Source organism: Actimicrobium sp. GrIS 1.19 (assembly GCF_035984655.1).
In the GTDB taxonomy this organism is placed as follows: domain Bacteria; phylum Pseudomonadota; class Gammaproteobacteria; order Burkholderiales; family Burkholderiaceae_D; genus Actimicrobium.
In genome coordinates this window covers 282,837-340,507 of sequence record NZ_JAXCHT010000001.1, presented here as the reverse complement: position 1 = coordinate 340,507, position 57,671 = coordinate 282,837, and the positions used below count along the sequence as shown (strand labels likewise).

The following is a 57,671-nucleotide window of genomic DNA, read 5'->3' as shown; positions in this document are numbered from 1 at the left end:
CAGCGCTTCAAGACCGCGGCCGAGGCCGCCTTTATGTTTTTTCGTGACCATGGCTTCTTTACATTGTTTTGATACGTTCGACCATTTCGACGCCAAACGCGATATACGCTTGCGCACCTTTGGAGGTCGGATCGAAGTTGACACCCGGCATGCCATACGACGGCGCTTCGGCCAGCCGAATGTTGCGCGGGATCAGGGTTTTGAATACCTTGTCGCCGAAATGCTGCTCAAGCTGCGCCGATACCTGCTGTGACAGGGTCATGCGTGGATCAAACATCACCCTTAACAGGCCGATGATTTTCAGGTCCGTATTCAGCTTGGCGTGCACTTTCTTGATCGTGTTGACCAAATCAGACAAGCCCTCGAGCGCGTAATACTCGCACTGCATCGGAATGATTACGCCGTGCGCAGAGCACAATCCGTTCAGGGTCAGCATCGACAATGCCGGCGGGCAGTCGATCAGGATGAAATCATATTCCTGGGCAACCAGAGCCAACGCATCCTTGAGGCGCTTTTCGCGATTGTCGAGCTGCACCATTTCGACTTCTGCGCCAGCCAGCTCGCGATTCGCCGGCAACACGTCGAAACCGCCTGTCTCGGACTTCAGGCGGGCGCTGGCGACGTCTGAAATCCCCAGCAGCACCTCGTACGTCGAGGCCTTCAACGTAGCCTTGTTGATACCCGCGCCCATCGTTGCATTGCCTTGCGGATCGAGATCGACCAACAGCACGCGCTGGCGAACCTGGGCCAGACCGGCAGCGAGGTTAACTGCGGTGGTGGTCTTGCCTACGCCGCCCTTCTGGTTTGCAATGCAGAATATTTTGGCCATTGGTTTTTCGTTGATCGTGAATCGGATGCCCGGATCGTCCTGTCAGGCACTTTCTCTTTGAATAAAAACCAAATGGCGTTCAGCCTGCAATCCAGGAACCGCCAATGGACGCACTTCGGTAACGATCCACCCAGCCGGCAGGCGCGAGATCTCCTCGTCCGGCCTGACGCCTTTCATTGCAATGAACTGGCCGCCTGCGGCCAGCAGGTGCGCCGACCAGTTCACAAAATCGGACAGGTCTGCAAAGGCACGCGAGGTGATGACATCGAAGGGCTGGCTAACGATCAATTGCTCCACCCGCGCGGTGTGCACAGTGACGTTGCTCAGGCCCAGTTCAACCTTGGCCTGGGTCAAAAATGCGGTCTTCTTGTGGACCGTGTCGATCATGGAGATGCGCATCCCGGGGGCCGCTTGCAGCGCCCAAATCGCCAACACCATGCCAGGCAGCCCGCCGCCCGCGCCGACATCCAGTACATGTTTCACGTGGAAAAACGCGGGGAGTATCGCCAGCGAGTCGAGCAGGTGCTGGACGACCATTTGCTTCGGATCGCGCACGGCCGTCAGGTTATAGACGGCATTCCACTTGCTGAGCAGCGCGAGATAGTCAATCAGGCGCCCAATGGTGTCCGGGTTGAGTGCAAGGCCGAGTTCGTCACTCCCTTCCTGTAGCGTTTTTGTCAGGGCACCCCGGTCAAATTGCGTCATTGTCGGGCCGCCTTATGCTGCAACATCGGTCACCACCGGGACAGAAGCAAACTCCTTGAAGCCGCCTTTCTTCAAGTGCACCAACAACAACGAAATCGCGGCCGGCGTCACACCGGAAATGCGCGATGCCTGGCCAAGCGTTTCGGGCCGCTGTTGATGCAATTTCTGGCGAACTTCCGTCGACAGAGCAGGAACGCCGAGATAATCGAATCCGCTCGGCAGCTTGAGGTGTTCGTAGTACTCGTGGCGCTCGATTTCCTTGGCTTGTCGATCGATATACCCGGCGTACTTCAACTGGATCTCGATCTGCTCTCGCACCACGGGATCATCCACGCCGACACCGGCCAACGGCTGCCCGTCGGTTCCGGTCAGACTGAGCACGGCGGCATAACTGATGTTCGGACGCCGCAGCAGGTCGGCAAGCGCATACTCGCGCTCAATCGGCTTCCCCAGAACGCGCTCGGCTTCAGCGTCGGATAACACTTTCGGACTAACCCAGGTGGAACGCAGTCGCTCAAGCTCCCTCGCCACCGCTTCGCGCTTGCGCTCGAAGGCGGCCCATTGCACGTCGCCGACGCAACCAAGTTCCCGACCAATCTCGGTCAAGCGCATGTCGGCGTTATCTTCGCGCAGACTCAGGCGATATTCGGCGCGGCTCGTGAACATCCGGTAAGGCTCCTGCACACCCTGTGTGATCAGATCATCGACCAACACGCCGAGGTAGGCCTGGTCCCGGCCCGGTGTCCAGGCGGCCCTCCCCTGCGTCTGCAGGGCTGCATTCAAGCCAGCCAGCATGCCCTGTGCTGCCGCCTCTTCGTAGCCGGTTGTGCCGTTAATTTGTCCTGCAAAGAACAACCCCTGGATGGCCTTGGTTTCGAGCGAGGCCTTCAGACCACGCGGATCGAAATAATCGTATTCGATCGCATAGCCGGGACGCAGGATGTGCGCACGCTCGAGGCCGACCATCGATTGCACCAGTGCCAGCTGCACATCAAAGGGCAGACTGGTCGAGATCCCGTTCGGGTAGAACTCGTGCGTGGTCAGGCCCTCTGGCTCAAGAAATATCTGATGCGAAGCCTTGCCAGCGAAACGATGAATCTTGTCTTCGATGGATGGACAATAGCGCGGGCCGACACCTTCGATCACTCCGGTGTACATGGGGCTGCGATCGAGCCCCGCGCGAATGATGTCGTGGGTGCGCTCATTGGTGTGGGTAATCCAGCACGGCAATTGACGCGGGTGCATCGCGGCGGTGCCCATCACGGAAAACACCGGCACCGGATCGAGGTCGCCAGGCTGCTCCTGCATGACTGAAAAATCAATGGTGCGTCCATCCAGACGTGGCGGCGTGCCGGTTTTCAGGCGCCCCTGCGGCAGGCGCAACTCCTTGAGGCGCGCCGACAATGAAACGGCAGGTGGGTCACCAGCCCTCCCGGCGGCGTAATTATTCAGTCCAACGTGGATTTTCCCATCGAGAAAAGTGCCGGCCGTCAGCACGACTGAACGACTGCGGAAACGAATGCCAATCTGTGTGTCGGCACCGACAACACGCTCGCCTTCCACGATCAGGTCATCGACCGCTTGCTGGAACAACCACAAATTTGGCTGATTTTCCAACCGGGAGCGGATCGCCTGCTTGTACATGATGCGGTCGGCTTGGGCGCGGGTGGCCCGCACGGCCGGACCTTTTGATGAGTTCAATATGCGAAATTGAATACCCGCTTCGTCAGTGGCGATTGCCATCGCACCACCCATTGCGTCAACTTCTCGAACCAAGTGCCCTTTGCCAATCCCGCCGATGGAAGGATTGCAGGACATCTGCCCAAGCGTTTCAATGTTGTGCGTCAGGAGCAATGTAGTTTGCCCCATACGGGCCGAGGCCAATGCAGCCTCGGTACCCGCGTGACCGCCGCCTACCACGATGACGTCAAATTCTGATGGATATTGCATATTTCGCCCGATGGACGGTGAACAGAGGCGAGATTATAAAGTCTTTTCGACCCTGCAAGCCGATCCAATGTTGGAACCGCGCGACGCATGTTTCACGTGAAACCTTCAGCGCATCCAGCGTAGCAGGACCGAGCCCACGATCAGGATCACCCCCGCAGCGACGAACACCTGCCCCCATTGCAGACGGCTCGATGAAAGGACCGGCGCCGCCCCACGCGCGCGAACCACCGGAGATGCATTCGGCGCCCTCGTGCCAGCGATTTCCGGACGGCCCTTCTCCAATGGCACGTAAAAATCGACACTGGTGATTTTGGGGGCCTGAGAAACGTGAACATCTTTCTCGAGTGGCAACAAATCATCATCGACCCCGAGAGCGGCATCCTGCACTAACGGCGCATGCGATGGCGTGGGCGGGATCGGCAGCGCAATTTCAGCCGGCATATCGAGATCAAAGTCACCTTCGGCGTCAAAGGAAATGATCGTGACCGGATCCATCGGATCCTGCTGCAGAAAGCGATCAATCACCTCCGGCTCGAAATGATCTGGCACGACGTTGTCTTCTTTAAGCAGTACTTCAAAGATCAGGTGCTTTTTGGCCAGACTGGCAAGCGCCCTCTCGAAGCGCTCGTCAGCAAGACCCTTCAGTTTTTCGCGTAGCGCGATATATGGTGTGATGCCATCAATGACAATCAGCGCGAGACGCTCGCTTTGCGTCAAGCCATGCATTTTTGTTTGGATTTCAGCGCGCCCGGCTTCGGTACGCTGAAAAATTGCTGAGTCGTGCACCGTAGTCCTCACTCTTATTTTGCGTGTTTCACGTGAAACAATCCGACCCGATTGGATAACTTCCCGAATCACCGCCGTAACATGCGACCGCTTCCAGGCGTTCTCGACGACAAGCCCTGAAGCTGGGGCAAAACCGGGATGATTCGATCGACAACATTCTACCGCGGCGAGCTACTGCACAGTAAAATTGCACCAAGATGACCGTTACAGGAAGCATAAATGAACACCAACCTAGCCACGAAGCCTTTTTCGTTCGACACCGTTCCCAGCATTCTTTGTCAACAAGGCGCGGCGGGCGAGCTCGGCGCTATTCTTTCTGAAAAATTTCCCGGGGTCCGTCGCGTTCTGATTGTCACCGATCCAGGCTTTCTGGCCACCGGCTTGGTAGATTCCCCCGTTGCGTCCCTGACGAGCGCCAAATTCGAGGTCACTGTATTCGCCGAAGTTGTCGCCGACCCGCCCGAAGCCGTGGTCCTGCGTGCAGCCGCTGCGGCGCGAGAACAGCAAGTCGAACTCGTCATCGGGCTCGGCGGAGGTAGCTCTATGGACGTCGCAAAGCTGATCGCAATCCTCGTTGCCAGCGACCAGCCGCTCCAGAAAATGTACGGCATAGGCAACGTCACAGGCAAGCGTCTGCCACTGGTTCAAATTCCGACCACCGCAGGAACAGGCTCCGAGGTAACACCGATTTCCATCGTTACCACCGGAGCAACGACCAAGATGGGCGTTGTCTCGCCGCGCTTATACGCTGACCTGGCGATCCTTGACGCCACACTGACCACAGGCTTACCGCCGCACGTCACTGCAGCCACTGGCATCGATGCAATGGTCCATGCGATTGAAGCCTATACCACCAGGCACAAGAAAAACCCCCTGTCGGACGCCCTCGCCCGCCAGGCATTGGGACTGATAGCAACCAACCTGCGGGTGGCCTGCACGGATGGAACGAATCTTGCGGCGCGTGAAGCGATGCTGCTTGGTGCGATGCTCGCGGGGCAGGCATTTGCCAATGCGCCCTGTGCCGCAGTGCACGCACTGGCCTACCCGATCGGGGGAATTTTCCACGTGCCGCACGGGCTGTCCAATTCACTGGTGCTACCACATGTACTCCGATTCAACGCCCCGGACGCATGCGGGCTGTATGCAGAGCTGGCCGACTTGATTGTGCCGGGTGTGAATGGATCACCGGAATCCCGTTGCAACGCCTTGATCGCGTCGATGGAACAATTGGCTATCGAGGTGGGAATCGCAACGCGACTGCGAGACGTCGGCATCGGCGAATCGGATCTTGATCGACTCGCTGACGATGCCATGCTACAAACGCGGCTGCTTGGAAACAACCCGCGCGCGGTCAGCCGTGATGATGCGCGACGTATCTACGCCGCTGCAATGTGATCAGCTGCGTTTGAAACGTGCTGCCAGTTCGCCGACAATCCCGCGACGGAACACCAGCACGCAGATAATGAAGATGAGGCCAATGACAATCGTCACCGATTCACCGATGGAGCGAAACCACTCGATCTGGGTGACGGTTGCCAACCAGTCACCGGCGTCACCCAGTTTGTTCTCCAGCGCGATGATGATTACCGCGCCGACGATCGGGCCGACCAACGTTCCAAGGCCGCCCACCAGAGTCATCAACACCACCAGTCCGGACATTGACCAATGCACGTCCGTCAGTGTCTCGAAACCCAGCACCAGCGTCTTGGTCGCGCCGGCAAGCCCAGACAAGCCGGCCGACAGGACGAATGCCAATAACTTGTACTTGTTCACGTCGTAGCCGAGGGAAATGGCGCGCGGTTCGTTCTCCTTGATGGCCTTGAGTACCTGACCAAAGTGCGAATGGACGATACGCATGATGAGGGCGTAGCCGCCCACCGCGATCGCCAACACCAGGAAATACAGCGTGGTGTCGTTGGACAAATCGATCAAGCCAAGTAATTTGCCGCGAGGCACGCCCTGCAAGCCATCTTCACCGCCGGTGAACTTCGCCTGTAAAAACACGAAGTACAACATCTGGGCCAGCGCCAGCGTAATCATGGTGAAATAAATCCCCTGCCGACGAATCGCCAGGCTGCCAACCATCAAACCAATCAGCGCGCCTGCCAGCGACCCGGCCAGGATACCGAGCTCGGGAGACAACCCCATTTTGGTCATCGCATAACCCGCGACGTACCCGGCGCCGCCAAAGAAGATTGCGTGTCCGAACGACAACAACCCGGTAAATCCGATCAACAGGTTAAATGCACAAGCAAACAGTGCAAAGCACAACACCTTCATCAGAAACACCGGGTACACCAAATAGGGCGCGCACAGCAATGCGACCAGGACGATTCCGTAACCGATTATCTTGTTCATACTTTCAAGCTCCATTGCGGCAGCGGAGTCACCCTGCCCTGATCAATCCGTTGTGGTTACGCAAGCCAGTCTTGTTGCTGGCCGACAGCAACTGCTCACTATTTTTCTTTGCCAAACAGCCCGGCAGGACGAATCATCAGCACGATTGCCATGACGATGAACACCACCGTCGCCGACAGCTCAGGATAAAAGACGCGGGTGAGACCTTCGATGATTCCCAGTCCGAGTCCGGTTAGAATGGACCCCAGAATCGACCCCATGCCGCCAATCACGACCACCGCGAACACGACGATAATCAGGTTCGAGCCCATCAGCGGCGAGACCTGGATCACCGGCGCCGCCAGTACACCGGCAAATGCAGCCAGGGCAACACCGAAGCCGTAGGTCAGCGTGACCATCAACGGCACATTGATCCCGAATGCCTCAACCAGTTTCGGGTTTTCGGTGCCCGCACGCAGATAGGCGCCCAGGCGGGTCTTCTCGATAACAAACCAGGTCGCGAAACAGACTGTCAGCGACGCCAGAACGACCCAGGCTCGATAATTCGGCAAAACCATGAAGCCAAGGTCGGTTGCGCCTGCCAATGCGTCCGGCACCGAATACGGCTGCCCGGACACACCATAAATTGAACGGAAAATGCCTTCCAACATCAACGTGATGCCGAATGTCAGCAACAGGCCGTAGAGATGGTCCAGCTTGTACAGCCAGCGCAGCATGGTTTTTTCCACGATGATGCCGAACACACCGACCACCAGCGGGCCGACCACAAGCATCACCCAGTAGCTCAACCCGAAATAGGTCAAGCCAATCCAGGCGGCGAAGGCACCCAGCATGTACAGGGCGCCGTGAGCGAAGTTAATTACGTTAAGCAGGCCAAAGATAACCGCCAGGCCCAACGACAACATTGCATAAAACGAGCCATTGACCAGCCCCAGCAACAGCTGGCTCATCATTGCCTGAAGGGGAACGCCGAAAATTTCCATGGCAAATTCAAAGAAAAGAACACCCGGGAAGGCCCGGGTGAGAATGCAAAAAATTGGCGCGCTGGGAAACCGGAGCGGTCGACCGCGACCGCACTGACAGCATCAACGCGCCGGCGTTGCCCGACTTATTTCCAGCTCGCGCACTTGCTTTCGGCTTTCGTGGTGAACGCTTCGTCACCAGGAATCTTCTGGATGACTTTGTAGTAATCCCATGGATATTTCGATTCCGCCGGCGTCTTCACCTGCATCAGATACATTTCATGAATCATGCTGCCGTCGCCGCGGATGTAGCCACCCTTTGCGTACATGTCGTTGACCTTGGCCTTGCGCATTTCGGCCAACACCTTCTCGCTGTCATCCGAACCGGCAGCCTTGACGGCGTTGAGATACGTCAGCGTTGCCGAGTAATCCGCAGCCTGCAAACTCGACGGCATCTTTTTCATTTTTTCGAAATAGCGGCGCGACCATTTGCGCGACTCATCGCTTTGATCCCAGTACCAGCTGTCGGTCAGGTACATGCCCTGGGTCAGCTTCGGCGTCAGGGAATGCACGTCGTTGATAAACATCAGCAAACCGGCCAACTTCATGGTCTTGGTCACGCCGAATTCATTGGCTGCCTTGATCGCGTTGATGGTGTCGCCGCCCGCGTTGGCGAGACCGAGGATCTGCGCTTTCGAAGCTTGTGCCTGCAACAGGAACGATGAGAAGTCGGACGCTGACAGTGGATGCTTGACGGAGCCGGCAACCGTACCGCCGTTCGCCTTGACCACCGTTGTCGTGTCATTCTCCAGCGATGCGCCAAACGCGTAATCCGCCGTCAAAAAGAACCAGCTCTTGCCACCTTGTTTGACCACTGCTGCGCCGGTACCCTTGGCCAGCGCCACGGTGTCATAGGCGTAGTGAATCGTGTAGGGTGTGCATTCCTCGTTGGTCAGGCGGGCGCTGCCGGCGCCGATCGAGATGAATGGCTTTTTCTTTTCGAGAGCAACCTTTGACATGGCCAGGTTGGTACCCGAATTGGTGCCGCCGATCAGCACGTCGACACCCTGTTGGTCAAACCATTCGCGCGCCTTGCTGGCGGCGATGTCGGCCTTGTTCTGGTGGTCAGCCGATACCACTTCGATTTTCTTGCCGTTGACGGTGCCACCGAAATCCGCGATCGCCATCTTGATGGCTGCGGCGCCACCCTGGCCGTCGATGTCCGAATACAGGCCGGAGATATCGGTAATGAACCCGATCTTCACGACATCGCCGGAGATTTGCGCACCCGCGCTACCGGCGACTGCCATTGCAACCGAACCAGCGACTGCCAGTGCCATGGTCTTGCGTTTGATTGTTTTTGCTTTGGTCAACATTGTCTCTTCTCCTAGGATATGAACAGCTTGCAGAACATTGTCGCAGTCAGACGCCCAACAACTCATTGAGCACGGGCATTTTGGCTTCCAGCTCGGCGGAAGCAAAAGTCTCGACAATCTGACCATGCTCAACCACATAAAACCGGCCCGCCAGCGGTGCCGCGAAACGGAAATTCTGTTCGACCATCACGATGGTGTAACCCTTGGCCTTGAGCATCGTGATCATCCGCCCGAGCGCCTGCACGATGACCGGCGCCAGGCCCTCCGAAATCTCATCCAGCAGCAACAACCGGGCGCCGGTACGCAGAATGCGCGCCACTGCCAGCATCTGCTGCTCACCACCCGACAAACGGGTTCCCTGGATGAACCGGCGTTCCTTCAGATTTGGAAACATGGCGTAGATCTCGTCAACCGACATGCCTTTGTCAGTCTTCGATACCGGTGGCGGCAACATCAGGTTTTCTTCGGCTGACAAGGAGGAAAAAATGCCGCGCTCCTCCGGGCAATATCCGACACCCAGATGCGCAACCTTGTGCGTGGGCATGCCGACCGCCTCCACGCCGCCGATTTTGATCGAGCCCTTGCGCGTTCCTGTCAGGCCCATGATCGCGCGCAGGATGGTGCTGCGGCCAGCGCCATTACGGCCCAGCAAGGTAACTACTTCACCTTGATCGACCGACAGATTCACGTCATGCAAAATGTGTGATTCGCCGTACCACGCGTGCAGGTTGGAAATCTCCAGTGCTTTCACCGCCATCAATGGGCTCCTTCGAGTGCGCCGGTGCTTGTACCCATATAGGCTTCCATCACTTGCGGATTACTTGAGACTTCCTCGTAGCGGCCTTCGGCCAGCATTGCTCCGCGTTGCAGAACGGAGATGCGATCACAGATGCCGGCGACGACTTTCATGTTGTGCTCGACCATCAGAATGGTGCGACCAGCAGATACCTTCTTGATCAAGGCCGTCACGCGGTCGACGTCTTCGTGGCCCATGCCCTGGGTTGGCTCATCGAGCAGCATCAGCTCGGGATCCATTGCCAGCGTCGTGGCAATTTCCAGCGCGCGTTTGCGGCCGTAGGGTAAATCGACGGTGATGGTATCGGCAAATTCGGACAAATCGACTTCAGCCAGGAGCGCCATCGCCCGATCATTGAGGCTGGCCAGACTGCGTTCGCTTTTCCAGAAATGGAAGGAGGTGCCGAGCGATCTTTGCAAGCCGATGCGAACATTCTCCATCACGGAAAGGTGCGGAAACACAGCTGAAATCTGGAACGATCGAATCACACCCTGACGCGCAATTTGCGCCGGCTGAGCCGAAGTAATATCTTTTCCATTGAACAAAATCTGGCCCGAAGTCGGGACCAGAAACTTTGTCAGTAAATTGAAGCAGGTGGTCTTGCCAGCACCATTGGGCCCGATCAATGCGTGAATATGCCCACGCTGGACGCGCAGATTCACGGCATTGACTGCGGTGAAACCCTTGAACTCTTTGGTCAGGCTTTTTGTTTCGAGGATGACGTCGGTCATCGTGTCTCCTGTTGCTTATTTTTTGTGCAGCGGGATTTTTTTATAGATAGTACAAGTGACAATACCATCAAACAATACCGTATAACTACGACAGCAGATTGATTTGGCGCGGCTCTTGAGCGAGATACGTGTTATCCCTCATGCCGCGCTACGTGCGGCGATGATCAGTTGCGCAGCGCGCTCGGCGATCATGACAGTTGGCGAGTTTGTGTTGCCAGAAGTGATGGTGGGCATGATCGATGCGTCAACCACCCGCAGCCCCGTCACACCATGTACCCGCAGATGGCTGTCGACGACGGCGCCGGCATCATCGGCCCGACCCATCTTGCAGGTGCCGACCGGATGAAAGATGGTCGTACCAAGATCGCCGGCCGCGCGGGCCAGGTCTTCCTCGGATTCGCATGACGCGCCAGGCTTGAGCTCTTCGACTGCATAACCTTGCAGCGCAGATGCTGCGGCGATGCGCCGGGTCAGGCGCAACGATTGCACCGCGACATGCCGATCTTCCGCTGTGGACAGATAGTTCGGCGAGATTGCCGGTGCCACGTCAGGATCGGCAGAACTCAACCGCACCGTGCCGCGCGATGTCGGCCGCAGGTTGCATACGCTGGCGGTGAACGCCGGAAACGGATGCAGCGGATCGCCAAATTTCTCCAGTGACAGCGGTTGGACATGATATTGAAGGTTGGCGCGCTCCTGCGTCGCATCCGACTTGGCAAACGCCCCCAGCTGTGACGGTGCCATCGACATTGGCCCGCTACGAAACAGCGCGTACTCCAGCCCGATTTTGGCCTTGCCTAGCCACGAGTTGGCCATGGTGTTGAGGGTGCGTGTATTGCGCACCTTGAACACCATGCGGATCTGCAGATGATCCTGCAGGTTTTCGCCCACGCCTGGCAGCGCAACGACCGGTGCAACACCATGCTGCTGCAGCAGTTTTGCAGAACCGATTCCGGACAGCTGCAGGATCTGCGGTGAACCAATGGCGCCGGCTGCAAGCAAGGTTTCGTGTTGCGCCTCGGCAAACCATTGGCGGCCACCGCCAGTGAATTCAACGCCGGTACAACGTACCCCTGCCGACGTGGTCTCGAGTCTAAGACGTTGCACCTGACAACCCGTCATGATTTCAAGATTACCCTTGCTGCCAGCGGTTTTCAAAAAGGCCTTGGCCGTGCTGACGCGCACACCGTGGCGCTGATTCACCTCGAAATAGGCACTTCCAATATTGTCGCCACGATTGAAATCGTCGATCTTCGGGATGCCGGTCTCGGCAGCCGCATTACGAAATGCATCGAGAATGTCCCACGACAGGCGCTGTTTCTCTACCCGCCATTCACCGCCGGCGCCATGAAACGGGCTGGCTCCCAAATAGTGATCTTCGCTCTTCTTAAACAGCGGCAAGACCTTGTCCCAAGCCCAGCCCGGGTCGCCGCTGGATGCAGCCCAGCCGTCGTAATCCTGGGCCTGGCCGCGCATGTAAATCATCCCATTGATCGATGACGAGCCACCCAGCACCTTGCCACGGGGGTAGCCAAGGCTGCGGCCGTTCAGACCGGCTTCGGGCTGGGTGCGATACAACCAATCGGTGCGCGGATTGTTGATGCAATACAGATACCCGACAGGGATGTGAATCCAGTGATAGTCGTCCTTGCCGCCGGCTTCCAGCAATAGCACCTTGATATTGGGATCATCCGCCAACCGCTTGGCCAGCACGCAACCGGCTGTACCGGCCCCAATGATGATGTAGTCGTATTTTCCAGCCGATTGGATCATGCCGTGCCTACTTCGCAACAGGCATGGTGAATTCGGCGCCCTTGTCTATCGTCTCTGGCCAGCGTTGCATGATCGACTTGTAGCGCGTGTAAAACCGCACACCTTCCTCGCCATAGGCATGCGTGTCGCCAAACAGCGAACGCTTCCATCCGCCAAACGAATGCCACGCCATCGGCACAGGAATTGGCACATTGATGCCCACCATGCCAACCTCTACCCGACGTGAGAATTCCCGCGCCGTGTTGCCGTCGGACGTGAACAGGGCAACACCGTTACCGAACTCATGCGCATTGATCAATTCGAGCGCAGCAGCAAAATCCGGCACCCGCACGATGCATAGAACCGGGCCAAAGATCTCTTCCTGATGGATTTTCATGCCCGGTTTGACATGATCAAACAAGGTCCCGCCAAGAAAGAAGCCATTCTCATGGCCGGCCACCTGCACACCGCGTCCATCCACCAGCAACTGAGCGCCCTCTTCAATGCCGTCGCGAATATAACCTTCGATTTTCGCCTTATGCGCTGCGCTGACGACGGGTCCCATCTCTGCTGCGGATTCCATTCCGTTCATGATCTTCAGTGCCTTGACGCGTGGGATCAGCGCCTCGACCAGCTTTTCAGCCACTGATCCCACCGCCACGGCGACGGAAATCGCCATGCAGCGTTCGCCGGCCGACCCATAAGCCGCTCCTATCAAGGCATCGACGGCAAGGTCAAGGTTCGCATCGGGCATCACGACCAAATGATTTTTCGCGCCCCCCAGTGCCTGCACACGCAATGGATACGGGCCCTTGCGCTTGGCTCCCTCCGTGTAGATGTACTCGGCGATCGGCGTCGAGCCGACGAACGAGACCGCCTTCACCTCAGGATGCTGCAGCAAGGCATCGACTGCCACCTTGTCACCTTGCACCACGTTGAAAACCCCATCCGGCAATCCAGCCTGACGGAACAGGTCCGCCAACAACAACGAGGCCGACGGATCGCGTTCCGACGGCTTGAGAATGAAGGTGTTGCCCATCGCAATCGCCATCGGCGCCATCCACAATGGCACCATCACCGGAAAGTTAAATGGGGTAATCCCCACCGTCACACCGAGCGGCTGCCGCATCTGCCAGTTGTCGATGCCACCGCCGATATTGTCGGAGAACTGGGTTTTCAATAATTGCGGCGCACCACACGCAAACTCGACAATCTCCAGGCCGCGCGTGACCTCGCCTTTGGCATCTGAAAATACCTTGCCATGTTCACGGGTTATTGCCGCTGCCAGTGCATCGTGATTCTGCTCCATCAATTCCTTGAAGCGCGACATGATGCGCGCCCGCTTCAATGGCGCGGTCGCAGCCCAGGCCGGTGCCGCTGCGCTGGCCACGGCAACGGCCTGATGCACTTCCTCGACACTGGCCAGGGCCACCTGCGCGACAACTGCACCGGTGGCTGGATTAAATACATCCTGCAGGCGCGAACCGCTCGACGCTGTCAGGCGCCCGTTGATGAAATGCGAGATGACGGGTACTGACTGGTTCATAACAAATCCTCAGGGCAGATTGAATTAACCCTCAGAGTATCCGCAGTGGTGCAGACAATCCAATGAGTTATCATCGATTCATCATAAGACTCCCTTATGGAGAATCCGTGGACTTCACACAGCTACGTGCATTTGTCACCATTGCCAGCGAGGGCAATCTGACCCGTGCCGCCCAGAGGCTGCACCTGAGCCAGCCTGCCGTCAGCCTGCAACTCAAGGCACTGCAAAAGAAGCTGGAAGTGCAATTGTTCCAGCGTACCCCGGGCGGCATGCAGCTGACCGAGGATGGCCGCAAATTGCTGGTGTTTGCCGAACGCATTCTGACCAGCGTCAGCGAGTTCGAACACGGTTTGCGGGCATTGCAATCAACCATTTCCGGTCCGCTCGCAATTGGCACCATCCTCGACCCCGAATTCACCCGGCTGGGCGCATTCCTCAAGCGATTGGTCGAAAGCTACCCGCAACTATCGACCCGGCTGCGCCACGGCATGTCCGGCGACGTACTGGAGCAGGTCCGACACGGCGCGCTGGATGCCGGCTACTACCTGGGTATTCCCGGCAGAGAGTTTCATGCCACCGCACTCACGACATTCACCTATAACGTGGTCGCACCACAGGGCTGGAAGGCCCGCGTCACCGGCAAGGACTGGCTGGCGCTGGCGGATCTGCCGTGGATCTGGGCACCGCCGGAATCGGCGCACCATCGCTTGCTCAGCAAAAAATTTGCAGAGTACAACGTCATGCCAAGGAAAGTCGCCCTGGTGGATCAGGAGTCATCAATGCTCGATCTGGTGAAATCCGGGGTTGGTCTTTCGCTGGCGCGTGAATCAATTGCCTTGCACGAATCGCACGTACACGGTGTCGTGATCGCCGATTCGGTCAGTCTGTCCACCCAGCTAACTTTTATTTCTTTGCAGCATCGAAAAAACGAACCCGCGATCCACGCGGCCTTCGAATTGTTAAGCGCTTTATGGCGTGATTGAACTCAATATCCGGGTCTTGTGGACGTCCTGTGAACAAGCCTCTGCATAAGCTGTGGATGAACTGTGGACAACCATCGACATTGGGTTCGACGAAAAAGTTATCCAGAACTTGTCCTGCCTGGTTCCCACGCTTATGCATACGGTTATCCCGTCTACAACTCCCTGTTTACAATAAGGAAAAATGGCTTATCCACAGAAAAGCACCTGCGTTAACAATTACTACTAAACAGATATATAAACCTTTAAACAAAACCATAAAAACCAGAACCCCGAAAAATGTCAGCCTGCACCTAAAAATAAACACCCCAGTTCATGCAAAGAGTCAGTGCAAAAGGTGTCGGTATACGACCAAGGTGGATTAACCGCCACCAGAGGCTCAGGAAGGGCTTGTCGGGATCGGGCGAACCCTCCGGGTGCAGCAGATTGCAAGGAAGACCTCTGGGAGGCTGTGATGGCCCCGTCAAACCGGCGTCAGCTGGAATCCGTAAAGACGTCGACATGTGCCGGTGAATGCGTTTCCCCGCACTGCAAAAGAGCAAAAAACGTGACCGCACAAATGAAAAACGACCGGGCAAGTGGCCGGTCGTTTTCAACAACGGTTTCGATACCGAAGCGGTCAATCAGGTTTCAAGCGTCATCAAGCTGGCATTTCCGCCAGCCGCTGTCGTGTTAACGCACAAGGCACGCTCGGCAACAAGTCGCCAGAGCGGAATCGCAGCACTGGTGCTGGTTTCTATCAATGGGACGATAGCACCGTCACGTGCTGCGAGTTGCGCCCTAATTTCTGCGCTCAGCGGTGCATCGACCAGGGCGATCTGAATGGCAACGTTGTGATCACCGATTTCTTCCAGATGATGCATCGTGTTGCGGATAATTTCCGGCAAACCCGCCGGGATCAGCGCCAGTGTTGCAGGCATCAGAAGCGGATTGTTGCCTGTAGCAAGCACTGCCGTCAGTTGGTTGAGCAGCGCGCCGACGCTGGAGGCAGCGCATAGTATGTTTCCGCGCGAATGAAATGACAGCGTGTTGTGCTCGCCGGTCGGTCCCGGCAAGATCAGGGTGCAGCCTAGTGCGCTGTCGAGTGCGTAATGCTCACCCAGGGCAGAGACCATCTCATGGCCATGTGTCTTGGCCCAAAGCAGCAATGCACTGAGCGCGGGTGCATTAACCGCATCGCGTCGCTCATGAATCGTATGCGCGCCCAGGCGGGCCGATGGATTGCGAACGAGCCGCTTCAAATAGAATGGCCCGCCAGCTTTTGGCCCTGTGCCGGACTTGCCTTCTCCACCAAACGGCTGCACACCCACAACGGCGCCGACGATATTCCGATTGACGTAAATATTGCCTGCATGAATGCGGTTTTTCACCATGTCGATGGTTTCATCAATACGCGAATGGATGCCAAACGTCAGCCCATACCCGGTCGCATTGATTGCGTCGATCAGTGCCGGCAGGGCATCGCGTTGATAACGAAGCACGTGCAAAACCGGGCCAAAGACTTCACCGGTCAGCTCAGTGAGCGAGGAAATTTCAATCAGCGTTGGCGCAACAAATGTTCCGTTGGCAGTTTCCTCAGAAAGCGGCAACTGAAAAAATGACTCCGCCTTATCCTTCAGTCGTGCAATGTGGGTCAGCAACCCCTTTTGCGCAGCCTTGTCGATGACGGGACCGATGTCAATTGCGAGCCTGTCGGGATTACCGATCCGTAGCTCCCGCATCGCGCCCGTCAGCATCGCAATGGTCTTGTCAGCAATTTCACTCTGCAGGCACAGCACACGCAATGCGGAGCACCGTTGTCCTGCACTATCGAAGGCCGAACTGATCGCATCCTGCACGACCTGTTCGGTCAGTGCGCTGGAGTCGACGATCATGGCATTCTGGCCGCCGGTTTCCGCAATCAGGACAATGTCCCGCGACTGCTGCACTGCGCGCGACGCCAGCGTGCGATTGATCAAACAGGCGACATCCGTAGAGCCCGTGAAGATAACCCCATGCACACGTCCATCTGCCACAAGACGGGCGCCGATTGTCTCTCCTGCGCCGGGCAGGAACTGCAATGCGCTGCCTGGTACACCGGCCTGGTGCAACAATTGCACGGCACGCCATGCAATCAACGGCGTTTGTTCGGCAGGTTTCGCCAACACCACGTTGCCTGCCGCCAGAGCCGCACTCACCTGGCCAGTAAAGATCGCCAGCGGAAAATTCCACGGGCTGATGCAAACCACGATTCCGAGTGCAAGCGCGTTCGGCGTTCCGTCAACCTGTGCGGCGTAGTAGCGCAAAAAATCAACCGCTTCGCGCACTTCCGCAAGCGCATTCGGGAACGACTTCCCGGCTTCTCGAATGGCGATGGCGATCAGTTCGAGCCGGTTTTTCTCAAACAGGTCAGCAGCACGCATCAATATCGCGGCGCGGTCCGATTGTCGCAGTACTTGCCAGTCGGTGGCGTACTGCTCTGCCGCAGCCAATGCCGCCTCAACGTCCTCCAGCGTGGACTCAATGACATGGCCGACCTGGTCCCGGTGATCTGCGGGGTTAATGATGCTCAGCACAGCGCCATTGCTGGCTGACTCATGAATCAGCGGTGCCGCGTTCCAGCACATTTGGCCAAACTGGCTGCATGCGTGGGCCAGCTCGTGGAGTGTTGTTTCGTTACTGAAATCCAGTCCGCTAGAGTTTTCACGTTCCTTACCGAATATCTGGTGCGGCATGGCAATGTTCGGATGCGGCGCGCCGCCCAAGTGCAGCGCCATGACAAAGGGGTCAGCGATCAGCGAATCGATCGAAACATTGGTATCCACGATCTGATTGACGAAGGAAGAGTTCGCACCGTTTTCCAGTAAGCGTCGTACCAGATAGGCCAGCAGGGTCTGATGCGATCCAACCGGCGCATACACCCGGCAAGGCTTGTCGAGCTGGTTGGCGCCGACGACCTGGTCATACAAGGTTTCGCCCATCCCATGCAGGCACTGGAACTCGTAGTCGGAAATCCCTTGGTGTTGCGCCGAAGCGTAAATCGCGGCCAGCGTTTGTGCGTTGTGGGTGGCAAATTGCGGATACAAGACATCGGTCGCCGAAAGTAATTTTTCTGCGCACACCAGGTAGGAAACATCGGTGTAAATTTTGCGCGTATAGACTGGATAGCCGGGCAGACCCTCAACCTGGGCGCGTTTGATTTCGGAATCCCAATATGCACCCTTGACCAGCCGTACCATGAACTTCATGCCAGTGCGACGTGCCAGGTCGACCAGAAAATCAATGACAAATGGACATCGTTTTTGATAAGCCTGAACAACGATGCCAATGCCGTCAAATCCCGCCAGGTCGGGATCGTGGGCCAGGGCTTCGATCAGATCCAGCGACAACTCAAGTCGATCCGCTTCCTCGGCATCGATATTCAAGCCGATGTCCCATTTCTTTGCTTGCATCAGAAGCTGCTTTAAACGCGGCAACAACTCGCTGATGACACGACCACGTTGTGCACGGCTATAACGCGGGTGCAACGCCGACAATTTGACCGAGATTCCCGGGCCCTGACGAATGCCTCGGCCGGCGGAGGCGCGCCCAATCGCATCAATTGCACCGATGTACGATGCCAGATAGTGCTCTGCATCTTCTGCGGTAAGCGCGGCTTCTCCGAGCATGTCGTAGGAATAGCGATAGCCCCGCGCTTCATTCGCGGCACTGTTGGCGATTGCCTCCTCAATGGTTTGGCCCGTCACAAATTGATTTCCGAGCATGCGCATGGCCAGGTCAACGCCTTTGCGTATGAGTGGTTCGCCGCCTTTGGCAATTAGCCGGGTCAGTGCCGAACCCAAAGTACGCTCGCTGTTGGCGCCCACCAGCTTTCCTGTCACCAGCAGGCCCCAGGTCGCTGCATTGACAAACAATGAAGGCGATTCGCCCAGGTGCTTGCGCCAGTTGCCACGACTGATTTTGTCGGCGATCAGCCGGTCAGCCGTTTGGTAGTCGGGAATGCGCAGCAGCGCCTCGGCCAGACACATCAATGCGACGCCCTCCTCCGACGACAGCGAAAACTCATGCATCAGTGCGTCCACGCCAGACGAACGCGTGCGTTTTTCGCGCACGGCCACGACCAGCCCTTCAGCTAATTCTCTGGCCTGGTGCGCAACAGCCTTGTTGTGGGTTGTTTGGCTGAGTAACCACAGCAACGCCTCTGCCTCATCGCGCCGATAGGCTGCGGTAATTGCTTGGCGAAGTGAAGACGGTGCAGGGAGGATCTCGGCATGCAGCGCCGCGAATGGCAGCAGAGACGGGGACTGAATAACAACAGCAAGTGACATGGTGTTCTCAAAATCAATTAATCTTGCGTCAGATTGACCAGCGGAACGTTGAGCAAATACGCTGGCAGGAAAAGCAAAGATTTGATTGTATGTGGGAATGTCGAGGATTAATTCCGGTAATCACTGCCCCTATCAAAATTTTGTATTTAGTGAGAAAATTTAACCGAACAAAATTCTTACTTGAGATTTTCAATGCTAGACAAAATCAGCAAAAAAATATTGAGCGAGCTGCAAAACGACGGTCGAATCAGCAACGTTGAATTGTCGGCGCGCGTCAACCTGTCGCCAGCAGCGTGTCTTGAGCGGGTCCGCAAGTTACAGGAAGGCGGCTACATCCTCGGCTACACGGCGCAACTCAACCCCCAGTTGCTCGACGTATCGTTGCTGGTGTTTATTGAAGTCGTACTCGACCGGACGACGCCAGAGGTATTTGAAGCGTTCAAGCGCAGCGTTCAGATCATCCCCGAAGTGCTGGAATGCCATATGGTCGCTGGCGGCTTCGATTATCTGGTCAAGGCGCGGGTACGTGACATGAACGCCTATCGCGAATTCCTGGGCAAGTCACTGTTGCAACTGAAGGGCGTGCGCGAGACACATACGTACGCAGTGATGGAAGAAGTAAAAAACACAACCAAGCTGCCTATTCGCTAGGCGTGTTGGTTGGTTATCGGCGTACCGAGCTGCGCACGAATGCTTCATCCGTGGTGGTGGTCAGATGTTCGCGCAGCCATTTATGTGCCGGACTGCGCGCATCCCGCTCGTGCCACAACATGTCGACTTGCACGCGCGGCAGCGCGAATGGCAAATCTTTCGCAATCAATTCCCCCGTCATCCCGGTCGATGCAATCAAATGTCTCGGCAGGACCGTGATCAGATCCGAGCTGGCAACCACCCGCCCGGCAGTGAAGAATTGATTAACAGTAAGCAAGATACGGCGCTCACGTCCGAGTTGAGTCAGGGCATCACTGACCAGACCATGTGCCCGGCCGGAAAAGCTGACCAGTAAATGGTTTGCGGCACAGTAGGCATCCAGGGTCAGTTCGACGCGCGCAAGTGGATGATGCTTTCGCATCACACAAACATATTGGCCGGAATACAGCAACTCGTGACGGATCGGTGTATCCGGTTCCCCTGCCAGTTGCGCAACCACGCCGGGAAAAAACCCGATCGCCAGATCGATATCGCCACGCAATAGCATGGGTCGCGGCTCGCGTGTCGTCAATGGGACCATGCGCACGTTCACTCCCGGCGCATCACGCTCGATCGAACGGACCAGCGATGGTAACCACAGCGCCGCCGTGGCGTCTGCCATGGCCATGCGGAATGTTGCTTGGGTGGTCGAGACATCGAAGCTCTGCGGCGTCATCGCCGCCTCAAGGTCCGACAGCGCGCGCCGCACTGATGGCCAGAGCTCATCGGCATGCGGGGTGGGTTTTACGCCGTGCGCCGTGCGCACCAGAAGTTCATCGCCGACCGAATCACGTAACCGTTTAAGCGCATTGGATACAGCCGGTTGCGTCATCGCCAGTCGATTGGCGGCACGCGTGAGGTTACGTTCGCTCATCACGGCATCGAATACGCGCAGCAAATTCAGGTCCAGCGTAAGAAAGCTCATGGGGTTAACACCTTGACACCGCGTGCATTTCGGATTGTTGCCAAATCGATTTCATTCACAAAAAGTATAACTGATATGCGAAATCAGAATTGGGAAGATAACAGACAGCAACCTATACTGCACTGCAACAAAGAAGATAAATTATTTTAAAGGTCCATCATGTCCATATTCGCCATCACCCCGCTGGAAGCAGCCATCCCCGCAGCGCAAGTATTCGGCCGGTACGCCGCCACCGCTGCGCGCCCATTGTTTGGTATCGGCATCGCCGTCGGGTTCCTGATGGTGTTCAAGCCAATGCTCACAGGCCTTCTTCGCGCTGGCGTAGTGTTGCTCAAGCCTCGGCCAACTTTTGCGCAACGCTCGCAACGCAGTCATCTGCGCGGCATGCTCATGCTCAACAGAATGGCCAACGATCTTGAGTCCTCGCAGCCGAATGTTGCGTCGGAACTGCGTGCATTCGCATCACGTGACTGAGTCCTGATTTCTTACGACTAGGATCGAACCCTCATGAAATCCATGCTGTTTGCCCCATCAATCGATCATTTTTCGATTCCGTCGCTGGCCCGTCTGGGCAAGAGTTTTTCTGCGTCGGCGCGGCTTGATGCCCCCGAGCAGGGTCCGTCGATTGGGCTGGCGGTGGCAGACATCGCGGACGTCTCGCGGCGGGTGACAAAAAATCACGGCTTGAAGGTCAAGCGTCGCGTACTGCCTCAGCCAGCCTGAGACGCGCTCACGCCAATTACATCGCGCTCCGCCGGCACACGCCCCGCGGAGTTTTTTTTGCGAAAAAAATGCGCGATCGGGTTGCCCCGTCGCGCAATTCTGGCCAGTCACTACGTTACGAACTCGCCAGCCAAGCCGTCAGACGGAAAGCTGGGCTTCCAGACGTGCCTTGACGTCAGTCAGTTCCTTCGGCAAGTGAAAATGCAGTTTGTCGAATAGCTCGGTATGCAATTTCATCTCGGCCTCCCACGCTGCGGCATCAATCGACGTAATTCGCTCGAATTGTGCAGGTGTGAAATCCATGCCGTCCCAAGTCAGATCGGCGAAACGTGGCGTCGTGCCAAAGAAGTGTTCAACGCCATCTGCCTTGTTGTCGATGCGATCCAGCATCCATTTCAGTACCCGCATGTTGTCGCCAAAGCCAGGCCAGACAAATTTTCCATTCTCGTCAGTACGGAACCAGTTCACGCAAAAAATCTTTGGCACGGTAGCGCCGCTGGCGGTGATCTGTTCGCCCATCTGCAGCCAGTGCTGGAAATAGTCACTCATGTTGTAGCCAACGAAAGGCAGCATGGCAAACGGATCACGTCGCACCACGCCCATTTGTCCAGCTGCCGCTGCTGTCGTTTCCGATCCCATCGTTGCGGCCATGTACACGCCGTCGACCCAGTTGCGGGCTTCGGTGACCAACGGGACAGTGGTCGAGCGGCGACCACCAAAGATAAATGCGGAAATCGGCACGCCGGCAGGATCATCCCAGGCCGGGTCGAGTACCGGATTTTGCGTCGCTGCGACCGTGAAGCGCGCATTCGGGTGCGCGGCCTTGCGGCCGGTTTCCTTTGCGATTTCCGGCGTCCAATCCTTGCCTTGCCAGTCGATCAGATGCGCCGGGGCTTCTTTGGACAATCCTTCCCACCAGACATCGCCATCGTCGGTCAACGCGACGTTGGTAAAAATCGTGTCGCTGGCCAACGACGCCATGCAGTTGAAATTGGTCTTTTGGTTCGTGCCAGGCGCCACCCCGAAATAACCGGCTTCCGGATTGATGGCGTACAGCCTGCCGTCCGCGCCTGGTTTGATCCATGCGATGTCATCGCCGATGGTCGTGACTTTCCAGCCTTCGAAGCCGGCCGGCGGAATCAGCATGGCGAAATTGGTTTTTCCGCATGCAGATGGAAATGCCGCGGCAACATAGTGCTTCTTGCCTGCAGGGGATTCAACTCCCAGGATCAGCATGTGTTCCGCGAGCCATCCTTGCTTGCGTCCCATGCTGGAAGCGATGCGCAGGGCAAAGCATTTTTTCCCGAGCAATGCGTTGCCGCCGTAACCTGAACCATAGGACCAGATTTCACGGGTCTCAGGAAAGTGAACGATGTATTTCGTGGCATTGCATGGCCATGCCACATCAGCAGCGCCGGGCTTTAACGGGGCGCCGACGCTGTGTACGCAGGGAACGAATTCACCTTCGGTTCCAAGCACGTCGTAGACCGCTTTCCCCATCCGGGTCATCACGCGCATGTTCACCGCAACATAGGCGGAATCGGACAATTCGACGCCGATGTGGGCAATTGGCGAACCGAGCGGACCCATCGAGAAGGGAACGACGTACATCGTCCGTCCCTGCATGCAGCCGTCGAACAGGCCGTTGAGGGTCGTGCGCATTTGCGCTGGCTCGGTCCAGTTGTTGGTTGGGCCGGCATCCTTCTCGTCGTTCGAGCAAATGAAGGTGCGGTCTTCGACGCGCGCAACATCGGTTGGATCGGAGCAGGCCAGGAAACTGTTCGGGCGTTTGGCGGAATTCAGTTTCTTCATCGTGCCGCGCGCGACCATCTCGGCGCACAGATGGTCATATTCTTCCTGCGAGCCGTCACACCAGTAGATACGCGCCGGCTTGGTCAATGATGCAATTTCAGCGACCCAATTAATCAGCTTTTGCTGCTGGACATACGAGGGGGCATTAACGTTGGCAACGCCGCCCATGACAGGTTGATTCATGAAAAACTACCTCCAATGGCAATAATGAAATCTTGACTCGCTTTTTGTAGCAAACGCAGACGCGGTTTGCCGCACGCCTGCGCGATGACGGAATGCCTGGTTGCTGAAATCGATGCATCGCTGATTGGCAAGGACGACGCACCGTGGCTAAAAACCGCTGCGATCATAAAAAAAGGATGGACGATTGTACACCTGAGGGTAGGGCCTCCCCAACGATTTACAACAAAGTTGTAGGAAGAGTGCTTGAGTTTTGTAGTAGGCAGTCTGGCTGTCTTTTGACAGCCGTTATTCTGTTACGGCGATTTGATGGGCCGTGCCGCCCAGCTGTTGGTGAAACACCGCACTGCGACGGATGCACGCAAATGGGTCTGGTGGCCGAATGCGGAACGGATCACCGCAATGGCGTCGGATAGGTGGCAACGCTGACATTGCCATCCGTGTCGACGGCCTGGACGCCAAAGAAGTAGTTGTCCTTCGATAAGCCGCGTGCGACGAATTGGGTGGACTTGCCGGCATCGGCCGCACCTTGCCAGGAAGCACTGCCCGTTTCGCGCCAGACCACGCGATAACCTGCCAGATCGGGCTCGGTGTTGGCTTCCCAGACCAGTTCGGTATCGTTCTCGAGCTTGCTGGTCTTGATTTTTACATTGACTGGAGCCGCTGGCGCCAGTGCCAGCGATGCCAGCGCCGCGGCATTGACGCGCGCCACCTTGGTGACATATGCGATGTCGACGAATTCGGCCAGGTCACCATATTTCACGTCGTTTTCAGTGCGGATATCTTGATGCTGATGGCGAAAATCTTCATGTGGCTCGGTAAATCGCAGGGCCGCATAGCCACGCTCGAGGAAGGCAATGTGATCGCCGCCGCGCAGATACCGATCGCGCCGCTGCACGATGTTGACCTTGAATCCGGGCACGTAACGCTCGCCAATTGTCTTTACATGTCGAGCCAGTTGGCGCGACGGGGAGTCGTTTTCTCCGCCCGTTGCAATCAGCGTGCGCACCGTCTCGGGCAGCTCCTTCAATGCCGGAATACCTTCTGCAAACAGGCGCACCTGGCTGGCATCGATGGTGCCGTCATCTGCCCGCGAGCTGCCGATGATGTCATTGGTGAACATCCCGGCGATGTTCAATTTTTTGCGATGGGCCATCTCGGCCCAGTGCGTCGCACCATACAGACCCTGTTCTTCGCCGGCTACGGTCATGAATACCAGGGTTGCGTCGAACTTGTGCTGCGCCATGACGCAGGCCATCGCGATCACCGCTGCGCTGCCTGACGCATCATCGTTGGCGCCGGGCGCGTCGCTGGTGAAATCGAGCAAATCTGTCGCGCGTGAATCGTAATGTCCGCTCACGACATAGATGCGATCGGCCGATTCGGTTTGCGTGCCGGGCAGTGTTGCAACGACATTCACCATTTCGGTGGCCCGAGGCATGCGCGCGCTGGCCGGTTCGGTGTAGCTGTCAAACGCAACCTGCAACCGGTTGCCTGACTGCGCGCTGCAGCGTTCCAGCTCGGTCTTGATCCAGCGCCGCGCGGCTCCGATACCGCGGCTATTGGAAAGCGTTTCCGACATCGTATGGCGGGTGCCGAAACTGACCAGCTTCCGGACATAGCCGTCAATGGTCTGGGGCGCAATGGCGGCAACAATGGCGCCGATCTCGGCATCACCCTGGGCTGCGCACGGAGCCGCGCAAATGACCAGGAGGAGCAAACAGGCTGGGCGGAAGATGAATGGCATTGGTGTGATCCACGATGGTAGTGCCTGATGGTATCAGGGGGCGTCGACCCGCTAGCGGGTCGCTGTCGACGTGGGCAGGGTCTGGACGATATCCGAACGATCCATCTGGCCACCGCCGTGGCTCCAGAGTCGTGCCCAACCCGGCGGCCAGGCCAATGGTGGACCACTGTATTCGGCCACGCCACATCTTACCGGGACGATGGGGACGCCCGCCGGGGCCGGACCATCGTCCCGATTCCAGCTCAGGCTGAACGTGTAATCCGGCAGCAATAGTGTGCAGGCTTGTTCGAACCATGCGGTGTGATCCTCGTCGCGTCCCAGTGCTTGCGCCAACCCCTGCGGATCGAAGCGCGCCAGCGCGCTGGCCAGCGCATCGGCCGGAATGCCCGGCGCATCGCCCCAACCAAGTACCGGGTTGCGGTTGTAGTCGGCGCCAGAGCCATACCAGCCTTCGCGCCACGGCCGCTGCATCCAGTTGCGCGGCCCGCAGAACAAATGCCAGCGCCAGTGCATGCCCGACGGCTTCGGCCAGTTGTACAAATACAGTCGCTGATACCCGGCCTTGTGTAATTCGCGCACCATCGCCATCAGGCGCGCCTGAGGCATGCGGTCCGGCGGTGCGCGCCGGAACCGGATCGGTTCGCCGTCGGCATGTTGTATTTCATCTGAAGACAGGTTCAGGTCAAGCGTCCGCACTTCATTGCCAAAGCGCGCAGCAATCCATCCGGTCATCAAGTTGACGGTGATGATGACGCCATAACCGCGGTGACGGTGAAAGATGACGGTGCCGGGAGCGACGGGTTGCATGTTTGCAGGGACGAAAGGAAGTGAAACGGTGAATATAGTGTAACGGCAATCGACGTGGCTTTGCGCGGCTGCCGGCGCGGAATTCGGGTGCCGCTTTTATGACCATTCACGCACCAGTCGGAAGCGTTCGTGCCCGTCCATGAGCGCGACACCTGGTTTGGCAGGCATGCGCGTGGCGACGACGCGTTCTGGACTGTTGGCCTGATACTTGCTGGAGAATAACTGCGTTCCATAAACGAACGCACGGCCAACTTGCTGGCGCTGACATCCAGTGCAATGCGAGTTCGACAAGCCTACGGGCCAATTACCGGTAACCCGTTGCAATCAGGAGAAACAGCAATGACGGAAGATTTTATTTTAGGCGACAGTGCGCTGCATCAGCGCCTCTGCGCAATCACCGAAATCCTCGGCAAGTTTGTTGCGAGTGCCCCGCGCCCGCTGTCGGTGCGTCAGTTGGCCGACGATACCGGGCGTGCCGAAGCGGATCTCGACATGCTGTGCGTCAGCCTTGATCGCGCCCATTTATTGCGGCCGAACGCGCAGTCCCCCGGTTGCCGTGAGCTGGCTTGTGCGCCGGATCAAGTCACGCTGGAAGATGTCTTTCGTTGTGTCATGGCTGAGCAGCCCGCACGCGTCAAGCCCAGTGAGCCCGCAAACACTGCGGCACGACGGCCGCAACGCACGCAACGTGATGCCGATCTGCTGGTCATGCAGGCAGCAATGGCAATCAACCATAGCATGTTCCAGCATCTGCGTCAGTTCTCGCTGGACCGCCTCAAGGTGGGTACTGCGGCCAGCTTTCCGCAGCACTTCGGTTCGGGGCGCTACGCCCGGGCATCGTGACAACCGATCGTCCCACGTTGAATTCGCGCTGATTGTTGCTGGCGCGCAGCGAATTGCCGGGCTAAACTAAGTCAGATTTTTCCTCCTGACTTTTTTCGCGTAGCCCGCTGCTCTCCTCATGACCCTGCATGTCATTGCCACTGGTGGCACATTCGACAAACATTACGACGAAATTGCCGGCAAGCTTACGTTTGGTGCCGGCCATCTTCGAGCCGCCATCGACCGTAGCCGCATGACGATTGACGTGGTTCTGCAAGAGTTGCCCTTCCTTGATTCGCTTGACATGCACGATGCCGACCGCGAGCGCATTCTGGCGGCCTGTCAACGCTGCGCCGCAAGCGGCATCGTCATCATCCACGGTACCGACACCATGCGGGAAACTGCAGAACTGCTGGGACGGGCGGCAATCCCGGCCACCATCATCATCACCGGTGCGATGATTCCCTATGAAATTGCCAACTCCGACGCCCTGTTCAACTTCGGATTTGCCTGCGGTGCGGCACAAACGCTGCCGCATGGTGTCTACGTAGCGATGAACGGCCGGCTGTTTGATTGGGACAAGGTACAAAAGAACCGAACCGCCGGAGTGTTCGAAGAGCCCAACTGAAGGATTTCCTTTCCCCATCATGGACTGAAATCCAGCCTGTGACAGCCAATTCGTTACATCAATAAATTGAGCGCGGGCAACTATTTGTACTACCATGACTGGTAGGTTGCAGCGCAACGTGCCGCGCGTTGACGTTGCGGTAATTTCTGGAGAATCTCGATGATTAAACCAAGTGGTAGTGCCGCATTTGCGAGCGGATTGCTTTTAACGTTAATGTTGGCGGCTTGCGGCGGTGGCGGCAGTTCCACCCCGGCGGCTGCAGCGCCTGCCCAGGTCGCTGCGGTAGTTCCAGTTGAGTCGGACGCGCCTGCTGTCACCGGCAATACTGCGACGGACGGCTTCAACCGTTTCAACTTCCGCCGGCAAAAAATGGGTTTGGCGGCCTTGTCGCGCAACCCAAAAATTGATGCCGCTGCGCAGGGCCATTCAAATTACCAGAAGGTCAATGACCGCATCACTCACCTCCAGAAGGCAACGGACCCTGGTTTTACCGGCGTGAACGTTTCTGACCGCCTGACAGCCGCCAACTATGCCTTCACCGCAACGGATGGTTATGCTTATGGTGAAGTGATATCCGCCAGCGGTGACCTCTCGGGCGTCAACAACGCCGAAGACTTGATCACCGCGATCTATCACCGCTTTGTCATTTTTGAACCGAAATTTTTGGAAGCAGGCGCCGCGACGGCTGGACTGAGCACAACAGGCTATAACTTCTTCACTGTCGATTTCGCCGCCAACGGTTTGTCCGGTGGTCTCGGTACCGGAAAGTTCGCGGTTTATCCCTATCCAAATCAGGTCGGCATCAACACTGTTTTCATGAGCGATCAGGAGTCTCCCGACCCTGTGCCGAATCAAAACGCAGTTGGGTATCCAATCAGCGTGCATGCTGACATCGACACCACACTTACCGTGAGCAGCTTTACCGTCACGCCTCGCGGAGGACAACCACTGAGTACACGTCTGTTGTCACATGTGACTGATCCGGTTGAAACGCCCGCTGGCGCCGCCGCGATCATTCCGTTGTCGGTGCTGGCCGCGGCAACGACCTACGACGTGCAATTCACTGGAACTGTATCAAACTTGCCGGTCACTAAAAGCTGGTCGTTTACAACCCGTTAAATGTTGTCACCCGTTTCGTTTCAGTGAAACGAAGTATATACACCAATGTAACTTGTGGTTAGTATTCAGATTCCAGCCGCAAGGCATTGTCGGGGAATCAGAATGCAAATTACCGCAGATCAGACCAGTCTGGAACAGGCGTTGCTGCACTTTAGTCAGCAACGCGTCCAGTTGGGAACCCTCGGTCGCAAGATCGCAGACAATGCCAGGAACCTGACCCTTCTGCGCCAGCAATCGACCGAAGCGAAAGCACAAATCGCCAGAAAACCGGATAACGTGATTTCGCTTGATGTCGCCAGGATGCAGGTCGATATGCAACATCTGGTGGATGATACGCAGCAACTGGCAGCCTTGGCCTGCCAGTTACACCAGGATTTCATCGCCGTTGCGGCACGCCAGATGGCGCAAAGTCGCTCGCGGATGGCCCGGTTGCTCGATGTTTTGGCGCAACACAGCAGTCTGTGTACGATGACCCTTCGCTCAAGAGTCGATGCCGCGATTGATCAATGCCGTCAAGAAATCGATCAAATCAACCATTTGATCGAAAAAACCGGTGCCGCGGTCGCACTGTTAACCGTCACGGCGGAGCAGTTATCGGTGCTGTCACTGGACTAGACGCAGCACTATCTGGCTATTTCCCAATACAAAACCTGCTAAAAATCAGTCCCAGCAAATCATCCGGTGTGAACTGCCCGGTGATACTGCTGAGCCGCTCCTGCGCCAACCGCAACTCCTCGGCGAATAAATCCAGTGCGTGGTCGTTGAGTGCCGCGTGTGCGGCGGCAATCTCCAAATGTGCGCGCGCGGCAGCCAGCGCAACGAGGTGCCGCTCCCGGGCCAAATACAGCGACTCGCCGGTTTGCTGCCAGCCAGCCAATTGCAGTAATTCAGCCCGAAGCAGCTCCATCCCGGAATGGTCGGTTGCCGACAAATAGACATGCGTTGCGCCCGGCATCCGCTCAATTGCCGGACGATGGCCAGACAGGTCGATTTTGTTCCAGACCCGCATAACGGGAATATTGTCTGGAAAGCGGGCGATGATCCGCTCATCTTCCGCGGTCGGGCCGCGGCAAGCATCGAGCAAATGAATAATGACATCGGCCTGCGCGACAGCATGCCAGGTGCGCTCGATGCCGATACGTTCAACCTCATCGGTTGCTTCGGCGGCATCCCGAATGCCGGCCGTATCAATGATGTTCAGGGGGATGCCCTCAAGCTGAATCGTCTCGGTGACCTTGTCTCGCGTGGTGCCGGCAATGGCGGTAACAATGGCAACATCGGCGCCGGCCAGTGCATTGAGTAACGACGACTTGCCGACATTGGGCTGCCCGGCCAGGACGATATTGAGGCCATCCCGCAGCAATGCCCCCTGGGCCGACTGGCGAAACACGGCGTCGAGGCTGTCCCGGATTGCTGCCAGCTTGCCGCGCGCGTCCGACTTTTCAAGGAAGTCGATTTCTTCTTCCGGAAAGTCGAGCGTCGCTTCAACCAGCATGCGCAACGTCGTCACTTGCTCCACCAGCGTATGAATAACCTTGGAAAATGCTCCCGACAGCGATTGCGATGCCGACCGCGCCGCAGCCTCGGTGGATGCGTCGATCAAATCGATGACGGCCTCGGCCTGCGCCAGATCGAGCTTGTCGTTCTCAAACGCCCGCTGGGTGAATTCTCCTGGCAGTGCCATGCGCAAATCGATGTCGCGACCCGCCTCCAGGCAGCGCGCAAGCAACATCTGCATCACGACCGGACCGCCATGACCTTGCAGTTCCAGTACGTCTTCGCCGGTGTAGGAATGCGGAGCCTTGAAATACAAGGCAAGTCCCTGGTCAATGGTGCGTCCATCGGCGTCGACAAAGCTGGTGTAGGTCGCATGTCGTTCCTGCAGTGAGGCGCCGGATTTGAGCGCGCATACCGCCGCCACGACGCCGTCGAGGCGCTTGCCCGAAATACGCACTACGCCAATCCCTCCGCGTCCCGGGGCCGTGGCAATTGCAACAATGGGGGCCGTGTCGATTTTCATGGGCAAATTCTAACGTTGGTTTGAAATCACAGAACAATAAAAAAAGCCCGTGAACACGACGTCACGGGCCATTGCACTCGTCGAGTCAGACTCAGGCGCTGACGGCCTGCTGCGATTTCTTGGTAATGACCCATTGCTGAGCAATCGACAGCACGTTATTGACCACCCAGTACAGCACCAGGCCAGACGGGAAGAAGAAAAACATGACCGAAAAAATGATCGGCATGAACATCATGACCTTGGCCTGCATCGGGTCCGGCGGCGTCGGATTGAGCTTGGTCTGGATGAACATCGAAATCGCCATCAGCACCGGCAAAATGTAGAACGGGTCTGGCGATGCCAGATCATGGATCCAGCCCAGCCATGGCGCATTACGCATCTCGACGCTGGCCAGCAACACCCAATAGAGCGAGATGAATACCGGGATCTGCACCACGATTGGCAAGCAACCACCGAGTGGATTGATCTTCTCGGTCTTGTACAGTTCCATCATGGCCTGATTCATCTTCTGCGGATCGCTTTTGAAGCGCTCGCGAATCGATGTCATCTTTGGTGTGACCAGTTTCATTTTTGCCATGCTGCGATAGCTGGCCGCTGACAATGGGAAGAAGGCCAGCTTGATCAGAATCGTCAGGACGATGATGGTCCAGCCCCAGTTGCCGAGGATCTGATGAATCTGCGTCATCAACCAGAAAATCGGTTTGGCAATGATGGTCAGCCAGCCGTAATCCTTGACCAGATCGAGGCCCGGTGCGGTTTGCTCGAGGACCAGCGACTCTTGCGGTCCCGAATACAGCTGTGTGTCGATGGAGGTGCTTGCGCCCGGTGCCACCGACCCGAGCGAGACAATGCTGCCGACCGCGTACAGGTTTGTGTCGATCTTCTTGGAGAAAATTTCGCGTTGGGTTTTTGGCGGCAGGACAAGCGCTGACACAAAATAATGCTGCACCAGTGCAACCCAGCCATTGTCTGCTTTGGCGGCGTGTTCCTCGGTGCCCTTTTCAATTTTCTCAAAGGTCAGCTTCTGGAAGTGCTCGGTGTCGGTGTACACGGCAGGGCCGGTAAAGGTGCTGTAGAACGACGACTCGCCGGCCGGCTTGCTGCCATCGCGCACCAGTTGTTCGTACAGCGACGGTGTGACGGGCGTGGTTCCGGTGTTGGCAATATCGTGCTTGAGGCCGATGTGATAATCGCCGCGCTTGAATGAGTAGGTCTTGGTCAGCTTCACGCCGCCTTGTTCTGCTTCCAGCACCAATTGCACATTGCCGTTCGCATCGAGTGTGCGCGCACCCGGCTGCGCCGAAAACACCGTCTTATGATTCGGAAAGGTGCCGCCGATCAGGCCGGTCTGCGCCAGGTAGGTTCGGCCAGTCTCGCTGTCGAACAGAACCACGTTCTTTTTCGGATCGACCGTGTCCTTGTGCTTGAGCAGCTCAAGGCGTCTCAACTCTCCACCAGCGGTATCGATATCCGCCTTGAACACGTCGGTGGTGATGGTAATCACTTCGCCCTTGAGCGCGCCTGCGACCGGTATCGACTTTTCAGTTGCACTGGCAGCGGTCGTCCCACCGGCTTGCGGTACATCCGACCTGGCTGCGCCAGGTGTCGTCACCGCCGTTGGCTTGACCTGTTCGCTGGCACCCGGAAACAGCATCGGCGGCTTGCCATTATGCTGCTGCCACTTATCCCACAGCATGAGTATCGATAAGGAAAACACAACCCATAGCACGGTACGTCTGATATCCATAATTGTTCTAAAAAAGGAGTAGTCGGGAATTCAGGAGTGGTGACAATCGTAGGCCGCCGATTGTGCCGTGTCCCTGGGCTTGCGCGCAGGCACCGGATCGACGCCGCCGGGATGCCATGGATGGCAACGGGCCAGTCGCCCCGCCGCGAGGATACCGCCTTTCACTGTCCCGTGCTCGGTAATTGCCTGCGCCGCGTAATCCGAGCAGCTCGGATAGAAGCGACAATTTTGGCCGAGAAAGGGGCTGATACCCAGCTTGTAGCCCCGTAATAGCAGTAGAAGGACGAATTTCATATCGGCGTTGCGACCCGCTGTGAGGCAAACAGCTGCAATAACTCGGCACGCAATGTGCCCTTGAGCTGCACCGTGGTGGCCGGCCCTTGCTTTGAGTTGACTGGTTTGGACAACCGTACAATGCAATCGATGCACGGCAATTCAGCAATGCGAAACGCCTCGCGGGTAGCGCGTTTGATCGTGTTGCGCGTCACGGCCCGTGGCGCAAGCCGCTTGGCTGCGACGACACCGAGGCGTGCGTTGGGAAGCGCATTTGGGCGGGTATAGAGCACGAAGTGGGCTGTGCGATAGACGGGCCGCAAACGAAAAACGGATGAAAATTCATCCGTTTTAACGATGCGCCGTTCGCGAGCAAAATCCAGTGAACGAGCGCCGGTCATGCCAGCAACGATCTGATTGTCCGATCAAGCGGCCAGGCGCTTGCGGCCTTTTGAGCGACGTGCGTTAAGCACTGCGCGGCCACCGCGGGTTGCCATACGTGCGCGAAAGCCATGGGTACGCTTGCGGCGAACGACGGAAGGTTGATAAGTACGTTTCATTATGGTCTCGCTAATCTGCAGAAAAAATTAAAGTATTAATGGAATATCCACATCCGGATATCCATGCTCGCGCAATACTCCAGCGCGGGTGAATCATGTTGCTGTCCTGATGCTGCTGTCCGGCGCCCGGGAGCGCGGTTAGTTACCACTTGATGACTCCATCACTCCGTTGCAGGAGGCGACGCGCAGCATGGCACACAAACGGTCAAACAGAGAACCCGTGATTAGACAGTACTTTCAGCGTGCTTGTCAATCGTTAAGGCGCATTTCGCGTGGCGCCAATCGCCGCTTCGAAGCGGTGAAATAGTCGCTCTGCCTGTGGATAACTTCCCTCGGCGAGAGTAGAATAGCCGCTCGTGTGGCGCTCCCTCGCAGGTCGTCAAGGATTGGCTGAAAAGCAATCAACCGTCGACCCCGCACTCCCCTTTCAATTAGAGATGCATGGATAATTTCTGGCAAACCTGTTCCGCCCAACTGGAACAGGAGCTGACGCCGCAGCAATTCAGCGCCTGGATCAAACCACTTGCGCCGCTCGATTACGAAGATGGCCGGTTGCGAATCGCTGCCCCAAACCGTTTCAAGCTCGACTGGGTCAAGACCCAGTTCGCCAGTCGCATTACGGTGCTGGCCGGGCAGTATTGGGAAGGGCCAATCGAAGTGCAGTTCGTGCTGGATCCACGTCTGAATGCGCCACGCAAACCAGCGCCAGGTCTGCCCGCGCCAGCACATCCCGAGCGCAATGGCGTCGATGGCATCCATGGTGGCGGTCCTGCCGGAATCGACGGGCTGATCGACCTGCCCGCCGTGGAAACGCTGGCACGGCGTGATCAAAGCCGAATCAATACCGCGCTGACTTTCGATAGCTTCGTGACCGGCAAGGCCAATCAATTGGCACGCGCAGCGGCAATCCAGGTGGCCAACAATCCGGGTGTTTCCTATAACCCGCTGTTCCTGTATGGCGGCGTGGGCCTCGGTAAAACCCATTTGATCCATGCCATCGGCAATCAGGTAATGGCCGAGAATCCCAATGCCAAGATTCGCTACATTCACGCCGAGCAATACGTTCGTGACGTAGTGACCGCTTACCAGCGTAAAGGCTTTGACGATTTCAAGCGCTATTACCATTCGCTGGACGTGTTGCTGATCGATGATATTCAATTCTTCGGCGGCAAGAGCCGCACCCAGGAAGAATTCTTCTATGCGTTTGAAGCGCTGATCGCCGCCAAGAAGCAGATCATCATCACCAGCGACACCTATCCGAAAGAAATCAGCGGCATGGATGACCGGTTGATTTCCCGTTTCGACTCCGGCCTGACGGTCGCGGTCGAGCCGCCCGAGCTCGAGATGCGGGTGGCGATCCTGCTCAAGAAGGCCAATCAGGAAGGCGTGAACTTTTCCGACGATGTCGCGTTCTTCGTTGCGAAGCACCTGCGTTCGAATGTGCGCGAGCTCGAAGGCGCCTTGCGCAAGATCCTCGCGTTCTCGCGCTTTCATGGCAAGGACATCACGATTGAAGTCGTCAAGGATGCGCTGAAGGACTTGCTGTCGGTGCAGAACCGGCAGATCTCGGTCGAAAACATCCAGAAGACCGTGGCCGACTTTTTCAACATCAAGGTCGCCGACATGTATTCCAAGAAGCGGCCCGCCAATATTGCCCGGCCGCGCCAGATTGCGATGTATCTGGCCAAGGAACTCACGCAAAAAAGCCTGCCTGAAATCGGCGAGCTGTTTGGTGGCCGCGACCACACCACGGTGCTGCACGCAGTGCGCAAGATCGGCGCCGACCGTTCCAAGAGTCCCGAATGCAATCACGAGCTGCACGTGCTTGAACAGACCCTGAAAGGCTGAGGTACAGGTGCCTCACTCCCTGTGGATAACTTTAACGGTAGCGCATGACATCGCGCGCACCGCGTCGGGCAAAAACGATGGGCCTGCGCATTTTGGCAACCGAAAAACCTTTTCTGTCAAAATACGGCATGAATGAAACAGCAGGATGAACGACTGGGTCGGTTTCAGTGGCAGGACGGTTTTCACTGAAGCTATTTCCAACAACAATTACCAACAAGGAAAAAACCATGCAATTGGTCAAAACCAGCAGAGATGCCCTTCTCCGGCCACTGCAAATTGTGAGCGGTATTGTCGAGCGTCGGCACACGTTGCCGATTCTGGCCAATATCCTCATCCGCAAGGACGGCGAAAAGGTCTCGTTCCTGTCGACCGATATCGAGGTGCAGATCACCACCAGCGCCAATGTCGGCAGTGGCGGTGAAGTCGCCGCGACCACCGTCGCCGCCCGCAAGCTGCTGGATATCCTGCGCGCGCTGCCGGATTCTGGCGACGTGTCGCTGTCGTTGGCCAACAAGCGCATGACAGTGCAGTCGGGCAAATCACGCTTTGCGTTGCAAACGCTGTCGGCCGAAGAATTCCCGACCGTCACCGAAGCAGAACATTTCAATGCGCAACTGAGCCTGCCGCAAAAGACGCTCAAGCATCTGTTCAACATGGTCCATTTTTCGATGGCGCAGCAGGACATCCGCTATTACCTGAACGGGTTGTTGCTGGTGGTCGATGGCAAGAACGTCATCGCCGTTGCCACCGACGGCCATCGGCTGGCATTTTGCCAGGTCGAGACCGAACAGGAATTCACGCGGCAGGAAGTCATCATTCCGCGCAAGACCATCATTGAATTGCAGCGCCTGCTGGAAGACACCGATGAGCCGGTGCAGATCGCCATCGCCAACAACCAGGTCAAGCTCACCTTTGCCGACATCGAACTGATTTCGAAACTGGTCGAAGGCAAGTTTCCCGATTACACCCGGGTGGTGCCGAAGGGTTACAAGAACAACTTCACGCTGGGTCGCGACCAGCTGCTGCGCTCGTTGCAGCGTGCTGCGATCATGACCAGCGACAAGTTCAAGGGTGTGCGCTGCATCGTCACGCCGGCTAGCATGAAAGTCAGCTCGACCAATGCCGACCAGGAAGAGTCGGTCGAGGAAATCGAAATCGACTACGGTGGCGACAGTGTCGACATCGGCTTTAACGTCACCTATCTGCTCGACGTGTTGAACAACCTCAAGTGCGACAACATCAACATCGCACTTGGCGACGCCAATTCATCGGCGTTGATTACCATTCCCGACAATGCGGATTTCAAGTATGTCGTGATGCCGATGCGAATTTGATCGAACCGGCGAATGTTCGCGCAAGGGGCCGAGCGGCCCCTTTGTTGCATTGATGCGCATTGGTCATTTCCGTTTTTTAGCAGTCAGTCCCGCTTCACGTAGTCAGTCACCGTCAGAAAGTAGCCATGTCCGCGATTCCTCAAGAAACTCCAGGTCAGCCGAATCAGAACCAGTACGGCGCATCCAGTATCCAGATCCTCGAAGGACTCGAAGCCGTGCGCAAACGCCCCGGCATGTACATTGGCGATACCTCCGACGGCACCGGGCTGCATCATCTGGTGTTCGAAGTGCTGGACAATTCGATCGACGAATCGCTGGCCGGCCACTGCACCGAAATCCACGTCACCATCCACTCCGATAACTCGATCTCGATCACCGACAACGGCCGCGGTATCCCGACCGGCATCAAGTGGGACGACAAGCACGAGCCAAAGCGCAGCGCCGCCGAAATCGTCATGACCGAGCTGCACGCCGGCGGCAAGTTCGACCAGAACTCGTACAAGGTCTCAGGCGGTCTGCATGGCGTCGGCGTGTCATGCGTCAATGGGCTGTCCAAGCTGCTGAAGCTGACCGTGCGCCGCGACGGCAAGGCGCACTACATGGAATTCGTGCGCGGCATTCCGCAAAATCGTGAAATCGAAACCATCGATGGCATCGTCGTCTCGCCGATCAAGGTCACCGGCGACACCGACAAACGCGGCACCGAAGTGCATTTCTGGGCCGATGAAGAAATCTTCAACCACATCGAATTCCATTACGACATTCTCGCCAAACGCATTCGCGAATTGTCCTTCCTGAACAATGGCGTGCGCATCAAGCTCAGCGACCAGCGCACCGGCAAGGAAGAAGAATTCGCCTTCGAAGGCGGCACGCGCGGCTTCGTCGAATACATCAACAAGAGCAAGAACGTGCTGCACCCGACCGTGTTCCAGGCCACTGGCGACCGCATGTCGGACCAGAACACCAACATCAGCGTCGACGTCTCGATGCAGTGGAACGACGCCTATAACGAGCAGGTGCTGTGCTTCACCAACAACATCCCGCAGCGCGACGGCGGCACCCATCTGACCGGCCTGCGCGCCGCGATGACGCGGGTCATCAACAAGTACATCGAAGAGCACGAGTTCGCCAAGAAAGCCAAGGTTGAAGTCACCGGCGACGACATGCGCGAAGGCCTGACCTGCGTGTTGTCGGTCAAGGTGCCGGAGCCGAAGTTCAGCTCGCAGACCAAGGACAAGCTGGTGTCGTCCGAGGTGCGCGGCCCGGTCGAAGAGATCGTCGCCAAGACGCTGTCGGACTATCTGCAGGAAAAACCGAACGACGCCAAGATCATCTGCGGCAAGATCGTCGAAGCCGCGCGCGCCCGGGAAGCCGCCCGCAAGGCGCGCGAACTGACCCGCCGCAAAGGCGTCATGGACGGCCTCGGCCTGTCCGCCAAGCTGGCCGATTGCCAGGAAAAAGACCCGGCGCTGTGCGAGCTGTACATCGTCGAGGGTGACTCCGCCGGCGGCTCCGCCAAGCAGGGGCGCGATCGCAAATTCCAGGCCATCCTGCCACTGCGCGGCAAGGTCCTCAACGTCGAAAAAGCCCGCTTCGAAAAAATGCTGTCGTCCGAGCAGATCACCACGCTCATCGCCACGCTCGGCACCAGCATTGGCCCCGACGAATTCAATCCGGACAAGCTGCGCTACCACCGCATCATCATCATGACCGACGCCGACGTCGATGGCGCGCACATCCGCACGCTACTACTGACACTGCTGTATCGCCAGATGCCGGCGCTGGTCGAACGCGGCCACGTCTACATCGCGCAACCGCCGCTGTACAAGGTCAAGCATGGCCGCGACGAGCGCTACCTGAAAGACGATGTCGAAGAAGCCAGCTACATGATGCAGATCGCCCTGAATGACGCCGCGCTGGTGCCGCAGGAAAACGCCGACGCCATCACCGGCGAACCGCTGGCCGAACTGGTGCGCCAGTACAACACCGCCAACGCGATCATCATGCGGCTGGCACGTGCAGTCGACAACGCCGCCCTGTCAGCCATCATGACCGGCGTCACGCTGGACCTGACCACCGTCGCGCTGGCGCAGCAATCGGCCGACGCCATGATGGCCACCATCAACGATCCGTCGGTCGAAGTGCTGGTGCGCTCGGATGACCTGTCCGACAAACACCAGTTGCGCATCCAGCGTCTGTACCACGGCAACATCAAGTCCAGCGTGATCGACGCCGACTTCGTCAGCGGCCCGGATTATCAGGTGCTGGCCAACGCCGCCGCCACCTTCAAGGGCTTGCTCGGCGAAGGCGCGATGGTGCGCCGTGGCACCGGCGACAAGATCAAGGAATCGCGCATCAACGACTTCCACCAGGCCATGGCATGGCTGCGCGAAGAAGCCGAACGCGGCGTCTCGAAACAGCGCTACAAAGGGCTGGGCGAGATGAACCCGTCGCAGTTGTGGGAAACCACGATGGACCCGACGGTGCGCCGTTTGCTCAAGGTGCAGATTGATGATGCGATTGCCGCGGATCAGATTTTCACGACGCTGATGGGCGACGATGTGGAACCGCGTCGGGCGTTTATTGAAATGAATGCGCTGCAGGCGGGGAATATTGATATTTGAGTTGGCAAGGTGTTCGTGTCAGCGACAAATAGTGTGAACGAAAGGGGCCTGCGCGGCCCCTTTTTTTTGGGGGCTGCAATCGGCCGGACCAGGCCGCACCCATATGCAGGGAACACCTATTGCAGAGTCGGTCGATCCGGAACATCGCAACGTGGCCATGCGCCTCAAGAATAAATTGCATGGGGCACGGGTCGCGCCAAACCCCAACCGGTCGACTCGCCAACCACACGGAAACCGCTGTGAATGTCAGCGTGGCTCGCGAGCGGGCGCAGCCGCAATCCGACCCGGGTGACTCTACCTGCCGCCATGCCGGCTAACGAACACGCTCGCCAGACAGCTCGCCCCAATCAGCACCGCCACCACCGTCAGCGATGCCTGTACCGGTACGTGGTACCACGGCATGATCAGCATCTTGACGCCGATAAAAGTCAGCACCATCGCCAGGCCATACTTGAGCAAGTGAAAGCGGTCGGCCACATCCACCAGCAGGAAGTACAGCGCCCGCAAGCCGAGGATGGCGAACAGGTTTGACGTGAACACGATAAACGGGTCCGTCGTGATGGCGAAGATGGCGGGGATGGAATCGACCGCAAACACGAGGTCGGTCACCTCGATCAGGATCAGCACCAGAAACAGCGGCGTCACGTAGCGCACACCATTCTTGACCACACTGAAGCGCTCGCCATGGTCGCCGTCGGCGACACGCAAATGGCGGCGCGCAAAACGTAACACCGGGTTGTTGGCGACATCCGGTTCGGCATCTGCTGCAACCAGCATCCGTATGCCGGTGAACAGCAGGAATGCGCCAAAGACGTACAACACCCAGCTGAACTCACTGACCACCCACGCTCCCGCGAGAATCATGACGGTGCGCATGACGATCGCGCCGAGCACGCCGTAGATCAATACCCGACGCTGGTACTGCGCCGGGACGTTGAACGCGGTAAAGATCAGCAGGAAGACGAATACGTTATCGACCGACAGGGTTTTTTCGATCAGGTAGCCGGAAAAAAACTCCAGCGCTTTTTCGGTGGCGATGTCCGGCCCAGCAGTGCCGCGCAGATACCACCAGAGGCCGCCGTTAAAGACCATCGCCAGACAAAACCAAATCGCCGACCAGCTGGCCGCTTCCTTCACGCTGACCTTGTGTGCCTTGTTGCCGCCAAATACGAACAGATCGAGCGCGAGCATCAGGATGACGAAGGTGATGAAACCGGCCCACATCGGCAGCGTCGCAATGCTTTCCAGGCCGTTCATCGAGTCCCTCGCGCGTCGCCGTCTGTGCCATGGGTCTTGATGCGGATGCGCATGATGAATCCCCCGTCAGAAAAACGTAACCGGACCATCATAAAGCGCGCCGATCCACCGATCCAACCGGGTCTGGCTGAGTAATACTTCGGAAAACCGGAAGCATGCCAACATGAAATGAAGATCAGGGTTGCGCTGCAGGACGCGTACCTGCGACACCCTCCCCGCGCCCCAACCAGGCCAAACCCGGCGCCGTCACCAGCGTACTGATCAGCGCCATCATCGCCAGCGCCGAATAAATCTGCGGCCCAATGATCCCCGCATCAAAGAAGATGTTGATCGCGATCAGCTCCATCAAGCCCTTGCACTGCATCAGGCAACCGAGCATCCCTGACTCGCGCCATGACAGGCCGGTGCAGCGTGCCGCGATCGCCACGCTGGTGAATTTGCCGACCATCGCAGCGGTCGTCACGATCGCCGTCAGCAGCCAGAACGCCGGGTCGCTGACGTCGAGTTGCAGGCGCATGCCGGTCAGGATGAAATAGAACGGCAGCAGCAGCGTCTGGCTCAACAGCAGCAGTGGCGCGCGCCAGGTTTGCAGCAGGCTCTTCGGAAAAATCACGCCGCCGAGGAACGCACCGAACAGCGCGTGCAGGCCGATCAGGTCGGTCAGCATGGCCGAAAAACAGATGAGGCCGACAAACTCCAGCACCACATGCAGATCGGCGGCTGCGGGTCGCGACCGGTACCAACGCAGCAGCAGCGGCCGCACCAGCAGGAACATCGCCGCGATGTAGGCGGCAAACAGCGGGAAGATCGTCAACGCATGGGGCGAGCGCGAACCCAGCGACAGGATCAGCGCGATGCCGAGCCACAGCCAGACGTCATCGAGCATCGCGCAGTTCACCGCCAGTTTGCCGACGGCGGTCGCGGCCATGCCGGTGTCGCGCAGGATCGCAATCAGTACCGGCAGCGCCGTCACCGACAGCGTCACGCCCAGGGCCAGCGCGCAACGCTGCGCGGTCGTGTCGGCGCCGGCCACGCCGGCGAAGTGGTGCACCAGCTGATAGCCAACCAGGCTGCCCAGCAGACAGGTCAACGAAAATCCGGCCACGCTGATCGGCACAAAGCGCCAGGTGCGGGCCTCGCGCGACATCGACTCGGCGCCGGCCAGCGCGATCAGGATCACCACCCCGAGCCAGCCCAATCCCTGCAGCGAAAATCCGAGCGGCCCGGCCAGGAAATCAATCTCGCGCGTCTTGAGCCAAGCGAGCAGACCGCTTTCATTGACGGCGATGCCAAGCAGCAGCTGGACGAACACCAGCGGGAACACCTTTTCGACGCGCAGCAGTCGACTCAGTAGCGCTGGAACACACAAGAATAAAAAAACGGCGGCAAAAAATTGACTGGTCATGAACGCGATGGTGGCAAAGCTGGGGACGGGGCGGCGCAATGCGTGCCAGCGCACGGTTTTACGCTGCCAACAGGCCTATTGTCAAACCGGCTTTTGTTGCCACCATCCCCCATTCGAACACACAAGGAACTCTGGATGCTGACATCCCTGCTCGGGCAACTGATGATGCCGGTCTTTAAGAAAGCGCTGCCAACCATCGGCGATACGGAACGCGCCGCACTGGAATCCGGCACGGTCGGCTTTGAAGGCGTCTTTTTTGACGGCGCGGTCGATTTCAGCAAACTGGCGAACGTCCCGGCAGCACCCCACAGCGCCGCAGAGCAGGCGTTTCTGGCCGATCAGGTGCCCACGCTGTGCCGCATGCTGGACGATTTCGCCATCGACGAAGCCGGCGATTTACCGCCCGAGGTTTGGCAATACCTGCGCGCGCAGGGCTTCTTCGGGATGATCATTCCGCGCGCATTCGGCGGTCTCGAATTCAGCCATGCGGCGCACGCCGAAGTCGTCACCCGCATCGCCAGCGTCAATATTGCCGCGGCCGTGACGGTGATGGTGCCGAATTCGCTGGGGCCGTCCGAGCTGCTGCTGCGCTACGGCACCGATGAGCAAAAGAATTATTACCTGCCGCGCCTTGCCTGCGGTGACGACCTGCCCTGTTTCGCGCTGACTTCGCCCTATGCCGGTTCGGACGCGGCCGCCTTGCCGGACTTTGGCGTGTTGTGCGAGCGCGAATGGAACGGTGTCATGACACGCGGTTTTGCGCTGACCTTTTCCAAACGCTACATCACCCTGGCGCCGGTCGCGACCGTGGTCGGGTTGGCATTCAATGTGATCGATCCGAATCGCCCGGCCGATCAGCAGCATCTCGGCATTACCTGCGCGCTGATTCCGGTGCCACATCCGGGCCTGCAGATTGGGGCGCGCCATCATCCGATGAACAGCGCCTTCATGAACGGTCCGGTGCAGGCCACCGACATGTTCATTCCGATCGATTGGGTCATTGGCGGCGCCGACCAGATCGGCACGGGCTGGCGCATGCTGATGGAATGCCTGGCGGCGGGTCGGGCGATCTCGCTGCCGGCGCTGGGTTCGGCGATGCAGCAGACCACCCTGTACGTGGCCAATGGCTACGCCGGATTGCGCGATCAATTCGGCTTGCCGATTCAGCGCTTCCAGAATATCGCGGCGCTACTGGGCGGGATCGCGATCGAGCTGTATGCCACCGACGCCGCGCGTCGCATGACCGCCAGCATCCTTGATCAGGGCGAGCAACCCAGCGTCGCCAGCGCCATTGTCAAATATCACCTGACCGAAGCCGGTCGGCGCGCCATCAATCACGGCATGGATATCCTCGGCGGCAAGGCCATCTGCGCCGGACCGTCCAATCTGCTGTCGAACGCCTACCGCAACACGCCGATCGCCATCACGGTCGAAGGCGCCAATATCCTGACGCGCGCACTGATCATTTTCGGGCAGGGTGCGATACGCTGTCATCCGTATGTACTGCGCGAAATTCATGCTGTCGAAAAGGGTGACAACGCCGCGCTGGGCAGCGCCCTGCTCGGCCACGGCGCGCATCTGCTGCGCAATTTCTGGCGCAGCCTGGTGCACGCGCCGCTGGTCGGCATCGCGCCGCCGGGCTTTGAAGCCGAGGCCCGCAAGATCGCCCGGCTGGCGGCCAAATTCGCCTTCACCACCGATATGTGCATGGGCGTGCTGGGCGGCAAACTCAAGCGCATGGAATTGATTTCATCGCGACTGGGCGATGCGCTGTCGCATCTGTATCTCGCGTCGGCCTGCCTGTGGCGCTTCGGCGCCCAACCCGACGCCCGCGTCGAAGCGGTCGCGCGCGCGGCCGTGCGGCGGCAAATCTGGCTTGCCAGCGAGGCCTTGCATGCGCTGTATGACAACCTGCCCAATCCGGTGCTGGGCGTGGCCGGCAAGATTGCACTGCACGGTTTGCGTCCGATCCGCGCCACGAGCGATGTCGAGACACTCGCCATTGCCGACAGCCTGCGCGATCCACAAGTGATCGCGCTGCTGTGCCCCGATGTCGAAACACCGAAGTCCGGCGGCTTGCGCGATCTCCAATACGCGCTGCAACTGGCGCGCGAAATCGGCGCAGACGAAAGCCAGCGGTTGGCGCGCGCGATCCGGCAGATCAAGCCTTTCGACCAGATTGCCGCTGGCTCGTCGTCACCGCTGGCGCTGGAGTTTCTGCATGCGCTCGACCGGGTGATCCAGGTCGACAGCTTTACCGATCAGCCCTTCGATCATTGACGCAGGCTCGCCACGATCTCATAGGAATGCAAACGCGCGGCATGGTCAAAGATCTGTGAGGTGATCATCAGTTCATCGGCGCCGGTGCGGGCGATGAACGCTGCCAGCGCAGCCGCCACGGTGTCCGGGCCGCCGATCGCCGACGACGACAGCACGTGGTCAAGCATCGCGCGCGCCTCCGGCGGCAGGCGCTCGGCATAATCCTGCACCGGCGGTTGCAACAGCGACGGCCGGCCGCTGCGCAGATTGACGAAGGCCTGTTGCATCGAAGTCGCCAGCAGGCGCCCTTCGGCGTCGCTGTCGGCGGCAAATACATTAAAGCCCAGCATCACATACGGCTTGGCCAGTTGTGCCGACGGCTTGAAGTGGGCCCGGTAGATCTGGATCGCATCCATCATCTGCCCCGGCGCGAAATGGGAGGCGAAGGCATACGGCAAACCCAGTTCGGCGGCCAGTTGCGCGCCAAACAGGCTGCTGCCCAGGATCCACAACGGCACGTTCAGGCCCGCGCCCGGAACGGCGCGCACGCCATGTCCGCGATACGGCGCGAAGTACTGCTGCAGTTCGAGCACATCCTGCGGAAACGCATCGGCATCGCTGTCGAGATTGCGGCGCATCGCGCGCGCAGTGGCCTGGTCCGATCCGGGCGCGCGGCCCAGGCCGAGGTCGATCCGGCCGGGAAACAGGGACTCAAGCGTGCCGAACTGCTCGGCAATCACCAGCGGCGAGTGGTTCGGCAGCATGATGCCGCCAGCGCCAACCCGGATCGTGCTGGTGCCGGCGGCGACGTGGCCGATCACGACCGCAGTGGCCGCACTCGCGATGCCGGGCATGCTGTGGTGTTCCGCCAGCCAGTAGCGTTGAAAGCCCAGCCGCTCGCCGTGCTGGGCCAGCGCCAGCGTATGGGCAAACGATTGGGCGGCGCTGCCGCCTTCAACGATCGGCGACAGATCGAGAATGGAAAAGGGAATCATGAGGACGGCAATCGCAATGGGGGGAGCAAGTACATGCGTCCATTGACCGTTTGTTCAAGTCTGGATGACCAAACCGCGATCTGATGGTATCTTCGCAGCATGCCTAATGACACCGACATCCGCCTGAGTGGCCCCTTCAGCGCGAAAGATTCTTCCGGCCAGATCCGCGAGATCAGCGCCTTGCGCATTTTCGACGAGGGCTACGGCATCATCGACCTGTATGTCGACATGCGCCATCCGATGCGTGACGATCCCCTGTTCGAAGACATGGTGCTGATCAGCAACATTGGCGCCCACCTGCGCACCCTTGGCTATGCCGGCCCGGATTTTCTGGTTGGCGATGCCGGTTTGCAGGACGACAAGCTGATCGTGCTGGAAGCCCCCGAAGCATTTACCGTGTTTGCCGAAAGCCGTGGCTGGAAGAACCTCGCCGCCGAGTTTGCCGAAGACGAACCGGACGAGGCGGCACCCGCCGCCAGCGCGCAACTCGATGCGCTGATGGCCAAATTCAAAGCGAAATAACAGCAGACGCATGGCCGCGACACCCGATTGGCAAGCGCTCTGTGCCGCCGCCCATGCCGCCGAACGGAGCGCGGCGCGCCGCTTGGTGCGTCGCACCGGCATCAGTGATATCGAGGCGCTTAGCCAGACGCTGGCCGCGGCCGCATTTCCCGACACCCTGGCCGGGCTGCTTGGCAAGCGTCACGCCACCCGCTGCGCCGACCTGGCGCGCCGTGATGCTCGCCAGCAAAGCCGCATCGATGGCTGGAACGCCAGAAAGCTGGCCCGTCAACCCGATCCGAATGCCTGGCTGGGCTGGTTCGATGGCTCGGCCTGGCCCAATCCGGGCCGCATCGGCCTCGGCGCGCTGCTCTGCAGCCCGCACAACGTCGTCACCGAGATCAGTACCGGCGGCGGGCACGGCGACAGCAACCAGGCCGAATACCTCGCCCTGATTGCGCTGCTGGAAGCCGCCGTGCCGCTGCAACCCGCCATGCTGGTCTTGCACGGCGACAGCCGCATCGTGATCGACGACATGACGGGCGTGCATCAGGTGGCCGCCATGCAGGAGTTGCGCACACGGGCGCAAACACTGATTGCGCAGCTTGGGACAGTGCATTTTCGGTGGATTCCCCGCGCCCGAAACGGGGTCGCCGATGCGCTGTCGCAGCGCGCGCGGCAGGCGTAAAAAAACCTCGCGCCAGGCGAGGTTCTTTATGTCATATCAAGCAGTTCAATAGCCGTAACGCTGACCAGCCATGTTGCCCAGATAACCACCGCCGACAGCGCCGGCTACCGTTGCCAGCGTGCGGCCATTACCGCCGCCCACCTGACTGCCGAGCAAACCGCCAACCACGGCGCCAGTGGCAATGCCGATCGGGCTGTTCGCCTGTGGCGCCGGTTGCTGATACGTGGTTTGGCGCACGTCGTTGCGATAACCCGTGTCGGCCTGTGCGTAGGTTTGTGTGTGGCTGCGGCGTGCGTGTTGCGGGCGACGCGCCGGGGCCGCCTCAGGTTGCACCTGATAGCCCGCTACTGGCGCCGTCACTGGCTGCATGTACTGGTAGCCGTTGGGTGTCTGCACCAGCACCGGGGCTGCCGGATTCGAATTGCTTGCCTGGATGGTCGAGACGGACTGCGGCGCGGTGCTGCTGTGCGAGCTCGGCAGCACGCCGCTGATTGCGGCAACCCCAAGCAGGCAGACCAGTGTCAGCGATACTGCGGCGCCTGCCATGAGTGGATGAATGCGTGCGGTGGTTTGGCCTGATTCCATGTCGTACTCCTGCGTTGCCTGTAAGGGAAACCTGAGCTTACGCAGGTTTCCATTACAAGCAACGCATGGCGCGGTATCAAACGTGACGAGATGTAAGTCAGGATGCCTAGCGGGGATGCCTAGCGGTCGCGCTGCGTGCGCATCGCAATCCAGCCGAAAATCACCGTCAGCGTCACGATCACCCCGACCACGATCCAGAATCCGCCCGGATGCCCGGCCAACGGAATGCCGCCGACATTCATCCCCAGCAAGCCGGCAATGATGTTGATCGGCAGCGCCAGCACCGTCACGATGGTCAGCACGAACAGACTGCGGTTGTTGCCTTCGTTGACGCTGGCGGCGATTTCTTCCTGCAGCAATTTGATGCGTTCCTGCAGCGACACCATGTCGCTCAGGACCACGGAAAATTCTTCGGTCGATTGACGCAATTCCTGCGAGTCGGTTTCGGCCACCCAGTGCGGCGGGCGCTGCAGCAGCCGGAACAATGCGGCCGGTTCCGGCGCCAGCAGGCGTTGCAGGCGCACCAGCACGCGCCGCAGTGCGCCGAGTTTGGCGCGCCGATGATTGAGGCGCCCGGCCAGCAAGTGATCCTCGATATCGTCGACCTTCGCCACCGCGTCGCGCACGATACTCACCAGCACATCGGCCTGGTCGCGCAGCAAATGAATCAGCAGCTCGACCGAGGAACGGATGGCGGCGCCACCGTCGACCGCGCGGCGCAGCCGGTCGATCGACTTGAGCGGCGTGCGGCGTGCGCTGATGACAACGTGCTGCGATACGCTGATCCAGACCGTCGAGATATCCGACGGCTCGAACGAAAAATCATGCAGCACGTCGTTGATCACGGCGATCAGGGTGTTCTCGGCGAGTTCGATGCGGGTCGAGCGCGAGCCTTCGTGCAGCGCTTCGTAAAATTCGTCGACCACACCGGCGTGCTCGGTAATCCACTTTTCGCTGGCGGTGTTGCTCAGATTGAAATGCAGCCAGATGAATTTGTTCGACCCGGCCGGTGGTGGCGCGCGCAGCCAGTCAATCGCCTGCTCGGAGCCGATCATCGCGGTCTTCTGGTCCTGCTTGAATACGTAGCCCCAGATCAGACCGGTCGGATCGGAGCCGTACGTGACGGCGGACGTACTCATGCAAACACTCCGTGAAATGAGAGGGAGAAGGCGGACCGGGTCAGTCCGCTCCCGATTCTGCCACAGCCAGTGACGGCAACGACTGCGCGATCAGGCCGCGCCGGTGGCTTACCCCTTCTTGCTGCCAAATGCCAACAGCAAGCCGCCCGCTGCGATGGCGGCAATGCCCGCCCAGATCGGCACGTTGACGGTTTCCTTTTCCTTGACCGAGAGTTCGATCGGGCCGAGTTTGACGGCGGTCGTGTCCTTGGTATAGCTGAAGCCGCCGTAGACGAGGGCAAGTGCGCCTGCCACGATCAGCAGGATGCCGATGATTCGGGTGATATTCATGCGGGATTGCCTCCTGAAATTGAGGCGATCACGGTGCCACCGATTGCGGCATTTACCTACTCATATCGCCGCAGGTCCTCGATCACCTTGCCGTCGTTGGCCAGCGCGCCGGGCGCCACCAGCAGCACTTCGCCGCGCAACTTGGTGACATCGCGAATGGCCTCGACCAGCGCTTCCTGCAGGCCGGCTTCGACGGCGGCGACTTCACAATGCAGCGTCATCACGTCTGCCGCCATGACGCCAGTGACCACCAGGCGGGCTTTCAGGACCGCAGGAAAGCGTCGCATGACCTGCGCCACCTGGGCCGGATGCACGAACATCGCGCGCACCTTGGTGGCCTGGTCGGCACGACCCATCCAGCCCTTGATGCGCACGTTGGTGCGCCCGCACGGCGAATCGCCCGGCAGCACCGCCGACAGGTCGCCGGTGGCGAAGCGCACCAGCGGATAGTCGGGATTGAATGACGTCACCACGACTTCGCCGACTTCGCCGGCGGCGACCGGGTCGCCGGTGCCGGGCCGGACAATTTCGAGCAGCAGGTCTTCGTCGAGAATCATGCCCGGATTGACCTTGCCGGCGGTTTCGGTTTCATAGGCAATGCTGCCGATGTCGGCCGAGGCATAGATCTGCAGCACATGCGGCACGCCATTGCTTTGCAACCAGCTGCGCAGCGACGGCGGCAAGGCTTCGGCGCTGACCAGCGCGCGTCGGGTGGCGCTGATGTCGCAACCCATCTCGCGTGCCTTTTCGATAATGATCTTCAGGAACGACGGTGTACCGACGTACGCGGCCGGTTGCAGTTCCGCCATGGCCTGCACCTGCATTTCGGTCTGGCCGGTACCGGCCGGGATCACCACGCAGCCAAGCCGCGCCGCGCCGCCCTCGACCATGAACGCCGCCGGCGTGAAATGGTAGGAAAAGCAGTTTTGCAGCAGATCGCCATCGCGCAGTCCGAGGGCATGCATGGCCCGGCCAAAGCGCCACCAGTCTGCGCCGCGTCCTTCCGGGTCGAAGATCGGACCGGGGGACATGAATACGCGGCGCAGGCGACCGGTCGCCGTCGAGGTCAGGCCGCCGAACGGACGGGCCGACTCCTGCAGCGCATGCAGGTCGGATTTGCGCGTCACCGGCAGTTGCGCCAGCCTCGCGCGCGAGTTGATGGTGGCGGCATCGACGCCGTGCAGGATATGGGCCCAGCCGACGCTGGCTTGCGCCTGCGAAATCAGGCGCGGCAAATTTTCCAGCAACGTGGCCTCGCGTTGTTGCGGATCACGGGTTTCGAGAATATCGAGCGGCTCGGACATGGCGCGGGTTTCCGTTGGTGAAAAAGGGTGGGAATGCTCAGGCCAGCCAGCGCTTGCGGCGACGATAGAACTTCATGTCGCGAAAGCTTTTGCGTCCGGCGCCGGACACGCCCAAATAGAATTCCTTGACGTCTTCATTGGTCGCCAGATCGTTTGCGGCGCCTTCCATGACGACCCGACCGTTCTCCAGAATGTAGCCAAAGTCGGCGTAACGCAGCGCCACCATGGTGTTCTGTTCGGCCAGCAGGAAAGAGACGTTTTCGCGCGTGTTCAAATCCTTGACGATCTCGAAAATCTCTTCGACGATCTGTGGCGCCAGTCCCATCGACGGCTCGTCGAGCAAAATCATCGACGGCTTGGCCATCATGGCCCGGCCGATCGCCGTCATCTGCTGTTCACCGCCACTGGTGTAGCCGGCCTGTGACTTGCGGCGCAGTTTCAGGCGCGGGAAGAACGCGTAGATTTTTTCCAGTTCATGCCTGGTTTCGGCGCTGCTGATATTGCGGGTGTAGGCGCCGGTCAGCAGGTTGTCTTCGATCGACAGATGGGCAAAGCAGTGCCGCCCCTCCATCACCTGAATCACGCCGCGCTTGACCAGGTCGTTCGGGGTCATGCGGTCGACCCGTTCGCCATTGAATTCGATACTGCCCTTGGTGACATCGCCGCGCTCTGCCGACAGCAGATTCGAGATGGCTTTCAGGGTCGTGCTCTTGCCCGCCCCGTTGGCGCCGAGCAGGGCCACGATCTTGCCGCTCGGGACCTCCAGCGAGACGCCTTTCAGGACCAGGATCACATGGTCGTAAATGACTTCGATGTTATTGATGCGCAGTCCTGCCGCCATGATTTCTCCGCTGATTCGAAAGTCCGTGCGTCGCCATCGACGCACGGGGAAATGCTTACTTCATGCAGGCCGGCGTGATGTTTTTCTCTTTGGCGTACTTGGCGGCATTGGCCTTGAACAGCGGATGGATCAGGCTCTTGTTGCCCTCGATCCAATCCGAAATCAGGTTCCACTTGGTGCCGTCCCATTGCTGGATCTTGACCTTGCCGGAACCTTCATGGTTGTCGCAGCTGGTCTTGATCTCAGGCAGCAGACCGGTCGCGCCGAGCTGGCCGAGGCGGGCGCTGGTGATATTCAGATTCTCCAGGCCCCAGCGCATCTGTTCGCCGCTGATGACCTTGCCCTTGCCATACTTGGCCTGTGCGGTGCGAATGGCTTCGACCGTGGCAATCGCCACCGACACGCCGCGGTTGTACAGGATGGTGCCGACCTTGGCCTTGTCCTGCATGTTGCCTTTGCCGGCTTCGTACAGCACCTTGTCGATGTCGGCGATCAGGGGCACGCCCTTGCCGGTCACGTTCCAGGTGGCGCTCATGTAACCCTTGGCGGCTTCACCGGCTGGAATCGTGTCCTCTTCCGAGCCGGCCCACCACGAACCGATGATCTTGTCGCGCGGGTAGCCGACCTTTTGCGCCGCCTTCAAGGCGGTCTGGTTCATCACGCCCCAGCCCCAAAAAATCACATAGTCGGGATTTTCCTGCCGGATCCGCAACCACTGCGCGCCCTGCTCATTGCCGGGATGCGCGACCGGAATCTGGACCAGCGCGAACTTGCCGATCAGGCTTTCCGCTTCGAGTGCGCCGATCGGCTCCTTGCCATAGGCCGAGTCGTGATACAGATAGGCGATCTTCTTGCCTGCCAGCGAGCCGCCATTTTTGGACGCCAGATACTTGACGATGGCCGAGGCCTGCATCTGATAGGTCGTCACCAGCGGAAACGCGTACGGAAACACCGAGCCATCGACGGCATCGGTGCGGCCATAACCAACCATCATCAGCGGCACCTTGTCTTCCACCGACTTGTCGATCAGCGCATAGGCAATGCCGGTCGCCATCACGTTGTAGGCGGTGCCCTTGGTGGTCGGGTTCTTGTTCTTCAGGCGCTCGTAGCACTCGACGCCCTTGGCATTGTTGTATTCGGTTTCGCACTCTTCCCACGACAGCTTGACGCCGTTGACGCCGCCTTCCTTGACGTTGACGTAGTTCAGGTAATCGACATAGCCGCCGTAGAACGACTGGCCGTTGCCGCCGTACGGGCCGACCCGATAGCTGGGGATGGCGATGAACTGGTCATTGGCTTGCGCGACGGCGTCGGTCAGCGGCGCGAACAGGCTCGCGACGGTGGCGGCGGCAAGCAGTAGTTGTTTTAGGTTTGTCATGCTGTCTCCTTCATTGGGTTGCGGGTTTGATGCGGGATGCCGGGAAGTCAGTGCGGAAATGGCCACAGGCGCAACTTCTCTTTGGCGATTTGCCACAGCCGCGCCAGGCCGTGTGGTTCGACAATCAAAAAGAAAATGATCAGGCCGCCAAACACCATCAGCTGAATGTGCGACACCGCTTCGTTGGTGAACGGCAGATGCAGCAAGGCGGCCAGCGGCGGCAAAAAATTGTCCAGCAGGATCGGCAGCAGCAGAATGAACGCCGAGCCGAGGAAGGCGCCGAGGATGCTGCCGACGCCACCGATGATGATCATGAACAGGATGCGAAACGACAGGTCGAGCGAGAAGCCATCCGGCTCGACCGAACCGAGATAGCAGAACGCGTACAGCGCACCGGCCACGCCGCAATAAAACGAGCTGACCGCAAACGCCAGCAGCTTGGTCCGCATCAGCGGAATGCCGATCACTTCTGCCGCCACGTCCATGTCGCGCACCGCCATCCAGGCGCGCCCGGTACCGGAGCGCACCAGGTTCTTCGCCAGCAGCGCCATCACGCTGACGATGGCCAGCACGAACAGGTATTTTTTCATCGGCGAGTTGATCGCATAGCCGAACAGCTCGAGCTTCTGCGCGCTGATCACGCCGCTGGAACTGTTGTTCGAGAACCAGGCAAACTTGGTCAGCACCCAGACCACAAAGAACTGCGCCGCCAGCGTCGCCACGGCCAGATAGAAGCCCTTGATGCGCAGCGACGGCAAGCCGAACAGCACGCCGACGCCGGCCGCGCACAGCCCGGCCAGCACGAACGACAGCAGGATCGAAATGCCTTCGATACGCAGCTGGAAGTTGTAGGCGGCGTAGGCGCCGACGGCCATGAATGCGGCTGATCCCAGCGACAGCTGGCCGGCGTAACCGGTCAGGATATTCAGGCCCAGTGCGGCCAGCGCCAGCACCAGGAACGGAATCAGGATGGCGGAAAACCAGTACTCGGAACCGAGCAGCGGAATGGCGATGAAGGCAATTGCCAGCACCAGCGCCATGCCGACGCGGTCCTGGCGAATCGGAAAAATCTGGCTGTCGGCGATGTAGCTTGTCTTGAACTGGCCGGCTTCGCGATAAAACATGGGGTGATTCCTCTGAACGTGAATTAAACGCGGTCGATGTGTTTTTCGCCAAACAGGCCTTCCGGCCGGACCAGCAGAAACAGCAGCGCGAAGACATACGGGAACCAGCCTTCGATGCCGCCGAAATTGCCGCCGAAGGCGCTTTGCATTACCGGCGGAATATAGATCTCGGCCAGCTTCTCGGAGGCGCCGATGATCAGTCCGCCGACGATTGCGCCGGGCACCGAGGTGAAGCCGCCGAGGATTAGCACCGGCAGGGCCTTCAGCGCCGTCATCGTCAACGCAAACTGCACGCCATTGCGGGAACCCCACAACATGCCGGCCACCAGCGCGACAAAACCGGCCACGCCCCAGACAATCGCCCAGATATGCTGCAACGGAATGCCCAGCGACAGCGCCGCCTGATGGTCATCGGCCACGGCGCGCAGGGCCCGGCCGATCTTGGTTTTCTGGAAAAACAGCGCCAGCAGCGCGACCAGCAGAATCACCATCCCGGACGCGAACAGGTCGAACTTGGACAGCCCGATGCCGGTGCTGTCCATGATCGACTGGATCGGCTCGTCGACGATGCCCAGGTCGATTGCGCGCACGCCGCTGCCGAACAGCAGCGGCCCCAGGCCTTCGAGGAAAAACGACAGCCCGATGGTGGCCATAAAGAGCGTGATTGGCGGCTGGTTGACCAGCTTGCGCAGCACGAAGCGCTCGGTCGACAGGCCCACCGCCAGCATTACCAGAAAACCGCCGATCACTGCGGCCCACATCGGCAAGCCACGGTCGATCAGGCCGACCACCGACAGCGCGGCGAAATACACCATTGCGCCCTGGGCAAAATTGAACACGCCGGAGGCCTTGTAGATCAGCACGAAACCCAGTGCGACCAGCGAATACATCAGGCCCGACAGCATCCCGCTGAGCAGAACTTCGAAAAAGAATTTCATGTGGTTCCCTTAGTGCGCGGTGCCGAGATAGGCTTTGATGACATCCGGATTGGCCATCACCTCATCGGGTGTGCCATCGCCGATTTTCTTGCCGTAGTCGAGTACCACCACGCGATCCGAAATGTCCATCACCACACCCATGTCGTGTTCGATCAGCACAATCGTGGTGCCGAACTGGTCGTTCACATCGAGGATGAAGCGACACATGTCCTGCTTCTCCTCGACATTCATGCCGGCCATCGGCTCGTCCAGCAGCAGCAGGCTCGGTTCGGCGGCCAGCGCGCGCGCCAGTTCGACGCGTTTTTGCAAACCGTATGGCAAGCGTCCGACCGGTGTCTTGCGGATGTGCTGGATCTCCAGGAAGTCGATCACTTCCTCGACCTTGTGCCGATGCGCGATTTCTTCGTTGCGCGCCGGGCCCCACCACAGCGCGTGTGCCAGCAGTCCCGACTTCATGCGCGTATTGCGGCCGGTCATGATGTTGTCGAGCACCGTCATGCCCTTGAACAGCGCGATGTTCTGGAACGTGCGCGCAATGCCCTGGTGCGCGACCCGGGTCGGATTCATTGCGTGACGTTTTTCGCCGTGAAAGGTGATGTCGCCCTGCTGCGGGTGATACACGCCGTTGATCACGTTGAGCATCGAACTCTTGCCGGCGCCGTTGGGGCCGATGATGGCGCGGATCTCGTGTTCCTTGACATCGAAAGAGATATTGGTGAGCGCCTTGACGCCACCAAAGGCCAGCGAAATATTCTGCAGGTCCAGAATCACGTTGCCGATTTGTCGTTGAGTAGTCATGCGTTCCGATCAGGCAGCGCGCCGGATGGCGGCAAAGGTTTTGGCATCGCGAATCTGCAGGTCCGCCGCGACTAGCGCCTTGCGGCCGTCTTCGAACTTGACCTGGGTTTCGATGTACTGCGACGTCTTGTCCGAATACAGCGCATCGATCAGCACCGCGTATTTTTCGGCAATGAAGCCGCGCCGCACCTTGCGCGTGCGGGTCAGTTCGTCGTCATCCGGATCAAGCTCCTTGTGCAGGATCATGAAGCGATGGATCTGCGAACCGGCCACCAGCGGGTCGTGCGCCAGATCGGCGTTGACCTTGTTGACGCATTCGGTCACCAGATCCAGCACCGCCGGCAACGCGGCCAGATCGGTGTAGCCGCTGTAGGCCAGGCCGCGCCGCTCGGCCCAGTTGCCGACCGCATCCATATCGATGTTGATGAAGGCATTGCACTGCGCGCGTTGGTCGCCGAACGCCACCGCTTCCTTGATGAACGGGAAGAACTTGAGCTTGTTCTCGATGTACTTCGGCGCGAACATCGCGCCATCGGCCATCTTGCCGACGTCCTTGGCGCGATCGATGATTTTCAGGTGGCCGTCGGCGTCGATAAAGCCGGCGTCGCCGGTATGGAAATAGCCGGCCGCATCAATCGCTTCGGCAGTCGCATCGGGACGCTTGAAGTAGCCCGTCATCAGACCGGCCGAGCGCACCATCACTTCGCCACTATCGTCGATGCGGATCTCGACCCCGGCCATCGGCTTGCCGACGGTGTCGAGCTTGACGTCGCCGGAGGTTTGCATGCACACCGTCACGCAGGTTTCGGTCATGCCGTACAGCTGCTTGAGGTTGATGCCGAGCGAGCGGTAGAAGTCGAACAGGTCCGGCCCGATCGCTTCGCCGCCGGTGTAGGCGACACGGATGCGCGACAGTCCCAGCACATTCTTCAGCGGGCCGTAGATGATCAGCTGGCCGAGCGCATACTCGAGTCGGTCCAGCAGGCTCACGCCCGGCCTGCCGTCAAGGATGCGAATGCCGACGCGGCGCGCCACCGCCATGAAATGATGGAACAGGCGACGCTTGATCCAGCTGGCGTCTTCGATCCGGATCATCACCTGCGTGAGAATGTTTTCGTACACGCGCGGCGGGCCGAAATAGTAGGTCGGGCCGATTTCGCGCAGATCGGTCATCACCGTTTGCGGCGACTCCGGACAGTTCAGGCACAGCCCGGCAACATGCGCCTGGGCGAACGAATACAGATAGTCGCCGACCCACGCCAGCGGCAGATAGCACAGCACGTCATCGCGGTCGGTCAGATGATCGAAGGCGACCAGATTGGCGGCGGTGGTGATCATCGCGGCATGCGAATGACACACGCCCTTGGGCTTGCCGGTGGTGCCGGAGGTGTACAGGATGACGGCGGTATCGGCCGGTTGCCCGAGGCCGACTTCCTGCATGAAGAAGTCGGGATTGGCGCGATCGAATTCGCGGCCGATCTGCTGCAATTTGGCGTAGGCGCACAGTTCCGGTTGCGCGTAATGCCGCAGGCCGCGTTCGTCGTCGACGATGATGTGGTGGATGCGCTCGGCGAGGTGCGGCTGGGTTTGCTTGATCTCGAACAGTTTGTCGACCTGCTCCTGGTCTTCCACCACGGCAAAGTCGATTTCGGCGTCATCGAGCACATAGGCCATGTCGGCCGCCGGCGCATCCTGGTACAGCGGCACCGGCACGCCACCCAGGCACTGCATCGCCGACATCGCCCAATACAGGCGCGGGCGATTGTCGCCAATGATGGCCAGATTCATGCCGCGCCTGAAGCCCAGCGCCGCCAGTCCGCAGGCCAGCGCGCGCACTTCGTCGGCGACCTGCGACCAGCTGGTCGCTTGCCAGATCCCAAGATCCTTTTCACGAAAGGCGGGCTTGTCAGGGCGTTGCTGCGCGTGTTGCAGCAGCAGCCGCGGGAAAGTCATCCCGTGCAGGTTGGTTGTTGTCTCCACCATGGTCCTCGTTGTCCTGGTACTGCGGCAGCGCGACTCTGCGGTCGCCTCTGTGCGTTGATAACCGAGTGTGTGCGGTCAAGCTGACACCACTCTTACTGTTTTCCCGCTTTGTTTGCGCCACCGCATACAATGGCCGCGCAGCTTTTTTTCCTGAATTGAGTCTAGAGCGGAATTTGCGCCCCGGTTGTCGTTTGCCCGACAATCACCCACCTGTTTGCCAACTATCGATGACGCATCGCACCATGAGCACTGACGCTGCCGGCATGACCGCTTTTCTCGATTCGACCCTGTGGGCGCCGTCGCTAACGCCGTCGCAGAGCGAACGCGTGCTGCGCGACATGGGCGAACGCGTGGTGCCGGCCGGCGGCTTTGCCTGCCGCAAGGGCGAGCCGGTGGATCACTGGATTGGCGTCATCTCGGGACTGCTGAAAATGAGCAGCGTCTCGCCCGAGGGCAAGACCGTCACCTTCACCGGCATGGGCCGTGGCGGCTGGTTTGGCGAAGGCTCGGTGCTGAAGACCGAGGTGCGCCGATACGATGTGGTGGCGCTGCGCGAAAGCCGGCTGGCGTACATGCCGCGTGCGACGTTCACGTTCTTGCTCGATAACAGCATTGCCTTCAACCGCTTCCTGCTGATGCAATTGAACGAACGACTCGGGCTGTTCATCTCGCTGGTCGAATACGATCGCATGCTCGATCCGGACACCCGCGTGGCGCGTTGCCTGGCGGCGCTGTTCAATCCGTACCTGAATCCCGGCAGCGGCCTGCAACTGCAGATTTCGCAGGAAGAAATCGGCTACCTGTGCGGCACCTCGCGCCAGCGTGCCAACCAGGCGCTGCAGGTGCTGGAAAAGGACGGCTTGCTCAGCGTCGATTACGGTGGCATCACGATATTGAATCTCGACGGGCTGCGCGTGTTTGGCGGGTAGAATCAGGTCAACTTTTTGGGAGGACGCCATGCGCGCCGATGTAATGATCGAAATCGTTGTCGTGGTCGACAAGGCCAGCGGTCACAGCAAGGTGGTGTATCTGTGTGACATCGCACCGGCCGGCGATTCAATGGACCTGTTTGTCGCCGAGGACAGCAAGTCGATCGCGCTGTACCACCATCTGCGCTACGACGACGCTGGTCGCGACCGACGTAACCGGGCTGCCATGACGTACCCGGATGGGCGCGGCGAGAAACTGATCCTGGTCGGACAGGTGCAG

53 protein-coding genes (2 of these 53 cut by a window edge) are annotated in these 57,671 nt (G+C 58.9%); 17 read left to right on the top strand and 36 right to left on the bottom strand.

The annotated features are described in order from the left end of the window. From RCH09_RS01635 to RCH09_RS01615, 5 genes are all read right to left on the bottom strand, one after another. Nucleotides 1-51, bottom strand: the beginning of a protein-coding gene (locus RCH09_RS01635) for a ParB/RepB/Spo0J family partition protein (RefSeq protein WP_326939301.1). 843 nt of this gene lie to the left of the window's left edge; the window shows 51 of its 894 coding nt (coding positions 1-51); it begins with the start codon at nt 49-51; the stop codon falls past the left edge of the window. Between the two features lie 7 nt (nt 52-58). Then, the gene (locus RCH09_RS01630) at nt 59-829 is read right to left on the bottom strand and encodes a ParA family protein (RefSeq protein WP_326939278.1); all 771 of its coding nucleotides are present in this window, start codon (nt 827-829) and stop codon (nt 59-61) included. A 42-nt stretch (nt 830-871) separates the two neighbouring features. Next, nucleotides 872-1,534 (bottom strand): 16S rRNA (guanine(527)-N(7))-methyltransferase RsmG, encoded by a 663-nt coding sequence (gene rsmG / locus RCH09_RS01625; RefSeq protein ID WP_326939277.1) that lies wholly within the window; start codon nt 1,532-1,534, stop codon nt 872-874. 12 nt (nt 1,535-1,546) lie between these two features. Then, entirely contained in the window at nt 1,547-3,484 is a 1,938-nt protein-coding gene (gene mnmG, locus RCH09_RS01620; protein ID WP_326939276.1) for a tRNA uridine-5-carboxymethylaminomethyl(34) synthesis enzyme MnmG, read from the bottom strand. A gap of 105 nt (nt 3,485-3,589) precedes the next feature. Beyond that, nucleotides 3,590-4,270, bottom strand: coding sequence for a hypothetical protein (locus RCH09_RS01615; protein ID WP_326939275.1), 681 nt, complete (start codon nt 4,268-4,270; stop codon nt 3,590-3,592). A gap of 219 nt (nt 4,271-4,489) precedes the next feature. On the opposite strand from RCH09_RS01615, the gene RCH09_RS01610 reads away from it, so the two are divergent. Then, nucleotides 4,490-5,665, top strand: a complete 1,176-nt coding sequence (locus tag RCH09_RS01610) for an iron-containing alcohol dehydrogenase (RefSeq protein ID WP_326939274.1) — start codon at nt 4,490-4,492, stop codon at nt 5,663-5,665. Here the strand turns inward: RCH09_RS01610 and RCH09_RS01605 are convergent, their stop codons facing one another. From RCH09_RS01605 to RCH09_RS01575, 7 genes are all read right to left on the bottom strand, one after another. Next, nucleotides 5,666-6,628, bottom strand: coding sequence for a branched-chain amino acid ABC transporter permease (locus RCH09_RS01605; RefSeq protein ID WP_326939273.1), 963 nt, complete (start codon nt 6,626-6,628; stop codon nt 5,666-5,668). It lies immediately after the preceding gene. 98 nt (nt 6,629-6,726) lie between these two features. Continuing rightward, nucleotides 6,727-7,611 carry a branched-chain amino acid ABC transporter permease gene (locus RCH09_RS01600; RefSeq protein ID WP_326939271.1) on the bottom strand — a complete coding sequence of 295 codons (885 nt, stop codon included), beginning with the start codon at nt 7,609-7,611 and terminating at the stop codon, nt 6,727-6,729. A gap of 125 nt (nt 7,612-7,736) precedes the next feature. Beyond that, complete coding sequence (locus tag RCH09_RS01595; RefSeq protein WP_326939300.1) at nt 7,737-8,945, bottom strand: ABC transporter substrate-binding protein; 1,209 nt, start codon at nt 8,943-8,945, stop codon at nt 7,737-7,739. 67 nt (nt 8,946-9,012) lie between these two features. Beyond that, nucleotides 9,013-9,723, bottom strand: coding sequence for an ABC transporter ATP-binding protein (locus RCH09_RS01590; protein ID WP_326939270.1), 711 nt, complete (start codon nt 9,721-9,723; stop codon nt 9,013-9,015). Then, nucleotides 9,723-10,493, bottom strand: coding sequence for an ABC transporter ATP-binding protein (locus tag RCH09_RS01585; protein ID WP_326939269.1), 771 nt, complete (start codon nt 10,491-10,493; stop codon nt 9,723-9,725). Before RCH09_RS01585 ends, RCH09_RS01590 begins: the two co-directional genes overlap by 1 nt. 138 nt (nt 10,494-10,631) lie before the next feature. After that, a complete protein-coding gene (locus tag RCH09_RS01580) occupies nt 10,632-12,263 on the bottom strand; it encodes a GMC family oxidoreductase (RefSeq protein ID WP_326939299.1) in 1,632 nt (543 codons plus the stop codon). A 10-nt stretch (nt 12,264-12,273) separates the two neighbouring features. Beyond that, the gene (locus RCH09_RS01575; RefSeq protein ID WP_326939268.1) at nt 12,274-13,791 is read right to left on the bottom strand and encodes a CoA-acylating methylmalonate-semialdehyde dehydrogenase; all 1,518 of its coding nucleotides are present in this window, start codon (nt 13,789-13,791) and stop codon (nt 12,274-12,276) included. Nucleotides 13,792-13,898: 107 nt separating this feature from the next. Between RCH09_RS01575 and RCH09_RS01570 the strand changes: the two genes are divergently transcribed. Beyond that, the gene (locus RCH09_RS01570) at nt 13,899-14,774 is read left to right on the top strand and encodes a LysR family transcriptional regulator (RefSeq protein ID WP_326939267.1); all 876 of its coding nucleotides are present in this window, start codon (nt 13,899-13,901) and stop codon (nt 14,772-14,774) included. 620 nt (nt 14,775-15,394) lie between these two features. Here the strand turns inward: RCH09_RS01570 and putA are convergent. Continuing rightward, complete coding sequence (gene putA / locus RCH09_RS01565; RefSeq protein ID WP_326939266.1) at nt 15,395-19,078, bottom strand: trifunctional transcriptional regulator/proline dehydrogenase/L-glutamate gamma-semialdehyde dehydrogenase; 3,684 nt, start codon at nt 19,076-19,078, stop codon at nt 15,395-15,397. Nucleotides 19,079-19,270: 192 nt separating this feature from the next. On the opposite strand from putA, the gene RCH09_RS01560 reads away from it, so the two are divergent. Further along, complete coding sequence (locus RCH09_RS01560; protein WP_326939265.1) at nt 19,271-19,729, top strand: Lrp/AsnC ligand binding domain-containing protein; 459 nt, start codon at nt 19,271-19,273, stop codon at nt 19,727-19,729. Between the two features lie 13 nt (nt 19,730-19,742). On the opposite strand, the gene RCH09_RS01555 is transcribed toward RCH09_RS01560, so the two are convergent. Beyond that, nucleotides 19,743-20,693: a LysR family transcriptional regulator gene (locus RCH09_RS01555; RefSeq protein ID WP_326939264.1), complete on the bottom strand. Its 951-nt coding sequence runs from the start codon at nt 20,691-20,693 to the stop codon at nt 19,743-19,745. Between the two features lie 159 nt (nt 20,694-20,852). Here RCH09_RS01555 and RCH09_RS01550 point away from each other — a divergent pair, with 159 nt between their 5' ends. Both RCH09_RS01550 and RCH09_RS01545 read left to right on the top strand, forming a co-directional pair. Then, nucleotides 20,853-21,167, top strand: coding sequence for a hypothetical protein (locus RCH09_RS01550; RefSeq protein ID WP_326939263.1), 315 nt, complete (start codon nt 20,853-20,855; stop codon nt 21,165-21,167). A 33-nt stretch (nt 21,168-21,200) separates the two neighbouring features. Next, nucleotides 21,201-21,416, top strand: coding sequence for a hypothetical protein (locus tag RCH09_RS01545; RefSeq protein ID WP_326939262.1), 216 nt, complete (start codon nt 21,201-21,203; stop codon nt 21,414-21,416). 138 nt (nt 21,417-21,554) lie between these two features. Here RCH09_RS01545 and RCH09_RS01540 read toward each other — a convergent pair whose 3' ends face one another. The 3 genes from RCH09_RS01540 to RCH09_RS01530 all read right to left on the bottom strand — a co-directional run bounded on the left by RCH09_RS01540 (nt 21,555) and on the right by RCH09_RS01530 (nt 25,962). Then, nucleotides 21,555-23,411 (bottom strand): phosphoenolpyruvate carboxykinase (GTP), encoded by a 1,857-nt coding sequence (locus RCH09_RS01540; RefSeq protein ID WP_326939261.1) that lies wholly within the window; start codon nt 23,409-23,411, stop codon nt 21,555-21,557. Nucleotides 23,412-23,802: 391 nt separating this feature from the next. After that, nucleotides 23,803-25,155, bottom strand: coding sequence for a M28 family metallopeptidase (locus RCH09_RS01535; RefSeq protein WP_326939260.1), 1,353 nt, complete (start codon nt 25,153-25,155; stop codon nt 23,803-23,805). Nucleotides 25,156-25,206: 51 nt separating this feature from the next. Further along, on the bottom strand, nt 25,207-25,962 hold the full coding sequence (locus RCH09_RS01530) for an L-asparaginase (RefSeq protein WP_326939259.1): 756 nt from the start codon (nt 25,960-25,962) through the stop codon (nt 25,207-25,209). Between the two features lie 252 nt (nt 25,963-26,214). On the opposite strand from RCH09_RS01530, the gene RCH09_RS01525 reads away from it, so the two are divergent. The 4 genes from RCH09_RS01525 to RCH09_RS01510 all read left to right on the top strand — a co-directional run bounded on the left by RCH09_RS01525 (nt 26,215) and on the right by RCH09_RS01510 (nt 29,146). Then, entirely contained in the window at nt 26,215-26,805 is a 591-nt protein-coding gene (locus RCH09_RS01525) for a hypothetical protein (protein ID WP_326939258.1), read from the top strand. Between the two features lie 118 nt (nt 26,806-26,923). Next, entirely contained in the window at nt 26,924-27,412 is a 489-nt protein-coding gene (locus tag RCH09_RS01520) for an asparaginase domain-containing protein (protein WP_326939257.1), read from the top strand. Between the two features lie 159 nt (nt 27,413-27,571). Then, nucleotides 27,572-28,531 carry a CAP domain-containing protein gene (locus RCH09_RS01515; RefSeq protein ID WP_326939256.1) on the top strand — a complete coding sequence of 320 codons (960 nt, stop codon included), beginning with the start codon at nt 27,572-27,574 and terminating at the stop codon, nt 28,529-28,531. 54 nt (nt 28,532-28,585) lie between these two features. Beyond that, on the top strand, nt 28,586-29,146 hold the full coding sequence (locus tag RCH09_RS01510; protein WP_326939255.1) for a hypothetical protein: 561 nt from the start codon (nt 28,586-28,588) through the stop codon (nt 29,144-29,146). Between the two features lie 16 nt (nt 29,147-29,162). On the opposite strand, the gene mnmE is transcribed toward RCH09_RS01510, so the two are convergent. The 5 genes from mnmE to rpmH form a co-directional block, all read right to left on the bottom strand. Beyond that, nucleotides 29,163-30,551, bottom strand: a complete 1,389-nt coding sequence (gene mnmE, locus RCH09_RS01505) for a tRNA uridine-5-carboxymethylaminomethyl(34) synthesis GTPase MnmE (protein ID WP_326939254.1) — start codon at nt 30,549-30,551, stop codon at nt 29,163-29,165. A 91-nt stretch (nt 30,552-30,642) separates the two neighbouring features. Then, nucleotides 30,643-32,298, bottom strand: a complete 1,656-nt coding sequence (gene yidC / locus RCH09_RS01500) for a membrane protein insertase YidC (RefSeq protein WP_326939253.1) — start codon at nt 32,296-32,298, stop codon at nt 30,643-30,645. Nucleotides 32,299-32,328: 30 nt separating this feature from the next. Beyond that, entirely contained in the window at nt 32,329-32,592 is a 264-nt protein-coding gene (yidD, locus tag RCH09_RS01495; protein WP_326939252.1) for a membrane protein insertion efficiency factor YidD, read from the bottom strand. Next, nucleotides 32,589-32,972 carry a ribonuclease P protein component gene (locus RCH09_RS01490; protein WP_326939251.1) on the bottom strand — a complete coding sequence of 128 codons (384 nt, stop codon included), beginning with the start codon at nt 32,970-32,972 and terminating at the stop codon, nt 32,589-32,591. Before RCH09_RS01490 ends, yidD begins: the two co-directional genes overlap by 4 nt. Before the next feature lie 24 nt (nt 32,973-32,996). Beyond that, nucleotides 32,997-33,131, bottom strand: coding sequence for a 50S ribosomal protein L34 (gene rpmH / locus RCH09_RS01485; protein ID WP_009664891.1), 135 nt, complete (start codon nt 33,129-33,131; stop codon nt 32,997-32,999). Nucleotides 33,132-33,572: 441 nt separating this feature from the next. On the opposite strand from rpmH, the gene dnaA reads away from it, so the two are divergent. Next, entirely contained in the window at nt 33,573-34,979 is a 1,407-nt protein-coding gene (gene dnaA / locus RCH09_RS01480; RefSeq protein ID WP_326939250.1) for a chromosomal replication initiator protein DnaA, read from the top strand. Nucleotides 34,980-35,010: 31 nt separating this feature from the next. Here dnaA and RCH09_RS01475 read toward each other — a convergent pair whose 3' ends face one another. Further along, a complete protein-coding gene (locus RCH09_RS01475) occupies nt 35,011-35,196 on the bottom strand; it encodes a hypothetical protein (RefSeq protein WP_326939249.1) in 186 nt (61 codons plus the stop codon). Between the two features lie 10 nt (nt 35,197-35,206). Here RCH09_RS01475 and dnaN point away from each other — a divergent pair, with 10 nt between their 5' ends. Beyond that, nucleotides 35,207-36,313, top strand: coding sequence for a DNA polymerase III subunit beta (gene dnaN, locus RCH09_RS01470; RefSeq protein WP_326939248.1), 1,107 nt, complete (start codon nt 35,207-35,209; stop codon nt 36,311-36,313). A 125-nt stretch (nt 36,314-36,438) separates the two neighbouring features. Further along, on the top strand, nt 36,439-38,937 hold the full coding sequence (gyrB, locus tag RCH09_RS01465) for a DNA topoisomerase (ATP-hydrolyzing) subunit B (protein ID WP_326939247.1): 2,499 nt from the start codon (nt 36,439-36,441) through the stop codon (nt 38,935-38,937). Between the two features lie 294 nt (nt 38,938-39,231). Here the strand turns inward: gyrB and RCH09_RS01460 are convergent, their stop codons facing one another. Both RCH09_RS01460 and RCH09_RS01455 read right to left on the bottom strand, forming a co-directional pair. Continuing rightward, on the bottom strand, nt 39,232-40,194 hold the full coding sequence (locus tag RCH09_RS01460) for a TerC family protein (RefSeq protein ID WP_326939246.1): 963 nt from the start codon (nt 40,192-40,194) through the stop codon (nt 39,232-39,234). A 175-nt stretch (nt 40,195-40,369) separates the two neighbouring features. Continuing rightward, nucleotides 40,370-41,599 carry a cation:proton antiporter gene (locus tag RCH09_RS01455; protein ID WP_326939244.1) on the bottom strand — a complete coding sequence of 410 codons (1,230 nt, stop codon included), beginning with the start codon at nt 41,597-41,599 and terminating at the stop codon, nt 40,370-40,372. 135 nt (nt 41,600-41,734) lie between these two features. Here RCH09_RS01455 and RCH09_RS01450 point away from each other — a divergent pair, with 135 nt between their 5' ends. Further along, nucleotides 41,735-43,879, top strand: a complete 2,145-nt coding sequence (locus RCH09_RS01450; RefSeq protein WP_326939242.1) for an acyl-CoA dehydrogenase — start codon at nt 41,735-41,737, stop codon at nt 43,877-43,879. Here the strand turns inward: RCH09_RS01450 and RCH09_RS01445 are convergent. Beyond that, nucleotides 43,873-44,853: an LLM class flavin-dependent oxidoreductase gene (locus RCH09_RS01445; RefSeq protein WP_326939241.1), complete on the bottom strand. Its 981-nt coding sequence runs from the start codon at nt 44,851-44,853 to the stop codon at nt 43,873-43,875. The genes RCH09_RS01450 and RCH09_RS01445 overlap by 7 nt on opposite strands. 99 nt (nt 44,854-44,952) lie before the next feature. Between RCH09_RS01445 and RCH09_RS01440 the strand changes: the two genes are divergently transcribed. Both RCH09_RS01440 and RCH09_RS01435 read left to right on the top strand, forming a co-directional pair. Then, the gene (locus RCH09_RS01440) at nt 44,953-45,375 is read left to right on the top strand and encodes a hypothetical protein (RefSeq protein ID WP_326939239.1); all 423 of its coding nucleotides are present in this window, start codon (nt 44,953-44,955) and stop codon (nt 45,373-45,375) included. A 10-nt stretch (nt 45,376-45,385) separates the two neighbouring features. Continuing rightward, nucleotides 45,386-46,042, top strand: a complete 657-nt coding sequence (locus RCH09_RS01435) for a ribonuclease HI family protein (RefSeq protein ID WP_326939238.1) — start codon at nt 45,386-45,388, stop codon at nt 46,040-46,042. A gap of 45 nt (nt 46,043-46,087) precedes the next feature. Here RCH09_RS01435 and RCH09_RS01430 read toward each other — a convergent pair whose 3' ends face one another. The 10 genes from RCH09_RS01430 to RCH09_RS01385 form a co-directional block, all read right to left on the bottom strand. Further along, complete coding sequence (locus tag RCH09_RS01430; RefSeq protein WP_326939237.1) at nt 46,088-46,627, bottom strand: glycine zipper 2TM domain-containing protein; 540 nt, start codon at nt 46,625-46,627, stop codon at nt 46,088-46,090. A gap of 119 nt (nt 46,628-46,746) precedes the next feature. Further along, complete coding sequence (locus RCH09_RS01425; RefSeq protein WP_326939236.1) at nt 46,747-47,766, bottom strand: transporter; 1,020 nt, start codon at nt 47,764-47,766, stop codon at nt 46,747-46,749. Between the two features lie 108 nt (nt 47,767-47,874). After that, nucleotides 47,875-48,096 (bottom strand): hypothetical protein, encoded by a 222-nt coding sequence (locus tag RCH09_RS01420; RefSeq protein ID WP_326939235.1) that lies wholly within the window; start codon nt 48,094-48,096, stop codon nt 47,875-47,877. 56 nt (nt 48,097-48,152) lie between these two features. Next, nucleotides 48,153-49,400 carry a phenylacetate--CoA ligase family protein gene (locus RCH09_RS01415; RefSeq protein WP_326939234.1) on the bottom strand — a complete coding sequence of 416 codons (1,248 nt, stop codon included), beginning with the start codon at nt 49,398-49,400 and terminating at the stop codon, nt 48,153-48,155. 37 nt (nt 49,401-49,437) lie between these two features. Next, entirely contained in the window at nt 49,438-50,241 is an 804-nt protein-coding gene (locus RCH09_RS01410) for an ABC transporter ATP-binding protein (RefSeq protein WP_326939233.1), read from the bottom strand. Nucleotides 50,242-50,296: 55 nt separating this feature from the next. After that, nucleotides 50,297-51,619: an ABC transporter substrate-binding protein gene (locus tag RCH09_RS01405; RefSeq protein WP_326939232.1), complete on the bottom strand. Its 1,323-nt coding sequence runs from the start codon at nt 51,617-51,619 to the stop codon at nt 50,297-50,299. 47 nt (nt 51,620-51,666) lie between these two features. Beyond that, nucleotides 51,667-52,743 (bottom strand): branched-chain amino acid ABC transporter permease, encoded by a 1,077-nt coding sequence (locus RCH09_RS01400; protein WP_326939231.1) that lies wholly within the window; start codon nt 52,741-52,743, stop codon nt 51,667-51,669. Between the two features lie 23 nt (nt 52,744-52,766). Then, the gene (locus RCH09_RS01395; protein WP_326939229.1) at nt 52,767-53,681 is read right to left on the bottom strand and encodes a branched-chain amino acid ABC transporter permease; all 915 of its coding nucleotides are present in this window, start codon (nt 53,679-53,681) and stop codon (nt 52,767-52,769) included. Nucleotides 53,682-53,690: 9 nt separating this feature from the next. Next, nucleotides 53,691-54,479 carry an ABC transporter ATP-binding protein gene (locus RCH09_RS01390; protein ID WP_326939228.1) on the bottom strand — a complete coding sequence of 263 codons (789 nt, stop codon included), beginning with the start codon at nt 54,477-54,479 and terminating at the stop codon, nt 53,691-53,693. A gap of 9 nt (nt 54,480-54,488) precedes the next feature. After that, entirely contained in the window at nt 54,489-56,462 is a 1,974-nt protein-coding gene (locus RCH09_RS01385; RefSeq protein ID WP_326939227.1) for an AMP-dependent synthetase/ligase, read from the bottom strand. 242 nt (nt 56,463-56,704) lie between these two features. Here RCH09_RS01385 and RCH09_RS01380 point away from each other — a divergent pair, with 242 nt between their 5' ends. Beyond that, nucleotides 56,705-57,391, top strand: a complete 687-nt coding sequence (locus RCH09_RS01380) for a Crp/Fnr family transcriptional regulator (protein WP_326939226.1) — start codon at nt 56,705-56,707, stop codon at nt 57,389-57,391. A gap of 28 nt (nt 57,392-57,419) precedes the next feature. Next, on the top strand, nt 57,420-57,671 hold the 5' portion of the coding sequence (locus RCH09_RS01375) for a hypothetical protein (RefSeq protein ID WP_326939225.1). The gene runs 90 nt beyond the window's last position; only the first 252 of its 342 coding nucleotides appear in the window; its start codon is at nt 57,420-57,422; its stop codon lies beyond the right edge, outside the window.

Bases quoted from the DNA above. Each gene is read 5' to 3' on its own strand.
- RCH09_RS01590 (WP_326939270.1), bottom strand. From the start codon at position 9,723: ATGGCGGTGAAAGCACTGGAGATTTCCAACCTGCACGCGTGGTACGGC.
- RCH09_RS01420 (WP_326939235.1), bottom strand. From the start codon at position 48,096: ATGAATATCACCCGAATCATCGGCATCCTGCTGATCGTGGCAGGCGCA.
- RCH09_RS01400 (WP_326939231.1), bottom strand. From the start codon at position 52,743: ATGTTTTATCGCGAAGCCGGCCAGTTCAAGACAAGCTACATCGCCGAC.
- RCH09_RS01585 (WP_326939269.1), bottom strand. From the start codon at position 10,493: ATGACCGACGTCATCCTCGAAACAAAAAGCCTGACCAAAGAGTTCAAG.
- RCH09_RS01535 (WP_326939260.1), bottom strand. From the start codon at position 25,155: ATGCCATTCATCTTCCGCCCAGCCTGTTTGCTCCTCCTGGTCATTTGC.
- RCH09_RS01555 (WP_326939264.1), bottom strand. From the start codon at position 20,693: ATGAGCTTTCTTACGCTGGACCTGAATTTGCTGCGCGTATTCGATGCC.
- mnmE (WP_326939254.1), bottom strand. From the start codon at position 30,551: ATGAAAATCGACACGGCCCCCATTGTTGCAATTGCCACGGCCCCGGGA.
- RCH09_RS01450 (WP_326939242.1), top strand. From the start codon at position 41,735: ATGCTGACATCCCTGCTCGGGCAACTGATGATGCCGGTCTTTAAGAAA.
- RCH09_RS01605 (WP_326939273.1), bottom strand. From the start codon at position 6,628: ATGAACAAGATAATCGGTTACGGAATCGTCCTGGTCGCATTGCTGTGC.
- RCH09_RS01435 (WP_326939238.1), top strand. From the start codon at position 45,386: ATGGCCGCGACACCCGATTGGCAAGCGCTCTGTGCCGCCGCCCATGCC.
- mnmG (WP_326939276.1), bottom strand. From the start codon at position 3,484: ATGCAATATCCATCAGAATTTGACGTCATCGTGGTAGGCGGCGGTCAC.
- RCH09_RS01445 (WP_326939241.1), bottom strand. From the start codon at position 44,853: ATGATTCCCTTTTCCATTCTCGATCTGTCGCCGATCGTTGAAGGCGGC.
- RCH09_RS01560 (WP_326939265.1), top strand. From the start codon at position 19,271: ATGCTAGACAAAATCAGCAAAAAAATATTGAGCGAGCTGCAAAACGAC.
- RCH09_RS01455 (WP_326939244.1), bottom strand. From the start codon at position 41,599: ATGACCAGTCAATTTTTTGCCGCCGTTTTTTTATTCTTGTGTGTTCCA.
- RCH09_RS01610 (WP_326939274.1), top strand. From the start codon at position 4,490: ATGAACACCAACCTAGCCACGAAGCCTTTTTCGTTCGACACCGTTCCC.
- RCH09_RS01550 (WP_326939263.1), top strand. From the start codon at position 20,853: ATGTCCATATTCGCCATCACCCCGCTGGAAGCAGCCATCCCCGCAGCG.
- RCH09_RS01575 (WP_326939268.1), bottom strand. From the start codon at position 13,791: ATGAACCAGTCAGTACCCGTCATCTCGCATTTCATCAACGGGCGCCTG.
- RCH09_RS01380 (WP_326939226.1), top strand. From the start codon at position 56,705: ATGAGCACTGACGCTGCCGGCATGACCGCTTTTCTCGATTCGACCCTG.
- dnaN (WP_326939248.1), top strand. From the start codon at position 35,207: ATGCAATTGGTCAAAACCAGCAGAGATGCCCTTCTCCGGCCACTGCAA.
- rpmH (WP_009664891.1), bottom strand. From the start codon at position 33,131: ATGAAACGTACTTATCAACCTTCCGTCGTTCGCCGCAAGCGTACCCAT.
- putA (WP_326939266.1), bottom strand. From the start codon at position 19,078: ATGTCACTTGCTGTTGTTATTCAGTCCCCGTCTCTGCTGCCATTCGCG.
- RCH09_RS01425 (WP_326939236.1), bottom strand. From the start codon at position 47,766: ATGAGTACGTCCGCCGTCACGTACGGCTCCGATCCGACCGGTCTGATC.
- RCH09_RS01395 (WP_326939229.1), bottom strand. From the start codon at position 53,681: ATGAAATTCTTTTTCGAAGTTCTGCTCAGCGGGATGCTGTCGGGCCTG.
- dnaA (WP_326939250.1), top strand. From the start codon at position 33,573: ATGGATAATTTCTGGCAAACCTGTTCCGCCCAACTGGAACAGGAGCTG.
- gyrB (WP_326939247.1), top strand. From the start codon at position 36,439: ATGTCCGCGATTCCTCAAGAAACTCCAGGTCAGCCGAATCAGAACCAG.
- RCH09_RS01390 (WP_326939228.1), bottom strand. From the start codon at position 54,479: ATGACTACTCAACGACAAATCGGCAACGTGATTCTGGACCTGCAGAAT.
- RCH09_RS01515 (WP_326939256.1), top strand. From the start codon at position 27,572: ATGATTAAACCAAGTGGTAGTGCCGCATTTGCGAGCGGATTGCTTTTA.
- RCH09_RS01530 (WP_326939259.1), bottom strand. From the start codon at position 25,962: ATGCAACCCGTCGCTCCCGGCACCGTCATCTTTCACCGTCACCGCGGT.
- RCH09_RS01520 (WP_326939257.1), top strand. From the start codon at position 26,924: ATGACCCTGCATGTCATTGCCACTGGTGGCACATTCGACAAACATTAC.
- RCH09_RS01415 (WP_326939234.1), bottom strand. From the start codon at position 49,400: ATGTCCGAGCCGCTCGATATTCTCGAAACCCGTGATCCGCAACAACGC.
- RCH09_RS01540 (WP_326939261.1), bottom strand. From the start codon at position 23,411: ATGAATCAACCTGTCATGGGCGGCGTTGCCAACGTTAATGCCCCCTCG.
- RCH09_RS01405 (WP_326939232.1), bottom strand. From the start codon at position 51,619: ATGACAAACCTAAAACAACTACTGCTTGCCGCCGCCACCGTCGCGAGC.
- rsmG (WP_326939277.1), bottom strand. From the start codon at position 1,534: ATGACGCAATTTGACCGGGGTGCCCTGACAAAAACGCTACAGGAAGGG.
- RCH09_RS01460 (WP_326939246.1), bottom strand. From the start codon at position 40,194: ATGAACGGCCTGGAAAGCATTGCGACGCTGCCGATGTGGGCCGGTTTC.
- RCH09_RS01440 (WP_326939239.1), top strand. From the start codon at position 44,953: ATGCCTAATGACACCGACATCCGCCTGAGTGGCCCCTTCAGCGCGAAA.
- RCH09_RS01545 (WP_326939262.1), top strand. From the start codon at position 21,201: ATGAAATCCATGCTGTTTGCCCCATCAATCGATCATTTTTCGATTCCG.
- RCH09_RS01430 (WP_326939237.1), bottom strand. From the start codon at position 46,627: ATGGAATCAGGCCAAACCACCGCACGCATTCATCCACTCATGGCAGGC.
- RCH09_RS01490 (WP_326939251.1), bottom strand. From the start codon at position 32,972: ATGACCGGCGCTCGTTCACTGGATTTTGCTCGCGAACGGCGCATCGTT.
- RCH09_RS01600 (WP_326939271.1), bottom strand. From the start codon at position 7,611: ATGGAAATTTTCGGCGTTCCCCTTCAGGCAATGATGAGCCAGCTGTTG.
- yidD (WP_326939252.1), bottom strand. From the start codon at position 32,592: ATGAAATTCGTCCTTCTACTGCTATTACGGGGCTACAAGCTGGGTATC.
- yidC (WP_326939253.1), bottom strand. From the start codon at position 32,298: ATGGATATCAGACGTACCGTGCTATGGGTTGTGTTTTCCTTATCGATA.
- RCH09_RS01385 (WP_326939227.1), bottom strand. From the start codon at position 56,462: ATGGTGGAGACAACAACCAACCTGCACGGGATGACTTTCCCGCGGCTG.
- RCH09_RS01630 (WP_326939278.1), bottom strand. From the start codon at position 829: ATGGCCAAAATATTCTGCATTGCAAACCAGAAGGGCGGCGTAGGCAAG.
- RCH09_RS01410 (WP_326939233.1), bottom strand. From the start codon at position 50,241: ATGGCGGCAGGACTGCGCATCAATAACATCGAAGTCATTTACGACCAT.